The sequence below is a fragment of the Streptomyces sp. NPDC040622 genome, assembly GCF_055593965.1.
The window spans coordinates 231270-288940 of sequence record NZ_JBVIXD010000011.1; the positions used below are offsets into that span (position 1 = coordinate 231270).

Here is a 57671-nt window from a genome sequence, read left to right on the forward strand (position 1 = left end):
TCGCGGGGACGGTTTCGCGGGCACGCTGACCTCACCCGCCGATCGGCCGAGGGGGACGGACGAGGGAGGCGGCCATGATCATCGGTACCTGGAACCTGGAGAACCTCTACCGGCCCGGCGGACCGTTCGGCCCCAGGGACAAAGCGGCCTACGAGGCGAAGCTGGCCTCGCTCGCGGCGACGGTCACCGCGCTGCGGCCGGGCGTCCTCGGCGTGCAGGAGGTCGGCGACCCGGCCGCCCTGGAGGACCTGGCGGGAATGCTGGAGGGCACCTGGCACGTCACGCTCTCCGAGCACGCGGACGACCGGGGCATCCGGGTCGGCTTCCTCACCAGCGTCCCGGTGTCCGTCCAGGCCGACGAGAACGCCTTCCCCGAGCGGCTGCGGCCGGTGCAGGCCGACGACACGGGCCGGACGGCGGGGCGGGCCGGACGCGGGGTCCTCGCGGTGACGGTGACGACGCGGGCGTTCTTCTTCGACACGGTCGTCTGCCACCTCAAGTCGAAGCTGCTCACCTACCCGGGCGGCCGCTTCCAGCCCCGCGACGAGGGCGAACGAGCGCGGGTCGGCGCCTACGCCCTGTACCGCCGCACGGCCGAGGCGACCGTGGTGCGCGCCGTCGCCGACCGGCTGCTGCACGGCGACGGCCGGGAACACCGGGTCGCCGTGCTCGGCGACCTCAACGACGAGGCCGGGGCGGCGACGACACAGCTCCTCCTCGGCCCGCCCGGCTCCGAGATCGGCACGCCCGGCCACGACCGGCCCGACAGGGGCGACACGGCCCGGCTGTGGAACGTTGCCCCGCTGATCCCGCCCGCCCAGCGCTTCTCCCGCATCCACGCGGGCCGCCGCGAACTCATCGACCACGTCCTGGTCAGCCGGGGCCTCCTGGACCAGGTACGGGGTGCGGGCACGGGCGCGACGGGCGCGACGGCGTCCGCGCTGCCGTCCGTGGAAGACGGGGACCCGGCCGTGCGCAGGGACGCGGCGGGGTCGGATCACGCGCCGGTGTGGATACGGATCCAGCCCTAGGGGTGGTGTCGGTAGGGGTGTGGGGCAGGGGCCGTGCCGGCCCGGAGGCGTCACGAAGGCGTCCTAAGGCCCCCTGGCCCGAGGTCTAGGGCACCCCCTCGCCCCGCGAGATGCGCAGGCCTCCCGATGTGGCGGTGCCACCTCGGGGACGACGCTGGAAGCACGGCAGAAGAGACCACCGGCTCGTTCCCCGTCCAAGGAGACCGTCATGATGCACCACGACTTCCAGACCGCCCGCCAGGCCGAGATCCTCTCCCGCGCCGCGCGGCGGCGCCTGACGCGCCGGGCCGAGCGGGCCGAGCGGGCCGCGAAGTCGGCCCGTGCCGCCGCTGAAAGCACCACCGGCCCCCACAGCACCGCCGACCCCGACAGCACCCCCAGCCATGACAACCGCAGCAGGCGCGGCAGGCGCGGCAGGCGCGGCAGCCTCTTCCGTCGGGGGCACGGGCACACCGGCGGTTCCTCCGGGCGCCACGGCCGCGAGCACTACGGACGCACCGCGTGACGGAACAGGGGCGTCACGCGGTCGCGCCCCCGGCCTCGGCGGTCCCCACCGACGCCGAAACCGTTGTCCCGCTCCTCGTACGGCATGCGATGCTCGGCGTTGTGCAGAGCAGTCACACAAGTCCCGTCTTCATCGGCCGCGGCGCCGAACTGACCATCCTCGGCGAGGCCCTGTCCCGGGCGGACGCCGGGGAGCCCCGTGCCCTCTTCGTGGGCGGCGAGGCCGGTGTCGGCAAGACGCGGCTGCTGCAGGAGTTCCTCGCCCGGGCCGCCGAGGACGGGGCCGTCGTCGCCCTCGGGGGCTGCGTCGAGACCGGCGCCGACGCCCTGCCGTACCACCCGGTCGCGGCCGCCCTCCGCTCGCTGCGCCGCCGGCTCGGCGCGGAGTTCGACGCCGCCGTCGCCGGTCAGGAGGGCGAACTCGCCCGGCTGCTGCCCGAGCTCGGCGAGATGGACGGGGGCCGCCCGGAGGCCGACGGCCGCACCCGGCTCTTCGAACTCACCGTCCGCCTCCTCGAACGCCTCGCCGCCGACCGGCCCCTCGTCCTGGTCCTCGAAGACCTGCACTGGGCCGACCGTTCCACCCGCGAACTGCTCAGCTATCTGCTGCGCGCCCTCACCGTCAGCCGCGTGCTCATCCTCGCCACCTACCGCGCCGACGACCTGCACCGCCGTCACCCGCTGCGGTCCGCCCTCGCCGAGTACGAGCGCCTGCACACCGTCACCAGCCTCGAACTGCTCCGCTTCGACCGTGCGGAGGTCCGCGGCCAGCTCGCCGCGATCCGCGGCGAGGCGCCGCCCGAGCAGGTCCTCGACCGGGTGTTCGCCCGCTCCGAGGGCAACGCGTTCTTCGTCGAGGAGCTGTCCCGCAGCATCCTCGAAGGCTCCCCGGGCGGCCTCAGCGACTCCCTGCGCGACCTGCTGCTCGTCCGGGTCGAGGCGCTGCCGGACACGGTGCGGCGCGTGGTGCGGATCGCCGCCGAGGGCGGCTCCGAAGTGGAGTTCCGGCTCCTCGCCACCGTCACGGGCCTCCCCGAGGACGAGCTGATCGAGGTCCTGCGCACCGCTGTCGGCACGGCCGTCCTGCAGCCCTCCGACGAGGGCGAGTCCTTCCGCTTCCGGCATGCCCTGATGCGCGAGGCCGTGGCCGGCGACCTGCTGCCCAGCGAACGCTCCCGGCTCAACCGCCGCTACGCGGAGGCGCTGGAGGCCGACCCCACGCTCGTACGCTCCGAGGAGCGGCCCGGCCGCCTCGCCGGTTACTGGTTCGACGCCCGCGACCCCGCGAAGGCGCTGCCCGCCGTGATCGCCGCGGCGGCCGCCGCCCGCGGCCGGCTCGCCTTCGCCGAGCAACTCCACCTGCTGGAGCGGGCGTTGGAGCTGTGGGACGACACGCCCGAGGAGCTGCGCCGCCGCACGATGCGGCAAGGTCTCGACGACGGCCTGTGCCCGGCCGTCTCCCCGGACATGCCGGGGGACTTCGTGGACCTGCTCGCCGCGATCACCGTCGCCGCGCGCCTCACGGGAGAGCGAGAGCGGGCGCTCGCCCTCTGCAACCGGGCGCTGCGCACGCTGGAGGGCGGTCTTCCGCGCCCTCTCGGCTCCGCTCCGGACAGCGAGGCCCTCGCCCGTACTCCCGGCTGCGCTCCGGGTGAGACGGGCACCGTTCAGACTCCCGGCGCCACCCGAAGCGACGACGACCGGCTTCGCGCGGCCTGGTTCTGGATCGAGCGCTACCAGCTGATGCGCGACCTGTCCCGCTCCGACGGCTGGGACGAGATCGCCCACGCGCAGCAGTTGGTGAAGGGACTGCCGCCGTCCGTCGTGCACGCCGACGTGCTGACGCACGCGGCGCACTGGTACGCCGTGCACCAACCGGGGCCGACCGCCATCAGGACCGCGGAACAGGCGGCGGAACTCTGCCGGGTGACGGGCGCCGAGGTCACCGGCATCACCGCGCGGCACACCCTTGCCTGGCTCGTCATCGACTCGGGCGACATCGAGGGAGGGCTCCGGCAGGCCCGCGACGTGTGCGCCCAGCGGCTGGAGCCGGGCAACGCCAACGTCCTGCTGCGCGGCTACGGCAACCTGTCCACCGCACTGCACGGCCTCGGCCGCTACACGGAGGCCGTCGAGGTCGGCGCGGCGGGCAGCACGCTCGCCGAGCGGCACGGGCTGCCGGACACCGCCTCGTTCGTCGACGCCAACCTCGCCGAATCCCTCACCCACCTCGGCCGCTGGGCGGACGCCGCCGCAGCGCTCGACCGGGCCGACGGCCGGCGCGGGGTGAGCCTGCGCACCCGGGGGCAGATCGCCGGACTGCGGGCCGAACTGGCCCTGGCCAGGGGCGCGTACGGCGACGCCCTGCTGCGGCTGAAGGAGTCCGACGGCTGGACCACGGGACCCCACCCGGAGCCGCAGCACACCCTTGCCATGGCCCGGGTCGCCATCGCGCTGGCGGCGGCCGACGGACGGATCCTCGACGTCCGCGCCCTCCTCGAAACGGCGGTCGGCGACGCCATCGCCCCCGCCCACCAGCGTTACGGCTGGCCGCTGCTGTACGAGGCCGCCGCGGCGGAGGCACGGGCCCGCGGGCTCGCGGTGGCCGAGCCGGGGCGCGAGGCCGCGGTGGAGCGGATCCGCGGGGCGATGCGGGGCCAGCCCGTGTTCGCACCGCTGTGGGCGGCGCAGTCCATGATGACCGAGGCCGAGCTGCTCACCGCCGAGGGCGGGGACGCCACCGCGCGCTGGACGGAGGCCGTCGCCGTCAGCGAGGAGTTGGAGGCCCCTGCGCTGCGGGCCACCGCCCGGCTGCGGCTCGCGGAGGCCCTGGTCACCCAGGGCGGCGCCGGATCCCGCGAGGCCGCCGGTGAACTGCTGCGGGAGGCCGCGGCGGTGGCGCGCGAGCTGGGCGCGGTGCCGCTCGGAACGGAGATCACCACGCTGGCGGGCCGCGCCAGGATCCCGCTGCGCCACGGCGCCGAGGAGACCCCGCCCACACCGACGGCGTCCTTGGGGCTGACAGCCCGGGAACGGGACGTGCTGCGGCTGGTCGCCGCGGGACGCAGCAACCGGCAGATCGCGCAGGAACTGTTCATCTCGCCCAAGACGGCGAGCGTGCACGTCTCCAACATCCTGGCCAAGCTGGGCGCTTCGGGCCGCGGGGAGGCGGCGGCCATCGCGCACCGGCTGGGCGTCTTCGACGCGTGAGGCGGCGCCGGGCGGCACCGCTCGGGGCGTACGGCCAAGAGGTGTGGGGCCAAGAGGTGTGAGGCCGTGGGGTGTACGGCCAAGAGGTGTGGGGCCGTGGGGTGTGCGGTCCAGAGGTGTGGGGCCGTGGGGTCGCCCGGAGACCTGCCGCCGCAGCCTCCTCCGCCGGCGCACCACGCTTCTTCGCGCCCCGCCACCTCCTCGCCCCTCCCCGCCCCCGCCCGTCCCGTACGCCCCCTAAGCTGCTCCCTGCCCCACAGCCCCGATCCGCTCCACCATCCCCGATCCGACCCCCAGGAGTCCTCACCGTGTTCGACCCCGCAGCGGAGCTTCCGTACCCCGACGCCCATGGCCCGGACGCGGCGCCCGCACCGCACGCGTTGCTCGCGCCCGTGCTCGGGCTCCTGGGCACGTGGCGCGGTCAGGGGCGCGGCCAGTACCCGACGCTCCCCGACGACTTCACGTACGAGCAGGAAGTCACCTTCAGCCATGACGGCCGGCCCTTCCTCCGCTACGAGGCCCGTGCCTGGCTGATCGGCCCGGACGGGGTGCCGTTGCGCCCCGCGGCGCGGGAGAGCGGCTGGTGGCGGCTGCAGCCGGACGGCCGCGTGGAGGCGCTGGTCACCCAGCCCACCGGCATCGCGGAGATCGCGGTCGGCAGCGCGGGCGACGGAACGGTCGACCTGTCCACGCACGAGGTGGCCCTCGCGCCCACCGCCAAGGACGTCACCGCCACCCGCCGCCGCTACACCCTGACCGACGCCGACACGCTCACCTTCAGCCACGACATGGCCGCGGTGGACCAGCCTCTGCAGCACCACCTCTCGGCCCGCCTGCACCGCGAGAACCGCGGCTGACCACCTGGTCACGGCCGACCGCAGCCGTACGGGTGGTCGAACGCCCGTGGCACGATGGCGCGCTGTGAGCACCGAAGCAGAGACGCGTGGCACGCGAGAGGCACGAGGGACGCGAGGGGTCCGAGGGGCAGGTGGAGCGCAGGGGACGGGTAGAGCGTCGGTCCCCCGCGCGTCGGAGGCGGGCGGCTGGCCCGACCTCCCCGGCGACACGGCCCTGACCCTCCGCATCCCCGAGGCGAATCCGCTGGTGCAGGCCGGCTTCCCGGCCCACGTGACAGTGCTCTACCCGTTCCTGAACGAGTCCTGTTTCACCCCGGCCACCCATGCCGAGCTGACGGAACTCTTCGCCGCTCAGGCCCCCTTCACGCTCACGTTCGGCGTGTTCCGCCGCTTTCCGGGCGTCCTCTATCTCCCGCCGTCCCCCGACGCTCCCGTACGCGCCCTCACCGCGACGCTCACGAACCGCTGGCCGGAGGCCGTCCCCTACCGCGGCATCTTCAGCCCGCCGCCGGCACCTCATCTCACCCTCGCGAACCACGAGGGCCCGGACACGTACGAAGCGGCCTACGACGTCCTGGAGTCCCGGCTGGCCCCGCGGCTGCCCCTGGTCAGCCGGGTGAGCGCCGTCCAGCTGATCGCGACGGACGGGGCGGGCACGGGCTGGCGGGACGTCGCGGAGTACCGGCTGGGAGCCGGTGATCTCCGGGTCGTGTGACGGGCGGGCCACACGCGCGTGAAAACGGTGCGGGCCAATCAGGCCGTACCGCATGAAGAAGGGCATCAGGCGCGGGCGTGTCCGCTACGGTTTGCCGCCGTTATGGATCTACGGCTCCCGCGGACGACACGGGAGCCGACCCGTACCCCTCCCCGAAAGGGAACACCGTGGCTCTCACTCTCCCCCGCGTCTCCGGCACCCGCCTCGCCGTCGCCGTGGCCGCCACCACCGTGCTCGCCGTCGGCGCGCCCGCCGCGTACGCGTCGCTGGACGACGACGGCGCGGCGCGCGCGGCCGAGCCGGCCGCCGCCTCGACGGTCGCCCGGGGCAAGCCCTTCACGGAGACCCGGCTCTTCTTCGGCACGGAACGGCCCGACGGCGGTCCCGCGGTCACCGACAAGCAGTTCATGGCCTTCATCGACAAGGAGGTCACGCCGGGCTTCCCCGACGGGCTGACGATCCAGGACGGGCGCGGGCAGTGGCGTGACTCCAACGGCAAGATCGAGCGGGAGCGTTCGTACGAGCTGATCCTGCTGTACCCGACGACCGAGGCGCACAAGCGGGACGTCCGGATCGAGGAGATCCGCAGCGACTACGAGAAGGCGTTCGCCCAGGACTCGGTGGCGCGCCTCGACGAGCGGACGCGCGTCGACTTCTGAGGTGAGGCGGGCCGGACAAGGGGGCAACAGCCGTGACGTTACCGCCTGTTGCTGCTGCCGCCGCCGTGCACGTCACCGACGGACCGCGCCATGATCACGGTGCCGTGGTACTCACCGCCGTTGATGGTGTTGTACGTGCCACCGTCCCGGCCCGCGCCCGCCTCACCCTCCGGGTCCAACTCGGCCAGCAACGCCCGCAGTTCGGCGACGGCTCCTTCGTCGGCCGCGAGCCTGCGCCGAAGCCGCGAACGCCACTCCGTCCGCACATCACCCGCGGCCTCCTCGTCCCCCGCGTCCCGCGCGGCGACGACCTCGGCACGCGCCTCCTCCAGCTCTCCGACGAGGACGTCCTCGTCGCCGCCGCCGCGCGCGAAGAGCCGGGCGACCCCGTCCCGCGCCCGCGCCCAGCCGTCGGTGACCATCTGCTGCACGAGCGCCGTCGCCCCCGCCGCAGCCAGCGCCGCCAACTCAGGCTCCACAGCTCCTCCTTGCTCCACCCGCTCCGCGTCCAGGGACCTCACCGTAACGCTCCGCGGCGGGAACTGGGTGCGGGCTGGGTCGTTCGCGACAAAAGCCTGCTCCGACGAGGGCTCGCTCTGCCGATGACCGCGCGGGTTAAGCCTCCGTCATCCCCGTCACCGCGCCCACCGGATCCGCGTCCGCCTCACCCTCGGGCCACCAGTCGTCGGCGCCCGGCTCGCTCTCGTACGGGTACCAGCGGCCGTCGTGGCCGTAGCGGAGCTGGAGCGTGCCCTCCGCGTTCGTGAGGTGGTTGCGGTGGATCGTCATGCGGGGGAGGTCCGCCGCCACCAGGGCGCCGCGCGCGCGATCGAAGGGGCCCGCCGGAGGGTCCCAGGGGGATTCCAGGACCGTCAGCCCCTCCTCGCCGCCCTGACGCCAGGAGGCCGCCGCGCGGGACAGGTCCGCGGGGGTGCTCCCCACCGACCTGGCCAGTTCGGCGAATTGGCGGCTGAACGTGCGGCGGCCCGTGAGGCCGGGGTGCGAGGCCGCGAGACGGACCGCGTCGTGCCAAGGCGACGTGGCGGTGAAGGGATCCGCGCCCGCCGTGAGGAACGCGTGCGCCCGCGCCGCCGCGTCCGTGACCAGGAACTCCAGGGCCGTCGGGTCGGGAGCGCCGGAGAGGGAGGGGAGCACCGGGGGTTCTCCCGGGCGGGGCGGGGGCGCGAGCGGGGCGGGGAGCGGGGAGCGGTACTCCGTGGCCAGGGCCTCCCGGGCCAGGAGGCCGGGGAGGGTGGGGGCGGGGTTCGTGGGGTGGGTGTTGTGGGTGGGATTGGTGGGGTGGGTGCTGTGGGTGGGGCTGCCGGGTCCTTCCGCGGGGCTGGGCGATGCCGCGGGTCTGCCGGGCTCCTCCACGTGGCTGAGCGATTCCGCGGAACTGGGCGCATCCGCAGGGCCGAGCGCTTCCCCGGGGCCGGGCTCTTCCGTGCAGCCCGCCGCTTCCGGCGACGGTGTCGGTGACAGCTCCGGCTCCTGGGGCGGGGCCGGCGACGCCGACTCCGGGCCGACACCCGACGCCTGCCGCCGGTGCCGGTGCCGGTCCGCGCGGAGTTCGTCCGCCGCCTCCTCCGCCGCCCGTCGGGTGTTCCTGCGGGACAGCTCGTCCAGGAGGTCCTGCTCCTCGCCGCCGCGCAGCAGCAGGAGGACGAAGGGGTCGGCGTCCAGGAGGCGGGCCGTCTGGTAGGCCAGGGCTGCCGCGTGCTTGCAGGGGTGGCCTCGGTCGGGGCAGGTGCAGGACGGGGCCAGTTCGCGGCCTGCGGGCAGGAGCGGGACGTCCGCGCGGGTCGCCGCGTCGGCCAGCGCGTGCGGCATCTCCTTGTCGAGGAGCGCCGCGATGTGCGCGGGATCCGTCGCCACCGCGTCCAGGAAGCGGTCCCAGTGTTCGGGAAGCATCGTGCGGAGGCGGATCTCCGCGCGGTAGGGGCGGGGGCGGCTGCCGTGCACGTATGCGACGATGCGGCCCGGCGCGACGGTGATCGTGTCGACGGCGCCCTCGCGCGCGTACGTACGGCCGCGGGACAGGCGGGCCTGGTCCAGGGCGCTCTCCTCCAGCGCGTCGATCCAGGCGTTCCCCCACCAGGACGCGGCGAAGGGCGCCTTGGGGTCGGGGTGCGCCGGCAGGGCGGGGAAGACGCGGCCGCTGCCCATGCGGCTCGTCTCGCTCATCCCGCTGGCCCAGCCGAGGCCGCCCCCGCGGCCGGAGCCCGCCGCCCGGCCCGAGCCGCCCTGTCCGGCCCCTCGGCCGGCGTCGCCCCGCCCGGCTCCGCCCCGACCCGGTCCGCCCCGCCCGTTCACGTCGTCCTCCTCAGCGACACCAGGTCGGCCAGGTCCGCGTCCGACAGTTCCGTGAGCGCCGCCTCGCCGCCGTCGCCGAGCACCGCGTCCGCCAACGCCTGCTTCGCGGCGAGGAGTTCGGCGATGCGGTCCTCGACCGTTCCTTCGGTGACCAGGCGGTGGACCTGGACCGGCTGGGTCTGGCCGATGCGGTACGCGCGGTCGGTGGCCTGCTCCTCGACCGCCGGGTTCCACCAGCGGTCGTAGTGGATCACGTGGCCCGCCCTGGTCAGGTTCAGTCCCGTACCCGCCGCCTTCAGCGAGAGGAGGAAGACGGGGACCTCGCCCGACTGGAAGCGGTCCACCATCTGTTCGCGTCGCGCGACCGGGGTGCCGCCGTGCAGGAGCTGGGTGGCGATGCCACGCGCGGCCAGATGCGTCTCCAGGAGGCGAGCCATCTCCACGTACTGCGTGAAGACCAGGACCGCGCCGGCGCTCTCCGACTCGGCGAGGATCGTGTCGAGGAGTTCGTCGAGCAGTTCCAGCTTGCCCGAGCGGGGGCGGCCCGTGCGGGTGGTGAGTGTGCCGTCCTTCAGGTATTGCGCCGGGTGGTTGCAGATCTGCTTCAGGGCGGTCAGGAGCTTCATCACCAGGCCGCGGCGGGCCATGCCGTCCGACGCCTCGATGCGGGCCAGCGTCTCGCGCACCACCGCCTCGTACAGCGAGGTCTGTTCGCGGGTGAGGGTGACCGGGTGGTCGGTCTCCGTCTTCGGCGGGAGCTCGGGGGCGATCCCGGGGTCCGACTTCTTGCGGCGCAGGAGGAAGGGGCGCACCAGCCGGGCAAGGCGGTCCAGCGCGTCGTCGTTCTCGGCCGTCTCGCCGCCCTCCACCAGGCGGGCGTGGCGGGCACGGAACGCCTTCAGGGGGCCGAGCAGGCCGGGGGTCGTCCAGTCGAGCAGGGCCCACAGCTCGGAGAGGTTGTTCTCCACGGGGGTGCCGGTGAGCGCGACCCTGGCCGGTGCGGGGATCGTGCGCAGCGCCTTCGCCGTCGCCGCGTGCGGGTTCTTGACGTGCTGCGCCTCGTCCGCGACCACCAACCCCCAGCGCTGCGCGGCCAGTTCGGGCGCGCTCGTGCGCATCGTGCCGTACGTGGTGAGGACGAAGCCGCCCTGGACGTCCAGGCCCCTGAGGGTGCGGCCCGTGCCGTGGAAGCGGCGCACCGGCACGCCGGGCGCGAACCGCTCGATCTCCCGCTGCCAGTTGCCGAGCAGCGAGGCGGGGCAGACGACGAGGGTGGGCGCCGGGTGCGCCCGGTGGAGGTGGAGGGCGATCAGCGTGATCGTCTTGCCGAGCCCCATGTCGTCGGCGAGGCAGCCGCCGAGGCCGAGCGATGTCATGCGGTCGAGCCAGGCCAGGCCCCTGAGCTGGTAGTCGCGCAGGGTGGCGTGCAGGCCGGGCGGCTGGACCGGAACGTCGAGGTCACCGGTCACGCGCTCGCGCAGCCGGGCCAGCGCGCCGACGGGCACGGCGGGCACCCGCTCGCCGTCGACCTCGGCCGTGCCGGTGAGCGCGACCGAGAGGGCGTCCACCGGGTCGAGCAGCCCGAGGTCCCGCTTGCGTGCCTTGCGGACGAGCTCGGGGTCGACCAGGACCCACTGGTCGCGGAGGCGGACGACGGGCCGGTGGGCCTCCGCGAGCACGTCGAGCTCCGCGTCGGTCAGCGGCTCCTCGTGGCCGCCGAGCGCCACCTGCCAGCGGAATTCGAGGAGTTGCTCGGTCTTGAAGAAGTCGAAGTTGTCGGCGGCGGTGCCGGGGGCCGGGCGGACGACGGCGGTGGCGGTAAGGCCCCGGGTCAGCTCCTTGGGCCAGAGCACGGCCACTCCCGCGGCGCCGAGCCGGCCGGCCGCCGCGCCGAGCAGGTCGTACAACTCCTCCTCGCTCAGCGGGAGTACGTCCGGGCGCGGCCGCTCGAGGAGTCTGCCGAGCGGCGGCCAGACACGGGCCGCGCGGCGCAGCGCGAGCAGGGTGTCGACGCGGGCGCGTGGCCCGAAGTGGTCGGTGCCTGCCCACAGGCCAGGCACGTCCGTCACGAGTGCCGGGTCGGCGAGGCTGTGCACCTGCACGACGGCGGCGGCCGGGCTGGCCACGGAGGCGCGCGAGACCTCCGCACCGGAGGCGCCGCCCCGCGCGCCTTCGGCACCACCGGCGGACCGGGCGGACCCGGCACCCACCGCATCCCCGGAGCTCTCCGCACGCCCGGAACTCCCCTCCCCCTCCCCCACGTCGAACACCTCGTGCGCCCGCAGGTCGAGGCGGAGCGAGACGCGCACCCCCGCGTCCATCCCGGCGGCGACCTCGGCCGCCCACTCGCGCGCGCCGGGCAGCCGCTGCGGCTCGCGGGCGGCGAAGGGAGCGCCGACCGCGTACGCGGCCGCCGGGGTCCGCGGCAGTACGTCGACCACCGCGTCGACGAAGGCTCTGACCAGGGCGAACGGCTGGGGCACCTGCAGTGGCCCCGGCCCCGGCAGCGGCACCGCGTGCGCCTCGGCGGGCAGTGCAGAGGCGATGGCCCGCAGCTGGGCGACGTCGGTCTCGTCCAGCGGTCCCGCCCGCCACGCGTCCTCGTCCCCCGCCGTCAGTCCGGGCAGCAGCCTGCCCCGCGCCGCCAGGTGCAGCGCGTGCCGGGCGGCCGCGCGCCAGCAGGCCGCGGCGGGGTGCGGGCGCTCGGCGCGCAGCAGCAGCGGCACGGCGTCGGCGACCGGCAGGTGGACCGCGGGCACGGTGCGGCCGCGGGCACCCTTGCCGTGCTTGCGGGCGACGAGGAGGTCACCGCGCACACCCGGCTCGTCACCCCGGCCGTCCACCCGGTCACCGGCCCGCTCCGGCAGCTCACCGCCGTCCGGCCGCCAGAAGGCGATCCGGCCCTCCCGGGGAACCTCCGCGGGCAGGAAGACGGCGGCGCACGAGCGCACGAGGAGCGCACCGTCGGCCGCGGCCTGCGCCGCCGCTCCCGTCGCCGTCTCCGCCGTCATGCCGCCCGCCTCACTCGCCCCTGCTCACACCGCCTGTCCCGGGACCGCTCCCTGGACCGCCAACCCTAGGCGAGACCACTGACATCCCCGGGGCGGCCACGACGAGCACGGCCACCGCAGCGCCCACCGCGCCCCGGCGCTCATGGCGCTCACGGCCGCCACGCCCCGGGCAACCCCTTCCGGCCAAGGTCTGCGTGAACACTGGAAGGAAAGTTTCCTAACAATAATTCATCCCGAGTTCTTGACGCGCACATGCCGCATCGCCAGGATTCCCCCGAGACGGCACGGCACCCCCACGCCAACCGAGGAGACAGGCATGTCGCCCACCCCCCGCGTCATGGACTCCGGCACGAACTCCGGCACGAACTCCCGTAAGAAGAAGGCCCGTTGGGGCATCCCGGTGGCCGCGGGCGCCTCGCTCGCGCTCGTCGGCGGTGTGCTGCTCTGGTCACCGGCCGAGGAGGCCGACGCCTCCCCCACCGCCGCGTCCCGGGCGGGCTTCACGGCGGTCGCCGCGGGTGACATCGCCGAGCAGTGCACCGCGAGCAGCAGCAGCTGCAAGCACCCCAAGACCGCCGCCCTGGTCAAGCAGATCAACCCGTCCTTCGTCATGACCATGGGCGACAACCAGTACGACGACGCGCGCCTGAAGGACTTCCAGAACTACTACGACAAGTCCTGGGGCGCCTTCAAGAGCAAGACGCGGCCCGTCCCCGGCAACCACGAGACCTACGACCCCGCGGGCGCGCTCAAGGGCTACAAGTCCTACTTCGGCTCCGTCGCCTACCCCGACGGCAAGAGCTACTACAGCTTCGACCAGGGCAACTGGCACTTCGTCGCGCTCGACTCCAACAGCTTCGACGACGACGCGCAGACGGACTGGCTCAAGGACGATCTCGCCGCCAACTCCAAGAAGTGCGTGGCCGCGTACTGGCACCACCCGCTCTACTCCTCCGGCGAGCACGGCAACGACCCGGTGAGCCGCCCCGTCTGGAAGCTGCTCTACGACAACAAGGCCGAGCTCGTCCTGAACGGCCACGACCACCACTACGAGCGGTTCGCGCCACAGAACCCCGACGGCAAGGCCGACGCCAACGGCATCGTCGAACTGCTCGGCGGCATGGGCGGCGCCAACCCGTACGACATCGAGGAGGTCCAGCCCAACAGCCAGAAGCGGATCACGGACACCTTCGGCGTCGTCAAGCTGAACTTCACCGACACCGGGTTCTCCTGGAACCTGCTCGCCACCGACGGCTCGACGAAGGACACCAGCCCGTCCTACTCCTGCCGCTGAGCCCGGCCGGAGCGCTGCGATGTACCTCGCTTCCACCGGCGCGGTCACCAAGGGCGACGCGGCCGCCACGACCCCGGAGCGGTCCGGGGCCCGGCGCGGCCGCGTCGCGGGCCCCGTCCTCGCGCTGGGCGCGGTCAGCCTGGTCACGGACATCTCCTCCGAGATGGTCACCGCCGTCCTGCCGCTCTACTTCGTCCTCCAACTCGGCCTTTCCCCCCTCCAGTTCGGATTCCTCGACGGGCTCTACAACGGCGTCACCGCGCTGGTGCGGCTGGCCGGCGGGTACGCCGCCGACCGAGGCGAGCGGCACAAGCTGGTGGCGGGCGGCGGCTACGCGCTGTCCGCCCTGTCCCGGCTCGGGCTGCTGCTCGCGGGCGGCGCCACCGCCGGGATCGGCGCGGCGCTCGCCGCCGACCGCGTCGGCAAGGGCGTGCGCACCGCACCGCGTGACGCACTCATCTCACTGAGCAGCCCGCCCGACGCGCTGGGCCGCGCCTTCGGTGTGCACCGGGCGATGGACACGACGGGCGCGCTGCTCGGTCCGCTCGCCGCGTTCGCGCTGCTGTGGGCGACCGCGGACGCCTACGACGCCGTGTTCGTGGTCAGCTTCTGCTTCGGGCTGCTCGGCGTGCTGATGCTGGTCGCGTTCGTCCCGGGCCACCTGGACTCGTCCGCCGCGCCCCGGGCGGCGCGGCCCCCCGCCGCCCGGGGCGGCGCGCTCGGCCTGCTCCGCGTCCCCGCCTTCCGGCGCGTCCTCGTCGCGGCCGCGCTGCTCGGCGCGGCCACCATCGGCGACGCGTTCCTCTACCTCCTCCTGCAGCGGCGGCTGGACTTCGCGGTCTCGTGGTTCCCGCTGCTGCCGCTGGGCTCCGCCGCCGTCTACCTGCTGCTCGCAATCCCGGCAGGCCGGCTCGCCGACCGCACGGGGCGGCGCGTGCCGTTCCTCGCGGGGCACGTGGCACTCCTCGGCGGCTACCTCCTGCTGCTCTCGCCCACCGACGGCTGGCCGCTGCTCATCGGCGTACTGCTGCTGCTCGGGGTCTTCTACGCGGCCACCGACGGCGTCCTGATGGCCCTGGTCGCCCCGGTGGTCGCCGAGGACCGGCGGGCGAGCGGCATGGCCGTGCTCCAGACCGGGCAGGCCCTGGCCCGGCTGCTTGCCGCCGCCGGGTTCGGCGCGGCCTGGACGCTGTGGGGCGTGGGGCCCGCGCTGACCTGCGCGGCGCTCGCGCTGACCGCGGCGCTGGGCGGGGCGGCCGTCCTGCTTCCGGCCGCCGAGCCCGCGAAGCCCGCCGGTACCGCCGGTACCGCCGCAGCCTCCTTGCCCTCCGAACCGTCCGAGCCCTCCGAGCCCTCCGAGCCCTCCGAGCCCTCCGAAAGGCGCTCATGACCTCGTCCACCGCCGGCACCGGCCGGCGCGCCGACCCGGGCGCGACCGAGCCGCACGGCCCCCTCCCGTCCCCTCGCTCCTCACCCCGCTCCTCACCCCGCTCCTCCCTCCGCTCCCGTGTCGTGGCCGTCACCGTGGCCGCCGCCGTCCTCGCGGGCGTCGCCGTGGCGTACACCCTGCACGCGGCCGGGCGCGCCTCATCGGCCGACGCCGCCTCGGAGTTCGCCCTCGACCGGGGGCACCTCTACTTCCGCAGCACGGAGGCGGGCGCGGGCCGGGTCGCCCGCGTGCCGTCACCGGGCAAGCCCCCCGGCGGGACCTCCGCCGAGGACACGCGCACCACCGGCGGACCCTCCTGCGAGCGCTTCTACGCCGCCGCGGGCACCGGCCTGTGCCTGCAGCGCAGGGCCGGGATCCCGCCCAAGTCGTACGCCGTGGTCCTGGACGGCCGCCTCCGCGAGAAGCGCCGGATCGCGCTCACCGGCATCCCCAACCGGGCGCGCGTCTCGGCGTCGGGCCGGATGCTGTCCTGGACGATGTTCGCCACCGGCGACTCCTACGCGGGCTCGTCCTTCTCCACCCGCACCTCGATCCTGGACACCCGCACCGGCTACCTGATCAAGAACATGGAGGAGATCCCCCTCACCCTCGACGGCCGCCGCTACCACGCGCCCGACGTCAACTACTGGGGCGTGACCTTCGCGAAGGACGACAACCGCTTCTACGCGACCGTCTCGACCAAGGGCCGGACCCACCTCGTGCGCGGCGACATGAAGAAGTGGGCGGCGACCACCCTGCGTTCGAACGTCGAGTGTCCCTCGCTCTCCCCCGACAACACCCGGCTCGCCTTCAAGAAGCGGGTACGGAAGGGGACTCGGGACCCCTGGCGGCTGTACGTCCTCGACCTGCGGACGATGCGCGAACACCCGCTGGCCGAGTCGCGCGGTGTCGACGACCAGGCCGCCTGGCTGGACGACGACACCCTCGCGTACGCGCTGCCGGGTCGGGACGGCCGCAAGCAGGACGTCTGGTCGACGCCCGCCGACGGCTCGGGCAGGCCCGTCCTGCGGGTACGGGGCGGGAGTTCACCGGCGGCGGTGCGCTGAGGCGCCGGGCGGGGCGCTACCCGCGGGCCCGCTTCGCGAGGCCCAGGGCGTACTCCGGCCACCACTGACCGGCCCGCGGCCCGCCCCTGCACGTCCCGTCGGACTCGCCGGGCCGCTTGACCCACAGGTAGGCGTCGAGCGAGGGGACGCCGGTGCGGGCGGTGGGCGGGGTGCCGAGGGCGCGGCCCGGCGGGTTGCACCAGGCCTCGGCTCCCCGGTAGGGGCCGTTGCCGTTGCGGCTGCTGTCGATGACGAAGTGCTTGGCGCCGCCGAGTTCCTTGACGAGCCGGTGACCGTAGTCCGAACTGACCTTGTTCGTCAGGTAGTTGGAGACGTTCAGCGCGAAGCCGTCGGCGCGGGCGATGCCGGCGCGGCGCAGTGGGCCGACCAGGCGGCGCGCGTCGGGGATCCAGCCCGCGTTCCCCGCGTCGAGGTACACCTTGGTGTTCGGGTGGCGCTTGAGGCGCTGGACCGCGTAGGCCAGCAGTCCGTACCGCTCGGCCGCGTTCGCGTGCGCGCAGCCCGCCACCAGTTGCGCGACGGCGTCCGGTTCCACGATCACGTACGCGCCCCGGGTGCCGAGGCCCGAGGCGAAGCCGTCGATCCACTGGCGGTAGTGGGCGGCGTCGCGGGCGCCGCCCGAGGAGTAGGCGCCGCAGTCGCGGTGCGGGATGAAGTAGGCGACGAGGACGGCGGTGCGCCGCGCTCTCGCCGCCGCCTCGACACGGGCCCGTACGACGGCGCCGGGCCCGTTGGCGTACAGCCAGGTGGCCTGGGGGCGCCCCGCGATGCGCCCGAGGAGACGGGCGTCGGCGGCGCGGCCCTCGCGCCGCCAGCGTGCGACCTGTCCGGCGGCGGCGGTGTGCGGATCGACCCAGAAGGCGGGGGCCGAGGCGCCCGCGGGGGCCGGGGCCGCGTACGCGGCGCGCGCGTCGGTCTCCTGCGCGCAGCCGGTCGCCGCCGCGCCCAGGAGGAGCGCGGCGGCGACGACGGTCCGGGCCACCGCCCGGGAGGCGGCCCCGGCACGGCGGGAACCGGGACGCGGACGGCGGGAGGACGACGGGGACACCGGGCGGCTCCAGAGGCTCGGCGCCGGTCGGGCCCGGCGCGTTCCCCGGAGTGTGCGGGCGCCCCGCCCCACCGGCGGCGCACACCTCCGCCGGGGCGGGGGCGGTTCACCCATAAATCACTCCGACGGCGGTCCCGAGCACCCCGGCCCCCAAGTGCGGCCCTTGGGCAGGGGTTTGGCGTAACCGCCGACGCGGCTCGTCGTCAGGCCCAGTCCGACGAGCGACTCGGCGAGCCGGACGGCCGCCCCGACGCCGTCCACGACCGGCATGCCGAGCCTCTCTCCGACGGTCCGCTGCAGCCCGGTCATCCCCGCGCACCCGAGGACGAGGACCTCGGCCCCCGCGTCCCTGGTGCGCTCGGCGGCGCGCAGGAAGGCGCGCAGGGTCCGCTCCTCGTCGCCGAGGTCCAGGACGCCGAGCCCGGTGCCGACGACGGCGGCGCAGTGCTGGGCGACGCCCGCCGCGTGCAGGCTGTCCTCGATCTGGCCGCGGGCGCGGTCGAGGGTGGTGACGACGCCGTACCGCCGGCCGAGCAGGCAGGCCAGGTGGGCGGCGGCCTCGGTGATGTCGACGACGGGTACGTCCAGGAGTTCCCTGGCGCCCTCGCGGCCGTGCTCGCCGAATCCGGCCATGACCACGGCGTCGTACGGCTCCCCGGACTCCTGGTGCGTGCGCAGGGTGTCCAGGACGGCGGCGGCCGAGAGGTAGCTGTCGAGCCAGCCCTCCGCGGACTCGACGCCCCAGGCGGGGGTGAGGCCGGTGACCGTGGTGCCGGGGGAGGCCGCGGCCCCGGCGCCCCGCACGATCTCGGCGGTCATCGACCGTGTCGTGTTGCAGTTGGTGACGACGATGTGCATCAGGCCTCCGTCCCGCCGGCCGCGTCGGCGGCGCCGACGGCCCGTTCGGAGCGGCACAGTGCCGCGTACAGGAGGGCGGCCGTCGCGGTCCCGATGAACCACGAGTAGGGCGCGACGGTGTCGAAGAACGGTACGAGCGCGCAGACGGCCGCCATGCCCGCCGTCGGCAGGAAGGCCCACAGCGCCCTGGGGTTCACGCCCTTGGTGTAGTAGTACGCGGATCCCGGCTCGGCCGTGAACAGCGCCGCCGCGTCGATGCGCCCGCGCTTCACCCAGTAGTAGTCGACCGCGATGATCCCGAACAGCGGTCCGAGGAAGGCGCCGAGGCCGCCGAGGAAGTAGTTGACGACGGTGGGGTTGGAGTAGAGGTTCCACGGCGTGACGAGCAGCGCGGCGACCGTGGAGATGATCCCGCCGGTCTTGAAGGTGATCTTCTGCGGCCAGACGTTGGCCAGGTCGTAGGCGGGCGAGACGAAGTTGGCGACGATGTTCACGCCCATCGTGGCGACGGCGAAGGTGAGCGCGCCGAAGACCAGCACCCAGGTGTTGCCGATCTCGGCGACGAGTTCGGCGGGGTCGGTGATGGCCTTGCCGAAGACCTCCAGGCTGCCCGCCGTGACGATCACGGAGAGGATCACGAAGGCCGTCGAGTTGATGGGCAGGCCCCAGAAGTTGCCGCGCTTGACGGTGCGGTAGTCGGGGGCGAAGCGCGAGAAGTCGCAGAAGTTGAGCATCAGGGTGCCGTAGGTGGCGAGGATCAGGCCGATCGCGCCGAACCACTGCCGCACCTGCTCGCCGGTGGAGACGGGGTGCGGGGTCGAGGTGAGCGAGATCGTCCAGCCCGCCTTGGCGAGGATCCAGAGCGCGAGGGCGATCATCACGACCCAGATGGCGGGCCCGCAGAAGTCCTGGAACTTGCGTACGGCCTCCATGCCCTGCGTCATGATCAGCCCCTGGACCAGCCAGAGCGCGACGAACGAGCACCAGCCGAGGGCGTGCAGCCCGAGGAAGGAGTGCTCGGTCCACGACTCCAGGCCCGGGAAGGCCGCGATCAGCATGACGTTGACGGCGATGGAGGCCAGATAGGTCTGGATGCCGTACCACATGATGGCGATCACGGCCCGGATGAGGGCGGGGATGTTGGCGCCCCAGACGCCGAAGCTGATGCGGCTGACGACGGGGAACGGCACGCCGTGGCGCTGGCCGACGCGCCCCATCAGGTTCATGCCCGCGTAGATCAGCACGAAGCCGACGAGGAGCGAGGTGAAGATCTGCCAGACGTTGAGGCCGAGCACCAACAGCCCTGCGGCGAAGGTGTAGTTGCCGAGGTTGTGGACGTCGGACATCCACAGGGCGAACAGGTCGAAGACCTTCCACTTGCGTTCGGCGGTGGGGGCGAGGTCTTCGTTGGTGAGGCGGGGGTCGGGCACGAAGGCGGGGGCTGCTGCGCGTTGGTCGAGGGACACGGGGCCTCCTGGCGGGGGACGGAGGTGCGGCGACTCCCTTTGGTATACCAAGATTTGGTATACCAAAGGTGTGGTCATGTTCCCGCCACCAACGGCGCCCGGCAATGTCCGGGCGGTGACGAATCGGTAAATCGATGCGGGGTTCGGCGATGATAGACACCATGACGACCGTGGAGCAGCCGCTGGGTGCCGTACGCGAACGCGTGCTCGCCGAGCTGCGGCAGGAGATCATCGCCGGGCGCCTCGGCCCGGGCGACCGGCTGGTGGAGCGCGAACTCGCCGACCGCTTCGGGGTGTCCAGGGTCCCGGTGCGCGAGGCGGTCCGCGCCCTGGTCGCCGAGGGCTTCGTCACCTTCGAGACCCCGCGCAGGACCGTGGTGCGCCGGCTGACCCGCACCGATGTGACCGAACTCTTCGAGCTGCGCGAGGCGTTGGAGGTCTACGCCGCCGGGCGCGCCGCGGAGCGGGCCACCCGGGAGGGTCTCGCCGAGCTGAAGTCCCTGCTCGGCCGGGCCGCGAAGGCGACGCGCACGGAGGACGCCGAGGCCATCACGGACATCAACACCCGCTTCCACGACCGCATCCTCGCGATGGCGGGCAACTCCCTGCTCACCTCGGTGATGGAACCGGTCGACGGCCGCCTGCGCTGGATGACCCGGCGCAACGAGGAGTGGACGCACCTGCTGGCCGAGCACCGCGAGCTGTACGAGGCGGTGGCGTCCGGCGACGCGGAGCGGGCGCGGGCGCACGCCTTGGCGCACGTGCGCACGAACCACGCGTCGACGCTGCGCCACCTCTTCGGCGACGGCCTCTCGGCCGACGACGGCCGGCACGGCCCGCCCGGTGCCCCGCCCGACGCCTGAGGAGACGTCAGGCGGGCCGGTAGCGGTCCGTCGCCGCCGCCAGTTCCTCCGCGATCCCGCGCGCCCCCGCGTTGTGCCCCGCGTCCTGGACGAGGACGAGCTCGCTGTCGGGCCACGCCCGGTGGAGCCGCCACGGGATGCCGAGGAGGTTGCCGAAGTCCAGGCTCCCCTGCACCAGCACCCCCGGAATCCCCCGGAGGGAATCCGCGTCCCGCAGGACCACCTCGTCGCCGCCCAGCCAGTGGTCGTGGGCGAAGTAGTGCGTGACGGTCCGCGCGAAACCGGCCCGGAACGCCGCGTCCTCGTAGCGCGGCACGGACCTCGGCGGCGCCGGTACGCACGCCGTCTCCCAGTCCGTCCAGGCCCGCGCGGCGCGCGCACGGACCTCGGCGTCCGGCGACTCCAGGAGCCGGTTGTAGGCCGCGGCGAGATCCCCGTCCCGCTCCCCCTCGGGCACCCCGGCGCGGAACGCCTCCCACGCCTCGGGGAAGATCCGCCCGAGCCCCCGGGTCAGCAGGTCCACCTCGGCGCGGCTGCCCGTGGCGAGCCCCGTCAGGACCAGCTCCGAGACCCGGTCGGGATGCGTCTGGGCGTAGCGCAGGCCGAGGACCGACCCGAACGAGACGCCCCACACCAGCCACCGCCCGATGCCCAGGTGGCGCCGGAGCAGTTCCAGGTCGGCGAGCAGGTGCCTCGCGGTGTTGACGCCCATGTCGGTCGCCGGGTCGCTCGCGGGCGGCGTGGAACGGCCCGCGCCGCGCTGGTCGAGCAGGACGATCCGGTACGCGTCGGGGTCGAAGCAGCGGCGGAAGAAGGGCGTGCAGCCGGACCCCGGCCCGCCGTGCAGCACCACCGCCGGCTTACCGAGCGGATTGCCGCAGGTCTCCCAGTACACGCGGTTGCCGTCGCCGACGTCGAGCATGCCGTGGTCGTAGGGTTCGATGTCCGGATAGAGGCCCATCGGGCGACCCTAACCCCGGCCCGGACGGCGGGTCCCGCGGGTTTTCCCGACGGCCCGCCCGCCGCGCTCCGGCTACTGCGCGCCGGCGTTCCGCATCCGCCCGTACGCGTACACGCAGCCCGCGAGCGCCAGGTCGGAGAGGAGCATGAAGCCGATGGAGTACGAGTCCTTCGCGCTGTAGATCGCCCCCATGACCAGCGGCGGGACGAAGCCGCCGAGGCCGCCGACCGCGCCCACGATGCCCGTGACGGAGCCGACCTGCCGCTGCGGCGTGACCTGGGAGACCAGGGCGAAGACGCTGCCGCTCGCGGTGCCGAGGCCGGCCGCCATGAGCAGGAAGCAGACCGTGCCCATCGGGTTCAGCTTCGGGTCGAAGGCCTGCATGACGGCGAAGAGGGCGACCACCGCGAGGGCGGCCGAGGTGACCGTGGCCGGGTGGATCCGGTCGGAGAGCCAGCCGCCGATGGGCCGGAAGACGACCGTGACCAGGGCGAATCCGGCTGCCTTGGTGCCGGCGTCGGTCGGCGACAGGTCGTACCAGGTCTTCAGGTACGTGGGCAGGTACACGCCGAAGGCGACGATCCCGCCGAAGCCGATCGCGTACAGCGCGGACAGCTCCCAGGTGACCCGCAGCCGCCCGGCGTCGCCGAGCCGGGTGGTGAGGGAGCTGGTGGGCACCGGACGGTCGGGGCGGTCGGTGATGAGGAGCGCGGCGAGCACCGCGTAGGCGGCGAGCGCGACGGCGACCACGACGAACGGCAGGTTCTCGCCGTGCTTGGCGATGCGCGGGGTGAAGTAGCCGGAGAGCGCCACACCGCCCATGCCCATGCCGAAGACGCCGAGCGCGAAGCCCCTGCGGGCGGGCGGGAACCAGGAGTTCACCAGCGGGATGCCGATGGCGAACGTCGTCCCGCCGAGCCCCAGCAGGAATCCGACGGCGAGCATGGCACCGAAGCTGTGCCTCGCCGGGATGATCAGCAGCACCGGGATGATCGTGAGCGCCGAGATCAGCGGGAACATCCGCCGCGCGCCGTAGCGGTCGGTGAGCGCGCCGACCGGGACGCGGCCCAGCGAGCCCACGATCACGGGCACGGCGACCAGCAGCGACTGTTCGAACGAGCTCAGTCCGAGCCGGTCCTTGAAGTCGCTGCCGAGCGGGGCGACCAGGTCCCAGGCCCAGAACGTGAGGGTGAAGCCGAGGGTCGCCATGGCCAGGTTGCGGTAGGCGGCCCCGGAGGGCTTGGCTGCTGCCTGAGTCTCGTCCACCCCCTCACGCTAGGAATCGGCGGGCGGCACGGCCCGCGCTGATGGGCCATCCGGGCGCAGCCCCGCCGCCGTGGCGGCCTCCCGCAGCACGTCCCGCAGCATCGCGGGCGTCAGCCGTCCGGTGAACGTGTTGCGCTGGCTGACGTGGAAGCAGCCGAAGAGGTCAAGCGGCCGCCCGTGCGGACCGCCCGCCAGCGTCACGCGCGCCCCGTGCCCGAACGCGGGCCGGGGCCTTGGCACCGTCCAGCCCGCCGCCGCGAACACCGGCAGCGCGGCCTGCCAGCCGAAGGCGCCGAGGACGACCACGGCACCGAGCCGCGGGGCGAGCAGCCGCAGCTCGTCCACGAGCCAGGGGCGGCAGGTGTCACGTTCCGCGGGGGTCGGCTTGTTGGCGGGCGGCGCGCAGTGCACGGGCGAGGTGATGCGGGTGCCGTACAGGGTCAGGCCGTCGTCGGCGCTCTCGGCGGTGGGGCGCGAGGCGAGGCCGACGTCGTACAGCGCCCGGTAGAGGACCTCGCCGGAGCGGTCGCCCGTGAACATCCGGCCGGTGCGGTTGGCGCCGTGCGCGGCGGGCGCGAGGCCGACGATCAGGAGCGCCGCGTCGTGCGGTCCGAAGCCGGGGACCGGCCTGCCCCAGTACTCCTGGTCGGCGAAGGCCGCGCGCTTGGTGCGCGCGACCTCTTCGCGCCAGTCGACGAGACGGGGGCAGGCACGGCATTCGGTGATCCGTCGGTCCAGTGCGCTCAGGCCGTCCATGCCTCCACCGTAGGCTCAGGCCGCTCGGCGCGGCACGGCGCCCAGGACGGCACGGCGTTCAGGCCGCACCGCGCTCAGGTCACCGCGGCGCCCAGGGCCACGAAGGCGCAGATCAGCGCGAACAGGATGGCCAGCAGCGGCCACACGAACCGCAGGTACTTGTCGTAGCCGACCTTCGCGAGCGCCACGCCGCCGATGGTCACGGCCGTCGTCGGCACCCACAGGTTCATCCAGCCGCTGGCCGCCTGCCAGGCCGTGACGACGACCGCGCGCGAGACGCCGGCGAAGTCGGCGAGCGGCGCGAGGATCGGCATGGCGAGCGTGGCGTGGCCCGAGGTGGAGGGGATCAGGAAGGCGAGCGGCAGGTTCACGATGAAGACGATCACCGCGAAGAGCCCGGAGGAGGTCCCCTTCACGATCCCCTCGATGGAGTGGAGCACGGTGTCCGTGATCTTCGAGTTGTTCATGATCGTCGTGACGCCGCGGGCCAGCAGGATGACCAGCGCGGGCGAGACGAAGTCGGCCGCGCCCTGGATGATCGTCGAGCTGAGCTTCTGCTCCCCCATCCGCGCGACGAGCCCGATCAGGACCGCCGCGCACAGGAAGAGCGCGGCCAGCTGCGGGAAGGACCAGCCCAGTTCGAAGCCGTACGGCTTGGCGTCCGCCTTGCCCGTGAGCGCGCTCGACCAGGGCACCACCGAGAAGATCATGAAGGCGAAGACCAGGGCCGTGGCGACGAGCACCGCCTTGTGCAGCCCGGTCAGCTCGGGCACCTCCTCGGCGCCCCCGGCGGACCGCTCGTGGTCCCGGTCGCCCGGCAGGAAGCCGGACAGGGAGCGCTCGGGGTCGCGCCGGACCCGCTTGGCGTAGCGGATGACGTACGCGACCGTGACGCCGGTCAGGACGATCCACATGGCGAAGCGGAGCACGATGCCGTCGCCGAGCGAGATGTCGGCGGCGGACGAGGCGACGCCCGTCGCGAAGGGGTTCACGGTCGAGCAGAGCACGCCGACGCCCGCGCCGAGGATGATCGCGCCGACGGCGGTCATGCGGTCGTAGCCGAGGGCGAGCATCAGCGGCACGATCAGGCCGTAGAAGCCGAGCGTCTCCTCGGCGAAGCCCTCGACCGTGCCGAGCACGGAGAAGACGACCATGACACCGGCGATGAGCAGTGCGCCGCGCTCGCGCAGCCGGTGCGCGAGCCGCCCGATGCCCCGGTCCAGCGCGCCGGTGGCGAAGACGACGGTGATGAAGGCGCCGATGGCGAGGACGAAGAGGAAGACGCCCGCACTGCCGTACAGCGAGCCGGCGTTGTCGGGCGCGACCAGCGAGGTCTTCTCGTCCTGGATGCCGTAGAGCCCGTTGACGGGCGAGAGGAAGAGGTCGTTGAGGCGGTCGACGAAGGACTGCCCGGAGTCGACGCGGTGGTAGGTGCCCTCGACGGGGGCGCCTGAGCCGTTGCGGTCGTACTGCCCCGACGGCACGAGGAAGGCGAGCAGCCAGACGGCGACGGTGACGATCGCCAGGACGGTCAGGGCACTGGGAAAGGTGAACTTCCGCTTCCCCGGCTTCCCTGACCCTCCGGACGGGCTCTCGGCCGGGTCGCCGCCCACGGGCGTCTCCGTCGTACTCACGCGGCACCACCCCGGGACCCCTCGGCGGCCGACCGGTCGAAGTCGGTGGCGTACTCCCGTACGAAGGCGCACAGGGCGACGACGGTGTTGCGCAGCTCCGAGAAGAGGACGCGCTCGTTCGGCGCGTGCAGGTTGCACATGCTGTCCTGCGCCCCGAAGAGCAGCACCTCGGCACCGGGCGCCGCCTTCGCCAACCCGTTGACCAGCGGAATCGACCCGCCGGTCGCCACGTACGAGGCGTCCTGCCCCCAGCCTTCGCGCAGCGCGGCGAGCGCGGCACGGTAGGCGGGCCCGCCGGTCGCGGCCTCGTAACCGGGCCCGGTGTCACCGGGCGTGACCGTGAGCGGAACCCCGAAGGGCCGCAGCGACCGCAGGTGCTCGACGAGCCGGCCCTGTGCCTCCCTCGCGTCCTGCCGCGGATGGAAGCGGAGGTTCAGCTTGGCTCTCGCGTACGGCACCACGGCGGACGCGGCGTGCTCCACGCTCGGCGCGTCCAGGCCGATGACGGTGATCGCGGGACCGCTCCACAGCCGCTCCCCGAGGCTGCCGCTGCCGACGAGCGGCACCTCGTCCCGCACACCCGCCAGCGAGCGGAACTCCTCCTCCGTGTACGAGGTCCCCTCCCACTCCTCGCGCCGCAGCCCCTCGACGGCGACATCCCCGTGGACGTCGTGCAGCGTGCCGAGTGCCTTCAGCAGGACGAGCAGCGCGTCGGGCGCGGCCCCGCCGAACTCGCCGCTGTGGCGCGGCTCGTCCAGCGTGCGGACCTCGACGGTCACCTCGGACGCGCCGCGCAGGCCGGTGGTGAGGGTGGGGGTGCCGGGACGGAGGTTGCCCAGGTCGGCGATGACCATGGCGTCACAGGCGAACCGCGCCGGGTCGGTGGGCGGGTAGTCGTCGAAGGCGCTGCCGTACTCCTCCTGCCCCTCGATGACGATCTTGACGCCGACCGGCGGCCGCCCCTCGTACGCCCGCAGCATCCCCAGGTGCGCGATGACATTGGACTTGTCGTCCGCGATGCCCCGGGCGCGCAGGCCGCCCTCGACCGGCGTCGGCTCGAAGGGCGGGGACTTCCAGAGCGACTCGTCGCCGGGCGGCTGCACGTCGTAGTGGCCGTAGAGCAGGACGGTCGGCGCGTCCGGGGACGGGGGCGGGATCTCGCCGTAGATCACGGGGGCGGTGTCCGGCAGGTCGAGCCGCTCGACGTGCGGGACCCCCGCGTCGCGCAACAGCCCGGCCAACAGGTCGTGGGCCTCGTGCACCGGCTCCGCGGGGAACCCGGGAAAGGAGATCGAGGGGATCGCGGCGAGCCGTTCCAGGTCGGCGCGGAGCCCGCCCATCAGACCGTCGACGGTGGCTTCGAAAGACGTCATGGGCAGCACTCCTGGGAGTCGCGTGTCATGTCCTCACATCCGGACCGTTTTGTTGTGATGAGTCCGAATTATCGGCGTCCGAGGTCAGCGGTTTCCGGACGGCTCGCCGGGAGGCGGGCAGGCCGCACGGAACCCGGACTAAGGTCGACACATGGCTTCGGAGACTTCAGGGGGCGGCGGAACGGGCCGCGTGCGGGGCAGCGGTCCGGCGGGTGGGAACGTGGTGAGCGAGGGCGTTGCGGGCGAGGGCGCGGCGGTCGAGGAGACGGCGGCCCCGGGCTCGACGGGTGCTGACTCGACGGGTGCTGACTCGACGGGCGCCGGTCCGACGGTCAAGGGCACGACGGGCGGGAGTCCGGCGGGCGGGGACTCCGCGGCCGGGGGCACGGTGCGTGTCGACAGCTGGATCTGGTCCGTGCGGCTGACCAAGACCCGCTCGGCCGGTGCCGCGGCCTGCAAGGGCGGTCACGTCCGGGTCAACGGCGAACGCGTCAAGCCTTCGTACGGCGTGCACGTGGGCGACGAGGTGCGGGTGCGGCAGGCCGGCGGCCGGGAGCGGATCGTGATCGTGAAGCGGCTCATCCGCAAGCGCGTCGGCGCACCGGTCGCCGTGGAGTGCTACGTCGACAACTCGCCGCCGCCCCCGCCGCGCGAAGCGGTCGCCCCCGCGGGCATCCGCGACCGGGGCACCGGCCGCCCCACCAAGCGCGACCGCCGGGAGATGGAACGGCTCCGGGGAGGGGAGGGTTAGTCCCTCACCGGTCCGGCCGGCGCGGCGCCGGGGTCCCCCGTGCACGGAAACGCCTCTGCAACACGCCCTGGATCAAGGCGTGTTGCAGAAGCTTCTCAGCGGTGCGGTGCGGCGGCATGCGATGTGGTGCGGTACGACATCGACGGCCGCGCCTCACCGCCGCAGGCGGCCGATCAGCTTCGTCGTCTCGTCGCGCCCGGCCCACGCGATCCACGCGAGCGGCAGGATCAGGACCAGCGGCGTGGCAGCGTTCTCACCTCCGAGCGCGGTGACGCTGACGATGAACGCGCCGGCCATCAGCCCGATGAACGCCGTGGCGGCGACGGACGAGAGCAGCGGGATCAACAACGCGACCCCGCCCAGCAGTTCCAACGCCCCGATGGTGTACATCCCGGGCGCTCCCCACCCGAGCCTGTCGAAGGACTCGACGGCGGTCGGGTGGGCGATCAGTTTGGGTGCGCCACTCGCCGCGGCGAAGAACACGCCGAGCAGCACCTGCAGGACGCGCAGGGTGACGCGGACGCCCCGGCCCCCGGCGGTGCGGGTGGTGACCCCGGTGGGAACGGTCGCGGCGGGAGTGATCGAGGTGGAAGCGATCGAGGTGGGAGCGGAGGCGGCGGGGCTGGTGGTGGTCATCGTGGTCTCCTCGGTGAACGGGGCCCGTCGGGCTGTTGTGCTGTCCCCATGGAGACCGGCCGTCCACGCAGAACTCATCGCTCCGCGCGACGACTTCAGACCTCAGCTTCAGACGTCAGCTTCAGACGTCAGCTTCAGACGCCAGACTTCACCCGAACGCTGTCACCCTCACCGTGCCCATCTCTGCCCTGCCCTGCCCCGCTCTGCCCCGACCTCAGCCCACCGGAACGGCCCGTACCCAGATCCCGTCGTCCGTCAGGTACTTGTCGACCTTGAGTCCGGCCTCCGCGAGGGCCTCCTCGAACTGGTCCCGGGTGAGCGGCCGGGCGCGGAACGTCTGGGTCCATACGGCGTCGGGGAAGACGTACTCCGCGTGGACCTCGTTCACTCCGTCGCCGACCGGCGTCGCCGAGACGATCCGGACCGTGTAGCCCCCCGGGTCGACCCGCTCCCTCGGCAGGTTCGTGTGGTAGTCCTCGCCCTCCCGCTGGATCAGTACGCAGCCCTGGTCCGTGACGTGCTTGCGGCAGGCGCGCAGCATGCCGCGCCGCACCGCGTCGTCGCCGTTGTGCACGAGGAACGACGCGAGCATCACCACGGAGAACTTCTCGTCCAGGTCGAGCTGCTCGATCGGGCTCCGCACCGTGCGCACCCCGCCGGGGAGCTCGGCGACCTTCTCCAGCATCTCGGCGGACTCGTCCACGGCCGTCACGCGGAAGCCCCGCTCCAGGAGGGGGCGCGTCACCCGGCCCGCGCCGCTGCCCAGTTCCAGGATGTGCGCCCCGGCGGGCACGGCGCTCTCGATGACGTCGGGCTCCTCCCCCACGGACAGGCGCGCGTACAGCTCGACCGCGCAGCCGTCCGGCGTGATCGCCCCGGGTCCCGTTCCCTCGTATCCCTCACGCATCTCCACGCTCATGCCCCGCCAACGAAGCACCTCCCGGTGCCGTTCCCGGCTCCGGCGCCGCGCCCGCCGCCCGCAGCGGGAACCAGCCATGTCCGCCATACCAGTGGCCGCCCGCCCGCAGATGGTCGCCCACGGCCCTCTCCACCCCTGTCCGCCTGGGAAGTTCGGCCACGGGGAGGTCTCCGTCGCCGAAGACGAACGCGACGGGTCCGTGGTCGTCCGGCTCGTCCGCGTATCCGTCGGCCGGGCGGAATCGCTCCTGGAAGCGGACGATGTTCGAGTCCGCGGGCAGATAGCGCTTCAGCTGCGGGTCGAGGAGCCAGGAGTGGCAGACGGCTGTCTCATATCGTTCCTCGGGGAAGTGCCGCGCGAAGAACTCCCGCGCCAGAGCCGTCGAACGGTCGCATGCCTTTGGTGTCAGCGCTCCGCGGAAGTCGCTGATGTGGATGTTCAGACAGGGGTCGCCCGGGCCCGCCGCGTGCCCGGCGGCGGCCGTCGCGCCACCCATCCGCGCCCCCAGCACGGCACGCTGGAACTGCAGCCGCCCCAACTGGTAGAGCTCGCCCCGGAAGTGCAGGGCGATCCACCCCGGTGCGAGGAGGCCGCGGGTGCCGCGCGCCCTGCGGTGCACCGCCAGGTGGCGTCCGAGGTCGGCGAGGGTGCGGCGCGAGACGTCCTCGGGGATGCCCCGGTCGCGGTGGTGGGCCCGGACGTGCTCCAGCGCCGCCACGAACACGTACACGTAGAAGCAGCGCCCGAGCTCCCCCCACGCCTCCGGCAGCACCGGGAGGTGACCGCCGCGGACCGTCCCCATGTCGCGCACGAGGGCGTCCACACAGCGGTCGAGCAGCCACCGCGCCTCCGGGTCCGCCCAGAGCCGGCCGCGCAGCGCCACGAGGGCGTTGATGTCCTCGTGCGGTACGGCGAGGTCGAGCAGCACCTCCGGCAGTCCGTCGGCGTCCGGGAGCACCGCCGCGGCCCGCGGCTCCCCGGCCGCCGCCAGCTCGCCGAGCCACGCGGCGAGCCTGTCGTCCGCCCTGAGCGCTGCCAGCACGTCCACACCTCTTTATCCTGAAGGCAGGAGATGACCTCTGATGATGCGCACAGGCAGTGAGCCGCTGACCGCACGCAGTCCCCTCCGGATGCGCTTCTGGTTCAGCGTATGGGGCCTGGTCTGGGCTGTCTTCGGCACCGTCGCCTTCGCGTTCGCCGGGCGGGCCGGGTGGGCGCTGGCGTGCGGGGTGCTGGCGCTGGTGGTCGCCGCCGACCTGGCGTGGGTGGTGCACCGCATGCGGCAGGGCCCGCACTACCAGCCGGGCCGGGACATCCCGCCGTACGAGCCGCCGGACGCCCCCTAGCGGACCGCGCCCCGGCCGACTCCCGCCGTTTGACCGGCTCTCACCGCCAGACGGGCTCTCGCCGTCCGGCCGGCTGTCGCCGCTCGGCTAGCTCTCGGCGTCCGGCCGCGGCGCGTCGAAGCGGGCCGCCGCCAGGTACTCAGGCTGCGGGTCCAGGGCCGCGGCGAGGCGGAAGTGGCGCCGCGCCCGCTCGGGCCGTGCGGCGCGCTCGTAGGTGCGGGCGAGCGCGAAGTGCGCGAAGGCGTTGTCCGGCTCCCGCTCCAGGACGGTGCTGAACTCCAGCTCGGCGGCGCGCAGTTGCGCGGCTGCGAAGAAGGCGCGGGCCCTCAGCAGCCGGGCGGCCGTGTTCTCGGGGTGGGCGTCGATGACGGTATCGAGCAGCTTCACCGCTCCGCGCGGATCCCGCGCGGCAAGGAGCTGCTCCGCCGCACGGAAATCGATGACATGGGTCTCCGGACTGTTCTCGGGCACGCCGGACTCCTTCCCTCGCTCCCCGCGTTCAACGCCCGCTGTACCCCCGCCTATTCCGGCCCACCCGTTCCGGCCCGCCTGTCCCGGTCCGCCCATTCCGCGCACCGCGCCGCCACGCGCGCGTGATGGGCTCAGCGCGCGGCGAGGGCCAGGACGGTCCCGAGCACCACGAGGGCCGCGCCCGCGCCGACGAACGTCCGGTCGAGGCCGGTGCGCTCGCCGCCGAGCAGCACGGTCTCGCGCGGATCCCCGGTGTCGTACGCGATGCCGACCACGTCCCCCGGGGCGAGCGGCCTGCGCCGGGTGGGCGGGACGGGCGACACGACCTCGACGACCCGGCCGTCGCCCGTCTCGAACTGCAGCGTGGGCCGCTCGGCCCCCGGCGGGGCCGCCTTGACCAGGGCCTGCGCGATCGCTCCCGCAGCGGTGATCCGCCGGGTCTGCCGCAGGCCGTACGCACCGGCCAGGGCCGCGACCAGGCCCCCCAGAGCCGTGAACGCCGCCAGTACGACCACTGCCTCCGCCCTTCCCGGGACGCCCGTCCCGGCCTCTCCCCAAAGACGCGCCCTGCGCCTGGGGCCACCTTCCCGCGGCACTCCCGGCCGCGCTCCCGGCCGCGCTCCCGGCCGACTGGATGCCCTTCGCCGGCTAGCCGCGCGCCCGGCGTTCGAGGTCGGCCCAGACCGCGGCGACCCGTTCCGCGAGCCCCTCCAGCGGGCCGTCGTTGTCGATCACGATGTCCGCGATCTCCAGGCGCTTCTCGCGGGTCGCCTGCGCGGCCATCCGCGCGCGGGCATCCTCCTCGCTCATGCCGCGCAGGCGCACCAGGCGGTCGAGTTGGGTCCCGGGGCTCGCGTCGACGACGACCACGAGGTCGTAGAGCGGTGCGAGGCCGTTCTCGGCGAGCAGCGGCACGTCGTGGACGACCACCGCGTCGCCGGACGCGGCCTGTTCGAGTTCGGCGGAGCGCGCGCCCACGAGCGGATGCACGATCGAGTTGAGGACGGCCAGCTTCTCGGGGTCGGCGAAGACGACCGCCCCCAGCTTCGGCCGGTCCAGGGAGCCGTCCGGGGCGATGACCTCCCGCCCGAAGGCCTCGATCACGGCCTCCAGACCGGGAGTTCCGGGCGCCACCACCTCACGCGCGATCTTGTCCGCGTCGATCAGGACGGCACCGGACGCGGCGAACCGCCGCGAGACTTCACTCTTGCCGGCGCCGATTCCGCCGGTCAGGCCCACCTTCAGCATGACCGGCAGCTTAGGCCCTGGCGTTACGCGTCGCCTTCCCGCTCGGCAAGGAAGCGTTCGAATTCAAGGCCGATCTCGTCGGCGGACGGGATGTCCATGGGCTCGGCGAGCATGTTGCCGCGCTCCTGGGAGCCCGCCGCCGCGTCGTACTGGTGCTCAAGTCCTTGGACGAGGGCCACGAGCTCCTCGTCGCCCTCCTGGATCTGCCGGTCGATCTCGGTCTGGGTGCGGTGTGCCTCGGTGCGCAGTCCGTGCGCGATGGCGGGCAGCACCAGGCCGGTCGCGGCGGTGATGGCCTCCAGGACGGTCAGGGCCGCGTCCGGGTACGCGGAGCGCGCGATGTAGTGCGGCACGTGCGCCGCGACGCCGAGGACGTCGTGGCCTGCCTCCAGGAGGCGGTACTCCACCAGGGAGGCCGCGCTGCCCGGCACCTGCGCCTCGTCGAAGGGGCTGCGGTGGCCCGGGATCAGGTCGGTGCGGTTGCCGTGCGGGGTGAGGCCCACGGGGCGGGTGTGCGGGACGCCCATGGGGATGCCGTGGAAGTTCACGGACAGGCGCACGCCGAGCCGCTCCACGATCTGCTGGACGGCCTGCGCGAAGCGCTCCCACTCGATGTCGGGCTCGGGCCCGGAGAGCAGCAGGAAGGGCGCACCGGTGGCGTCCTGGACGAGGCGGACGTCGAGCGTCGGCACCTCGTAGTCGCTCCATCGGTCGCGCCGGAAGGTGAGCAGCGGGCGGCGGGCGCGGTAGTCGACGAGCCGGTCGTGGTCGAACCTCGCCACCACCTGCCCGGGAAGGCCGTCCGTGAGCCGCTCGACGATCTGGTCGCCGGTTTCGCCCGCGTCGATGTATCCGTCGAAGTGGTAGAGCATGACCAGTCCGGCCGATTCCTGGGCGAGCGCCATGTCGACGACGGCGAGGCCCTTCGGCTCCCATGCGTACAAACCCTGCGGATCAAGCACTGTGACCGCTCCTCCTCGTGTTCGTAGGGAAGAACACGCGCGGAAGCACGTGCATTCCCGGCCACGCGCACCGCGCCGCCACCGGAAACAGCCGTGTTCGTACTCGTGAACGCCCTTACAGGGGCGCCGAGTTGTCGGCACCGGTCCCGTACAGCACCCCGCCAACAGCACGAACCGGCCCAACCCGGTCCAGACCTTGACGCGAACATGCCCCACCCCTACGTTCATGTGCACACCCGTAGTTCATGTACGAGAACTTCGCTACGTGAATACGGGCCGCACCCCTCCCCTCACCTCCACCCTGTGAACCGACGGGAAGGCCACCCCCATGCGCACCCGACGTACCCTGCTGACCGCCCTGATCGCCGCGACGGCCGCCTCCGGAGGCCTGGCCGTGGCCGCCACCGCGATTGCCGCCCCGGCGCCGGCGCGGACCATCGAGGTCTCCACGGCCGCCGAACTGAAGTCGGCGCTGACAGCCGTCTCCCCCGGCGACACGATCCACCTCGCCGACGGAACGTACTCCGGGAACTTCAAGACCTCCGTGGCGGCGAGCGCGAACTCCCGCATCACGCTGACCGGTTCGTCGAAGGCGGTGCTCACGGCGGGCGGCGGCTACGGCCTGCACCTGAACGGCGCCGCGTACTGGACGGTGCGGGGCGTCACCGTCACCGGCGGCCAGAAGGGCATCATGATCGACTCCGCGAGGGGCGTCGTCGTGGACACCGTCACGGTCCACGGCCTCGACATGGAGGGCGTCCACTTCCGGCAGTCGAGCAGCGACGGCACGATCAAGAACTCGCGGATCTACGACACCGGGAACGACGACCGCGGCATGGGCGAGGGGGTCTACGTGGGCAGCGCCAACACGCTCTCCGACAAGAGCGACAACGTGACGATCACCGGCAACACCATCGGCCCGGACGTCGGCGGCGAGGCGATCGACCTCAAGGAGGGCACCACGGGCGGCGAGGTCTCGGGCAACACCTTCGACGGCAAGGGCCTGACCGGCAACAACTACGACGACTCGTGGATCGACGTGAAGGGCAACAACTACGTCATCGAGAACAACACCGGCAAGAACACCACGAACAACGGCTACGAGACCCACTCCCAGCAGTCCGGCTGGGGCTGCGGCACGGTCTTCCGCGGCAACAGGTCGACCCTGACGGGCGCGACGGGCGACAGCCAACTGGCGATCAACGTGACGAACCACAGCGGAAGCTGCAGGACGACGGTCTACGCGAGCAACACGGCAACGGGCGGCAAGGGCCTGACCAACATAACGATCACCCCGTAATGGGAGGGGCCCGGCTGGGGCCCTCTCAGGGGCGCGGGGAACCGCGCGACCAGCCCCCACGGCCCCGCACCCGAAACAGAAGCGGGGCGCGCCGGAAACAAGAAGCGGGCCCGCACCTCCGAAGAGGTGCGGGCCCGCAACCTTGTTCAGCTACAACCGCCTAGAGGCGAGCCTCAGCTCTGGCCGCCGGCGAGCTTCTCGCGCAGCGCGGCAAGCGCCTCGTCCGACGCCAGGGCGCCGGAGTTGTCGTCCGACTCCGAGGAGTACGAACCGCCGCCGCCACCGCCGCCGGAGCCGGCGGCCGGAGCCGCGCCACCGGGAGCCGCGGCACCCTCGGCCTCGGCCTGGGCGTCGGCCTCGCGGGACTTGATGACCTGAGCCTGGTGCTGCTCGAAGCGCGTCTGCGCCTCGGCGTACTGGCCCTCCCAAGCCTCACGCTGGGTCTCGAAGCCCTCGAGCCAGTCGTTCGTCTCGGGGTCGAAGCCCTCGGGGTAGATGTAGTTGCCCTGGTCGTCGTAGGACGCGGCCATGCCGTACAGGGTCGGGTCGAACTCGACGGCCGACGGGTCGGCGCCGAAGGACTCGTTGGCCTGCTTCAGCGACAGCGAGATCCGGCGACGCTCGAGGTCGATGTCGATGACCTTGACGAAGATCTCGTCGTTGACCTGGACGACCTGCTCCGGGATCTCCACGTGGCGCTCGGCCAGCTCGGAGATGTGGACCAGGCCCTCGATGCCCTCGTCGACGCGCACGAACGCACCGAACGGAACGAGCTTGGTGACCTTGCCGGGGACGACCTGCCCGATCTGGTGCGTGCGGGCGAACTGCTGCCACGGGTCTTCCTGCGTCGCCTTGAGCGACAGGGACACGCGCTCGCGGTCCATGTCCACGTCGAGAACCTCGACGGTGACTTCCTGGCCGACCTCGACAACCTCGGAGGGGTGGTCGATGTGCTTCCAGGAGAGCTCGGACACGTGCACGAGACCGTCGACGCCGCCGAGGTCCACGAACGCACCGAAGTTGACGATCGAGGAAACGACGCCGGAGCGGACCTGACCCTTCTGCAGGGTCGTGAGGAAGGTCTGGCGGACCTCGCTCTGGGTCTGCTCGAGCCAGGCACGGCGGGACAGGACCACGTTGTTGCGGTTCTTGTCCAGCTCGATGATCTTGGCCTCGAGCTCCTTGCCCACGTAGGGCTGGAGGTCGCGGACGCGGCGCATCTCGACGAGGGAAGCCGGCAGGAAGCCACGGAGGCCGATGTCGAGGATGAGACCACCCTTGACGACCTCGATGACGGTACCGGTGACGATGCCGTCTTCTTCCTTGATCTTCTCGATCGTGCCCCAGGCACGCTCGTACTGAGCGCGCTTCTTGGACAGGATCAGACGGCCTTCCTTGTCCTCCTTCTGGAGAACCAGGGCCTCGATCTCGTCACCGACGGCGACGACCTCGTTCGGGTCGACGTCGTGCTTGATGGAGAGCTCGCGGCTCGGGATGACGCCTTCGGTCTTGTAACCGATGTCGAGCAGGACCTCGTCCCGGTCGACCTTCACGATGACGCCGTCGACGATGTCGCCGTCGTTGAAGTACTTGATCGTCTCGTCGATCGCGGCGAGGAAGGCTTCCTCGTTACCGATGTCGTTGACCGCTACCTGCGGGGTGGTGGCGGTGGTCTCGGTGCTGCTCGTCATGTGGGTAAGGGCTCCGGTACGGACATTGAAGTCGTAGGTACTGCAACGCCGGAGCCGATTTCGCACTCTGCAGAAGCCGGACAGCCTAGGAAGCGCGACTCCCGAAAAACCGGAACGCGCCTCGACAACCGAGGGGACATACAACAGACGCGAGCGCAGCCTGCTATGTCTGAGGAGCGCAGGCTCGCAGCGCAACTTGTAGCATACGGGGGCTGCCGGGCAGGGTCAATGCGCGAAGGCGCACACCCGGGGCGGATCGCCGCATACCCGGCACAAAACCTGTCGCATGAGGCCACACGGGCCGCATCGCGCCCCCTCACGACGGGATTCGACGGAAGAGTACGACGATGGAGCCGATCATCCAAGAGTCCGAGCTGCCCGAGCCCGAGGCCACCAGGCGTGATGCCGACGTCACCGAGAGCAGCCGCGCCAACCGCGGCTGGTGGGACCGGAACGCCGACGAGTACCAGATCGAGCACGGCACGTTCCTCGGGGACGACCGCTTCGTGTGGGGCCCCGAGGGGCTCGACGAGGTCGAGGCGGAACTGCTGGGTCCGCCGGAGGATCTCAAGGACAAGGACATCCTGGAGATCGGGGCCGGTGCCGCGCAGTGCTCGCGCTGGCTGCTCGCCCAGGGCGCGCGCCCCGTCGCCCTCGACCTCTCGCACCGCCAGCTCCAGCACGCGCTGCGGATCGGCGGGAACGTTCCCCTGGTGCAGGCCGACGCGGGCGTGCTGCCCTTCAAGGACGGCTCCTTCGACCTCGTCTGCTCCGCCTACGGCGTGATGCCTTTCGTGGCCGACCCCGTGCTCGTTCTCAAAGAGGTGCGGCGCGTACTGCGGCCCGGCGGCCGCTTCGTCTTCTCCGCGACGCACCCGGTCCGCTGGGCCTTCCCCGACGAGCCGGGTCCGGAGGGCCTGTCCGTATCGGCCTCCTACTTCGACCGCACTCCTTATGTGGAGCAGGACGACGAGGGCAACGCCGTCTACGTGGAGCACCACAGGACGATCGGCGACCGGGTGCGGGACATCGTGGCCGGGGGCCTGCGGCTCGTCGACATCGTGGAGCCGGAATGGCCCGCCTGGAACACCCAGGAGTGGGGCGGCTGGTCCCCGCTGCGCGGAAACCTGATCCCGGGGACGGCCATCTACGTGTGCGTACGAGACTGAGTACGTGACCGGTCTCCGTAACGACGCCCTGGACCTCCCCGTACGCGACGCGCTGCCCGCCCTCCGCACCGCTCTGGAGGGGCCGGGCAGCGCGGTGCTGTGTGCCCCGCCCGGGACGGGCAAGACGACGCTGGTGCCGCTGGCGCTCGCGGGCTTCCTCGACGGGGCGGCCGGGGCCGCGCGCCGGGTGGTCGTCGCCGAGCCGCGGCGGATCGCCGCACGGGCCGCCGCGCGGCGGATGGCGTGGCTGCTCGGCGAGAAGGTGGGCGAGAGCGTCGGATACACGGTGCGCGGCGAGCGTGCGGTGGGGCCACGCACGCGCGTGGAGGTCGTCACGACGGGCGTCCTGCTGCAGCGGCTGCAGCGCGACCAGGAGCTGACCGGCGTCGACGTCGTCATCCTCGACGAGTGCCACGAGCGGCACCTGGACGCGGACACCGTCGCCGCCTTCCTCATGGACGTGCGGGCCGCGCTCCGTCCCGAGCTGCGGCTGGTCGCGGCGTCCGCGACGACCGACGCCGAGGGCTGGGCCCGGATCCTCGGGGACGCGCCCGTGGTCCGGGCGCACGGCATCGCGCACCCCGTGGACGTGGTGTGGGCGCCGCCCCCGCGCGCGGTGCGGCCGCCGCACGGGATGCGGGTGGATCCGGCGCTGCTGACCCATGTGGCGTCGGTGGTGCGGCGGGCGCTGGCCGAGCGGGGCGGGGACGTGCTGTGTTTCCTGCCCGGGGTCGGCGAGATCGCGCGGGTGGCCGGGCAGCTGACGGGCCTCGGTGACGTGGAGGTGCTGCAGGTCCACGGGCGGGCCCCCGCGGCGGTGCAGGACGCGGTGCTGACCGCGTCGCCGCGGCGGCGGGTGGTGCTCGCCACGGCGGTGGCGGAGTCGTCCCTGACGGTGCCGGGGGTGCGGGTCGTCGTGGACGCGGGCCTCGCGCGTGAGCCCCGGGTCGACCACGCGCGCGGGCTCAGCGCGCTGACGACCGTGCGGGCCTCGCAGGCGGCGGGACGCCAGCGGGCGGGGCGTGCCGGGCGTGAGGCGCCGGGTGCCGTGTACCGGTGCTGGGCCGAGGCGGAGGACGGGCGGCTGCCGCGTTTCCCCGCTCCCGAGATCAAGGTGGCCGACCTCGCCGCGTTCGCGCTGCAGGCGGCCTGCTGGGGCGATCCCGACGCCTCGGGGCTCGCGCTCCTGGATCCCCCGCCGCGGGGCGCGATGGCGGCGGCGCGGGACGTCCTGGTGGCGGTCGGGGCGGTGGCGGCGGACACCGGGCGGGCCACGGAGCGGGGGACGCGGATGTCCCGGGTGGGGCTGCATCCCCGCCTGGCACGGGCCCTGTTGGACGCGGCCCCGCGCGTGGGGGCCCGTCGGGCGGCCGAGGCGGTGGCCCTGCTGAGCGAGGAGCCGCCCCGTGACTACGGCGACGACCTCGCGGGCGCCTGGCGCACGGCGCGGCGGGGCGGGGACGCGTACGCGGCGCGCTGGCGCACCGAGGCCGGGCGCCTCGCCTCGTCGGCGCCCGGATCGGAGGCCGGGGCGGGCGCCGGGCCGGGCGACGAGTACGTCGCCGGGCTCGTGGCCGCGCTGGCGTTCCCCGAGCGGGTGGCGCGGGACGTGGGCGGCGGGACGTACCTCATGGCCGGCGGGACCCGCGCGGAGGTCCGCCAGGGATCCGCGCTCTCCGGGGCGCGGTGGCTGGCCGTGGCGGTGGCGGACCGGCCGGTGGGCGCGGGGCACGCGCGCGTGCAGCTGGCCGGGCACGTCGACGAGGACGTGGCACGGGAGGCGGCGGCACCGCTGCACCGCGAGGGCGACGAGGTGGCCTGGGCGGGCGGTGAGCTCGTGGCGCGGCACGTGGAACGGCTCGGGGCCGTGGAACTGGCCGTACGCCCCCTGAAGAGCCCCGCTCCGGCTCTGGTGCGGGAGGCGCTCCTGACGGGCCTGCGCGAGGAGGGCACCGGGCTCCTGAACTGGTCGCGGGGCGCGCGGGAGCTGCGGGAGCGCCTGGCGTTCCTGCACCGGCACCTCGGGGCGCCCTGGCCCGACGTGTCGGAGGAGGCGCTCCACGCGCGCGTGGACGAGTGGCTGGAGCCCGAGCTGTCGCGGGCCGGGCGCCGGGCCGACCTGGCGAGGATCGACGCGGGGCAGGCGCTCGGGCGGCTCCTGCCGTGGGCGACGGGTGAGGCCGCCCGCCTCGACGAACTCGCCCCGGAGCGCCTGGAGGTGCCGAGCGGGTCCAGGATCCGGCTCGACTACTCCGATCCCGGGCAGCCGGTGCTCGCCGTGAAGGTGCAGGAGATGTTCGGGCTCGCGCGGACCCCGCGCGTCGCGGACGGCACCGTACCCGTCGTCGTCCACCTGCTGTCCCCCGCGGGCCGCCCCGCCGCGGTCACCGCCGATCTCGCCTCCTTCTGGCAGACCGGCTACCGCGCGGTCCGCGCCGACCTGCGCGGCCGCTATCCCAAGCATCCGTGGCCCGAGGATCCGGCGACGGCCGAGCCGACCCGGTTCACCAAGGCCCGGCAGGCCGGGCGGAGCCCCGGGGCGTAGGGCCCCGGGCGGACCTAGGCGTTGACCGGCTCGGGTTCCGGGTCGTTCTCCGCCGTCGGTGCCGGGTCGCCCGGCCTGCGGCTGCGGGCCTCCAGCCAGAGGGAGAGGGCGAGCAGGAGCACGCCGAGGGTCAGGAAGCCCCAGGGGAGGTACGAGGTGAGCAGGAGGACCAGGACGCGCTGGGACTTGACCAGGTCGACGGTGTCCTGGATGTAGTCCTCGCGCATCTTCACGTGCCCGGCGAAGACCGTGACCTTGTCGCGGCCGCCGAGGAGGGTGCCGCCGCGCAGCTCGTTGTTCTGGATCTCCTCGCCGTAGACGGGCGCCCCGGTGGTCGGATCGACCCAGAACTTACGGACGGTGGTGTACCAGCGGGTGGTGCCGGTCTTGGCGAGGGATTCCGGGGTGATGCCCTTGACGGGCATCGTCTTGGGGAAGGGGACCTTGGTCCAGGGGATGGTCTGCTCGAAGTAGTAGACCTTCACGCCCCGGAAGTTCTGGGTGCCCTTGTAGTGGATGGGGCGGGTGATGCGGGCCTGCGCGTCGAAGTACTCGTAGTCCCGCTTCTCGGTCAGGAAGGGCCACTTGAACTCGATGCCCTGGCGCTTGACCGGGTCGCCGTCGACGGCCTCGCCCGTGGCGTGCACCGGCTCCTGGCTGTGCGCGTCGAAGATGTAGCGCTCGGGGATCTTGGAGACCATCTTGCCCTTGTCGTCCTGGACGTACGACAGGGCGTCCCAGACCACGACGTCGCGGTCCGCGCTCTTCTCGATCTTCTCGGAGGCCTCCACGTTGCCCTTGAGGGTCTGCACGATGGTGACCTTGTCGATCTTCTTGGCCTTCATGGAGCCGTAGTCGATGAGGGTCGGGTCGTCCGCCTCGAGGACCGCTTCCTGGTATTGGCTCGGCGGGATCTTCGCGAGCCGGGGGAAGGCGTACCAGCGCATGAGCGGGGACATGGCCGTGAAGAACACGGCGAAGGCGAGCAGTACGAGGCTGGCCTTGCGGCGCATCGCGCGACCCTCCCTACGTCTGTGGGTGCTTGGGCGTCTGTGGGTGCCTGGGTGTCTACGGGTGCTCGGGGACCGTGGTGAGGAGCGGCTCGGGCGACGTCTCGCCCGGTGGGGCGCCGATCGCCGTGATCGTGAGGACCAGGGCGAAGGCGACGGCGAGGCCGGTGGCGGCGGCGATGAGGGCACGCATGCGGGGCCTCCCGATTCGGCGTACGGCCGGAACTGATAGGTCGTCAGGCCGGGCACCGTAGCAACGGAAGGGCGAGATGAGAACACGTTGCACAAACACGGACCGCCCCTCCGCCGTGGGTGGCGGAGGGGCGGTCACGAGGAGCGGTGCGGCGGCCGGGCGGCCGCCCGGATCAGGCGCTCGGCGAAGCGCTCGCGGACGCACTCGGGGAGGCGCTCGAAGAGGCCGAGGGCGAAGGCGTCGCGTCGGGCTCCGGCGCGGTCACCTTCAGCTCCACGGTCACCGTGCCCCCGCCGACCGTGACGACGCGCAGGAGGTACGTGCCCGCCGCGTCGTCCGCGTACATCTTCGGGAGCTTCAGCACGCCGTTCGCGCCGGTCTTGAGGCCCTTGAGGGTACGGACCGGCTTGCCGTCCGCGCCCTTGAAGTAGGGGCCCTTGTCGTTGGCGGTCGCGTCCGTCGCCGACTTGATCATCGTGGCGGTGGCCGCGACACCGGCGGCGGCCCTGCCCCGGTAGGTCGCCTTGACCTCGACCTGGTCGGCGAACTCCTTGCCCGGCTCGCACACCAGCGCCTTGTCGCCGGTCCTTGCGAGTGCGTCGGCCTGGCGGGCGGTGACCTCCGCGGTGAAGTCGGCGCCGGGCAGCGTGCGGCCCACGACCGTGGCCCGCACGGTGAACCCGCCCGTCTTCTCGCCCGCTTCGAGCACCGGCGCGGTGACCTTGCCGTTGGCACCCGTGTGGAGCGTGGCGCTCTTGAAGCCGCCGTCGAAACGGGCGTCCGTGTCACCGACGATCGTGAACTTCACCTGGGCCTTGGCCACCGCGGCACCCGACGTGGACTCCGCGCGCACCGTGGCGCGCCCGGCGAAGGCCTCGCCCGCCGTCGCCGTGAGCTTGCCGGTCCCGGCCTTCTCCAGGCGCGCGACACGGTCGGCGGGCGACGGGGTCGGGTCGGGGGTGTGGGAACCGCCGCCGTTCGGCGGCTTGGATCCGGTGCCGCCGCCGTTGCCGGGCGTCGAGGAGCCGGGGTTCTTGGGCTTCTCGTACGTGGGGGGCTTCGGCGAGAACGAGCCGGGCGACGTCGGGCTCGGGCTGACGGACGGGTAGCGGGTGTCGCTGCGGTCGTCCGGCAGGACGCCCTTGCCGTCGGGGATCTCGTGGGTGCCCTTGCGGTAGTACTCCAGCCACGACAGGACCGTGTTCAGGTACTCCGTCGAGCGGTTGTAGCTCAGGATCGCCTTGTGCAGGTCGGCCTCGACGGACAGGTCCCGGTCGTTGGCGCACAGGTAACGGCCCGCGGCGAGCGCCGCGTCGTAGATGTTGTTCGGGTCCTTCTGGCCGTCGTTGTTGCCGTCCTGACCCCAGGTGGCCCAGGTCGACGGGATGAACTGCATGGGGCCGACCGCGCGGTCGTGCGTCGAGTCGCCGTCGTACGCGCCCTTGTCGGTGTCCGTGATCTTCGCGAAGCCGTCGCCGTTCAGGACGGGGCCCAGGATCGGCTTGAGCGTCGTGCCGTTCGCATCGACGCGGCCGCCGCGGGCCTGGCCCGACTCGACCTTGCCGATGGCCGCGAGCAACTGCCAGGGCAGGTTGCAGCCGGGCTTGTCGGTGCTGAGCGCGGACTCGGCCTTCTTGTACGCGTCCAGGACGGTGGCCGGCAGGCCCGCCTCGGCTTCCTTGTCGCCGCCGTTCGGCGGGGCGCCGGTCGGCGGGACGGGGCTCTGCAGGGGCGGCAGGTCGGTGAAGTACGGGGAGTCACCGGTCGCGGAGTCGCCCGGTGGCGGTGTCGTGTCCGACGCACCCGCCGCGGTTTCGTCGCGCGGGAGCGTCGCCCCCGGAGCCTGCGACGCGGCCAGCGCGGCCACCGCCGCCGCGGCCACCGCGGCCGTCACCGTTCCTCTGCGCAGCCGCCTGCCGAATACCGGCGCCATGCCGAGCCACCCCTCCCCTTGACGACTGTTGCGCGTCGCCCCCACCCCCGTGCACGCTCATTCTCCACGTACACGCTCGTCTTCGTACTCACGTACTCCCAGTGGGTCGACCCAGGCGACACTACGACAACTTCCCGCGCCCAGACACCCGTTCGCGCCCGTTATTTACCGGTTGGCCAACTCACCGCGACAAGGCTGTTACGGAGCGGTCTCCCGGCCCGTCACGGAGCGAACCCCTCCCCCGCCGCGGTGTCTTCCCAGCCCCCGTCGTCCCCGCCCTCCCTCGGCGCCTCCGACTGCCCCAGAACCGTCCCCTCCGCCGGCGCCGAGCCGTCCGGGACCTCACTGATCTCGCTCTCCGGGGTGAGGCCCTGACCGACGGCCCTGCCCTTGTTCAGGCCGCGGTGCACGGCCTGCGCGATGCGCTCGACGGTCCGCACGCCGTACGCCATCGACGGGTTGCCGTGCGTCAGGACGACGATGCGGTACGTGCGGCCGTCGCCGGTGAACGCGCCGACGCTGTGCACGCGCCAGCCGAGCGTCGCCCTCGGCAGCCAGCCGTTCTTCAGGTGCGCCCGCACCCCGCGCGGCATCCCCGCGGGCACGCCCCACCGCTGGTCGCGCCGCACCTCGGCCATCTGCCGCAGCCCGTACTCCCGCGAGCTCGGCCGCAGCACGTCACGCGCCCCGGTGAGCACGCCGAGCAGCCTCAGCTGATCGGCGGCCGTGGTCCGTGTCAGGCCCCAACGCCCGTACGGACCGAGGCTGGTGGCGGTCGTCCCGACCCGGCGCAGGAAACGCGCGAGATACGGGTGACCGAGGTCGCTCCACAGCCGCCCGGCCGCGCCGTTGTCCGACGCGGTGATCATGGGCCGGATCCGCCGGCGCTCCCACGCGGTGAGGCCGCGGCCCCACTCCTGCGCGCGGCGCAGCGCGGCCTCCATCATCAGGACCTTGACGACGCTGGCCGCGTCGTAGCGCCGCTGGCTCGCCAGCTGGCACACGAGTCCGGTCCGGGTGTCGTGCACGGCCACGGACACGCTCCCGGTCCGTGACGACAGAGCCGCCCGGATGTCCTTGGACATCCGGGCGGCAAGACCACGATCACGACCGGCCGTACAGAGGGCAGCGCCCTGCCGCTGCCCGGCGTCGGCGGCGGTGGCCGATATGGGGGCCAACAGGGCGGTGGTGAGCGCCGCGGCAACGGCCGCACGGCACTTTCGCAGGTGAGGGGCCATACCTGCATCCTGTCCCCGCCACGGGAAGGGGGGCGCGGTGCCGGGGGCCACGCGAGTGAGACCCACGGCTCGCTGCGCGGGGCGGATCGCTGCGCGGGGCTTGGACGGATCCTCGCTGCGCGGGGCGGAACGCTGCGCGGGGCTTGGACGGATCCTCACCGCGCGGGGCGGAACGCTGCGCGGGGCCTGGACGGATCCTCACTGCGCGGGGCGGAACGCTGCGCGGGGCTTGGGCCGATCCTCACCGCGCGGGGCGCAACGCTGCGCGGGGCCTGGACGGATCCTCACTGCGCGGGGCGGATCGCTGCGCGGGGCTTGGACGGATCCTCGCTGCGCGGGGCGCAACGCTGCGCGGGGCCTGGACAGATCCTCACTGCGAGGGGGAAGGCGGAGCGCTGCGCGAAGCCAGGGCCGATCCTCGCTGCAAGGCGGAGGGCGCAACGCTGCGCGAGGCCGGGGGCCTTTCGCCGGCGTGGGCCTGGGCAGGAACTCGCTGCGCGGGGCTTGAGGCGGTGTCCGCCGGGCGAGGGCTGATGTGGAGTGGAGCGTCTGCCGCTGCGCGGAGCGGGACGATGACGCGGGCTTGGGCCTGTATCCGGTGCACAGGGCCCTGGCCGGGTGTTCTCCTGCGCGGGGCGTGCGACGGGGTGTCGGGTGGGTCGGCACCGCCGGAGTCGTCGTGGGGGGTCGTGGTGGGGGTCGAGCGTCGTCGCGGCGGAACTCAGCGCCCCACCGTGGCGCGGAGCCCTGCCGTTGCCGCGACGCCGGGCCGGGCCCCAAAGGGGCGCGGGGAACTGCGCGCCCAGCCATGACGCACCCGCAGCGGACACACCACGCTCCCCGGCACCCCCGGAAACCACCCCCTGCCGGAGCAGCCGGGTGCCGGACCCGGCACCACCGTCACCCCGCCCCCGCCCCCACCGGTCGGGCAGGGCGGGCAGGTCGGGCAGGGCGGGCAGGGCGAGCCGAGCAAAACCGCCCCACCCCACCCGTCCCCGCCCGGGCAGGGCAGCACGGTCCCCCCGCCCGGGAGGGCTAGTGCGCTGCGGATTCCCAGTCCCGCCCCACACCCACCGACACATCCAACGGCGCCCGCAGCGTCACCGCGCCCGCCATTTCCTTGCGGACCAGTTCCTCGACCTTCTCGCGCTCGCCCGGAGCGATCTCCAGGACGATTTCGTCGTGGACCTGGAGCAGCATCCGGGAGTCGAGCTTCGCCGCGGTGAGCGCGCCGTGCACGTTCAGCATGGCGATCTTGACGATGTCCGCCGCGGTGCCCTGGATCGGGGCGTTGAGCGCCATCCGCTCGGCCATCTCGCGGCGCTGTCGGTTGTCGCTGTTGAGGTCGGGGAGGTAGCGGCGACGGCCGAGCATCGTCTCCGTGTACCCCGTGGCGCGGGCCTCGTCGACGGCGCGGCGCAGGTAGTCCCGTACACCGCCGAAGCGCTCGAAGTACGTGTCCATCAGCGCGCGGGCCTCGCCCGCGTCGATGTTCAGCTGCTGGGAGAGGCCGAACGCGGACAGGCCGTACGCCAGGCCGTACGACATCGCCTTGATCTTGCGGCGCATCTCCGCGTCGACGGCGGAACCCTCGACGTTGAACACCTGAGAGGCGACCGTCGTGTGCAGGTCCTCGCCGGACATGAACGCCTCGAGGAGGCCCTCGTCCTCGGAGAGGTGCGCCATGACGCGCAGTTCGATCTGGCTGTAGTCCGCGGTCATCAGGGACTCGAAGCCCTCGCCGACCACGAAGCCGCGCCGGATCGCCCTGCCCTCGTCCGTGCGGACCGGGATGTTCTGGAGGTTGGGGTCCGTGGAGGAGAGCCGGCCCGTCGCCGCCACCGTCTGGTTGAAGGTGGTGTGGATGCGGCCGTCGGCGGCGACCGTCTTGATGAGACCCTCGACGGTGACGCGGAGCTTCGCCTGCTCGCGGTGGCGGAGCATGATGACCGGCAGCTCGTTCTCGGTCTGGGCGGCGAGCCAGGCCAACGCGTCCGCGTCCGTCGTGTAGCCGGTCTTCGTCTTCTTCGTCTTGGGGAGGTTCAGCTCGCCGAAGAGGACTTCCTGGAGCTGCTTGGGCGAGCCCAGGTTGAACTCGTGCCCCGCCGCCGCGTGCGCCTCCTTCACGGCCTGCTGCACCGCGCCGGCGAACTGCTGCTCCATCGACTCCAGATGGGAGCGGTCCGCGGCGATGCCGTGCCGCTCCAGGCGGGCCAGGAGCGCGGAGGTCGGCAGCTCGATGTCGGCGAGCAGGTCACCCGCGCCGACCTCCGTCAGCCGCTCACCGAAGGCCGTGCCCAGGTCGAGGATGGTGCGCGCCTGCGACATGAGGGAGTCGGCCTCGGCCCGGTCGTCCTCCTCCGTGCCGAAGGCGAGCTGCCCCTCGGCGGCGGAGGCGGGCGCCAGCTCACGGCCCAGGTACTCCAGGGAGAGCGCGTCCAGCGCGAAGGAGCGGCGGCCTGGCTTGACCAGGTACGCGGCGAGGGCCGTGTCCATGGTGACGCCGTCCACGGTCCAGCCGTGCTCGGGGAAGACCCGCATCGCGCCCTTGGCATTGTGCAGGACCTTGGGCTTGTCGGGGTCGGAGATCCAGGCCGCGAACGCGTTCTCGTCGGCCTCGTCCAGGGTGGCCGGGTCGAACCAGGCGGCCGCCCCGCCGGCCGCGGCGAGCGCGACCTCGGTGACCGTGCCCGCGCCCAGCTGCCAGGTGTCGACCGTGGCCAGGCCGAGGGCGGCCTCGCCGTGCTCCGCGAGCCAGGGGGCCAGCTCGCCCGCGCCGAGCACCGTCCCGTCCAGCTCGACGCCCGGCTCGGCCGGGGTCTGCTCGGCCTCCTCGGCGCCCGGGTCGACGGCCAGGAGGCGCTCGCGCAGCGAGGGGTTGCGGATCTCCAGGGTGTCCAGGACCATCGCGAGCGCCGAGCGGTCGTACGCCGCGCGCTCCAAGTCGGTGACCGCCTTGGGCAGTTCGACGTCGCGCACCATCTCGGTCAGGCGACGGTTGAGCTTGACGGAGTCCAGGTGGTCCCGGAAGTTCTGCCCGGCCTTGCCCTTGACCTCATCGGCGCGCTCGACGAGGTCGGCGAACGAACCGAACTGGTTGATCCACTTGGCGGCGGTCTTCTCGCCGACGCCGGGGATGCCGGGGAGGTTGTCCGACGGGTCGCCGCGCAGCGCCGCGAAGTCCGGGTACTGGCTGGGCGTGAGGCCGTACTTCTCCTCGACCTTCGCCGGGGTGAAGCGCGTCAGCTCCGAGACGCCCTTGGTCGGGTACAGCACCGTCACGTGGTCGGTGATCAGCTGGAAGGAGTCGCGGTCGCCCGTGACGATCAGGACCTCGAAGCCCGCCGCCTCCGCCTGCGTGGCCAGGGTGGCGATGACGTCGTCCGCCTCGAAGCCGTCGACCGCGAAACGCACCGCGTGCATCGCGTCGAGCATCTCGCCGATCAGCTCTACCTGCCCCTTGAACTCGTCCGGGGTCTTGGAGCGGTTCGCCTTGTACTCGGGGAACTCCTCGGAGCGCCACGTCTTGCGCGAGACGTCGAACGCCACCGCGAAGTGTGTGGGCGCCTCGTCGCGCAGCGTGTTCGCCAGCATCGACGCGAAGCCGTAGATCGCGTTCGTCGGCTGGCCCGTCGCGGTCGTGAAATTCTCCGCGGGCAGCGCGAAGAACGCCCGGTAGGCCAGGGAGTGCCCGTCCATGAGGAGCAGACGCGGGCGCTGCTCACCGCCCGCCTCGGGGGCCTTCGTCGCCGCGGTCTCGGACTTCTTCTTCGATGCTGTTTCTGCCACGTCCCCGATCCTGCCACGCCCCACTGACAGTCCGGTCCCGCCCGACCCCTGAGCCGGGCATTGTCACCGGTGCGTGGGAGGATCGAAGGCGTACCCCACGCAGGTGACCGCATATCCCACGCAGGTGACCGCGCAGCTCGCGCAGGTGCTCGAAGAGGAGTCGACCATGGCAAGCAAGTCACCCAAGGGCGATCCGGTCCAGGACGCGCCGCAGGTCGCCGACGTCAAGCACGCGGCCGCGGGCCTGCCCGCCATCGGTCACACCCTGCGGATGGCGCAGCAGCAGATGGGTGTGCGCCGCACGGCGCTGACCCTGCTGCGCGTCAATCAGAAGGACGGCTTCGACTGCCCCGGCTGCGCCTGGCCCGAGGGCGAGAAGCGGCACACGGCGGAGTTCTGCGAGAACGGCGCGAAGGCGGTCGCCGAGGAAGCCACGCTGCGCCGCGTCACGCCGGACTTCTTCGCCGAGCACCCCGTCGCGGACCTCGCCACCCGCAGTGGGTACTGGCTGGGTCAGCAGGGCCGCCTCACCCACCCCATGTACCTGCCCGAGGGCGCCGAGCGCTACGAGCCCGTCTCCTGGGAGCGGGCCTTCGACATCGTCGCCGAGGAGATCGGCGCGCTGGACTCCCCCGACGAGTCCGTCTTCTACACCTCGGGCCGCACCAGCAACGAAGCGGCGTTCCTGTACCAGCTGTTCGCCCGCGAGCTGGGCACGAACAACCTCCCCGACTGCTCGAACATGTGCCACGAGTCGTCCGGCTCCGCGCTGACCGAGACGATCGGCGTCGGCAAGGGCAGCGTCCTCCTGGAGGACCTCTACAAGTCGGACCTGATCATCGTCGCCGGGCAGAACCCGGGCACGAACCACCCGCGCATGCTCTCCGCCCTGGAGAAGGCCAAGAACAACGGCGCGCGGATCATCACGGTCAATCCGCTGCCCGAAGCGGGCATGGAGCGCTTCAAGAACCCGCAGACCCCGCAGGGCATGCTCAAGGGCACCGCCCTCACCGATCTCTTCCTGCAGATCCGGCTCGGCGGCGACCAGGCCCTCTTCCGCCTCCTCAACAAACTGATCCTGGAGACGGCAGGGGCGGTGGACGAGGAGTTCGTCCGCGAGCACACCCACGGGTACGAGGAGTTCGTCGAGGCCGCGCGGGCCGCCGACTGGGACGAGACCCTGGCGGCCACGGGCCTGGAGCGCGAGCGCATCGAGGAGGCGCTGCGCCTGGTCCTCGCCTCGCGGCGCACCGTCGTGTGCTGGGCGATGGGCCTGACCCAGCACAAGCACGCCGTGCCGACCATCCGCGAGGTCGTCAACTTCCTCCTGCTGCGCGGCAACATCGGCCGTCCCGGCGCGGGCGTCTGCCCGGTGCGCGGCCACTCGAACGTGCAGGGCGACCGCACGATGGGCATCTTCGAGCGCCCGGCGCCCGCCTTCCTGGACGCCCTGGAGAAGGAGTTCGGCTTCGCGCCGCCCCGCCACCACGGCCTGGACGTCGTCCGCGCCATCAAGGCCCTGCGCGACGGCGAGGCGAAGGTCTTCTTCGCGATGGGCGGCAACTTCGTCTCGGCCTCCCCCGACACCGACGTCACCGAGGCGGCGATGCGCCGGGCCCGGCTGACCGTGCACGTCTCCACCAAGCTGAACCGCTCGCACGTCGTCACGGGCGCGCGCGCCCTGATCCTGCCGACGCTGGGCCGCACCGAGCGCGACCTCCAGACGGGACCGGACGGGAGGAGCACCGCCCAGTTCGTGACCGTCGAGGACTCGATGGGCATGGTGCACGCCTCGCGCGGGCGCCTGGAGCCGGCGGGCGGGCAGCTGCTGTCCGAGCCCGCCATCGTGTGCCGGCTCGCCCGTCGCGTCCTGGGCAGCGCGTCCCGCACGCCGTGGGAGGAGTTCGAGAGGGACTACGCCGCCGTGCGCGACCGCATCGCGCGCGTGATCCCCGGCTTCGAGGACTTCAACGCGAAGGTGGCGCACCCGGGCGGCTTCGCCCTGCCGCACGCTCCGCGCGACGAGCGCCGCTTCCCCACGGCCACCGGCAAGGCCAACTTCACGGCGGCCCCCGTCGAGTACCCGGCCCTGCCGAAGGGACGGCTGCTGCTGCAGACCCTGCGCTCCCACGACCAGTACAACACCACGATCTACGGCCTGGACGACCGCTACCGCGGCATCAAGAACGGCCGCCGCGTGGTCTTGGTCAACCCCCGGGACGCGGCGGACCTCGGACTCGCCGAGGGGACGTACGCCGACCTCGTCAGCGAGTGGCAGGACGGCGTGGAGCGGCGCGCGCCCGGCTTCCGGATCGTGCACTACCCGACGGCCCGCGGCTGCGCCGCCGCGTACTACCCCGAGACCAATGTGCTGGTGCCGCTGGACGCCACCGCGGACACCAGCAACACCCCTGCCAGCAAGTCCGTCGTCGTACGCCTGGAACAATCGGCGATCGACTGAGCGTTCGCTCAGCGACAGGTGACGACGTCGAACGAACGGAGCCGGGCCCATGGGTGAGCAGCGCAGCGTGAAGTTCCCGCAGGAGGTCATCGACGAGTACGCCTCGCTCGGCGTCGATCTGCCCTCCTTGTTCTCGGCGGGGCACCTCGGCACCCGCATGGGCGTGCAGATCCTGGAGGCCTCGGCGGAGCGCGTCGTCGGCACGATGCCCGTCGAGGGCAACACCCAGCCGTACGGCCTGCTGCACGGCGGCGCCTCCGCGGTGCTCGCCGAGACCCTCGGCTCGGTCGGCGCGATGCTGCACGGCGGCGTCGACAAGCTGGCGGTCGGCGTCGACCTGAACTGCACGCACCACCGCGGCGCCCGCTCCGGCCTGGTCACCGGTGTGGCGACGCCCGTGCACCGGGGCCGCTCGACGGCGACGTACGAGATCGTGATCAGCGACGAGCAGGGCAAGCGGGTGTGCAGCGCGCGCCTGACGTGCCTGCTGCGGGACGCCACGGCCGAGACGGGCTCGGCCGGCGCCGCGGGCGCCGCGGGCTGACCCCGCGGAGATCACCGCGGAGATCGCCGGGAGGGGCGGGCGCCCGCGCATTGTCGGAGCGTGCGGCTCCGGTCTAGCGTCTGCGCATGAGGCACCGGATATCGCTCTGTGCGCTCGCCCTCGCCGCCACCCTCGCCGCCGGATGCGGAAGTTCCGGCTCCGACGACTCCGGCACGGCCCCCCACTCCTCCCCCACCTCCCCCAGCCCTTCCCCCGGCACCACGTCCCCCGAGGACCTGTGCACCGCGGTCATCACCACGTGGGCACGGCAGCTCTACGACGCGGGCGGCACGTCGTACGGCGACTACCAGTCGATGGGCCTGTCCAACGGCCAGTACGCGATCCTGCGCGACGTGCTGGACGCCGCACGCGCCGAGCGCCGGAGCGGATCGACCGCCGCCGGACGTAAGTTGATCGACCGTCAGAGTCGTGAGCGGTGCGCGGCACGCCACCGCGACGGCGGACCGAGCGGCGGGCCGTGGACATGAACGCCATCGGCCCGGTCGAGCCCGGCGAGGACACCTACGACCCCGAGCCCACCCCCGCGCGCCCGCTCCGCCTCGACCCCCGCAGGCTCCGCCACCCCCGCACCGCGCTCGCCGCCGCCACGGCCGTGATCCTCGCCGCGGCCGGCCTCACCCTCTGGCTGACCCGTCCGGCACCGCCGCCACCGCCCCCGGTGCCGCCGGTGCCCTGGCCCGCGCAGAGCGTCTCGGTGACGTACACGGGCGGGATGTCGCATCCCCGGGCCGGCGACCGGACCTTCACCTTCACCATCGCGTTCGGCCAGGAGTCGGGGCCGCCGGTGACCGTGCGTCGGGTCGCCCAGCCGTCGGCGGCCCTTTCGGTCAGCACATCCCCTCTCACCCCTTTCGCGGTGAAATCGGGATCACCCAGGAAGTCGATCATCACGATGCACATTCGCGAATGCGGAGAAGTACCCCGGAACGCCGGACTCCCTTTCCTGGAAGTAACGCTGCGTAATACGCGCGCAATCCAGAAGCAGAGTTACATCCTGGGTCCGGAATACGCGAATGATCTTTCCGGGGCGTTGACCGCCGCATGCCCGCGAACTCCGGTGTCATGAGTCAAACAGCTTTACACTCATGCCAGTTGCCCTGGAGATTCTCAGCATGCGGATACGCCTAGATCCACCGAACAAGGCCATATTCAGCCTCAACCGCCCCCCGCGTTCCAGCCCGGAATACTCCGTGGCATAACAAGAGCGTCACAGCCTTGGTCCGACCACTCCACCAGGCACAAAGGCGCCCTTAGAGTCACGGCCAGTCACCGCGCCCACCGGATTCCTGTCAGTTCGGTTCCGCGCTCGACTCGGCATCCCAACAAGGGACAGCCGTGCCAGGGGAAAGGACTGATCGTGCGTCAACGTTCGCTCATAGCCATCACCGCTGCACTCACCGCGGGGGCTCTCACCCTCACCGCCTGTGGCTCGCGCGACGACAAGGACGACGGAGACGAGGCCGGTGGTGGTGGCACCACGGTGGTCATCGGCGTCGACGCGCCACTGACCGGCGAGCTCTCCGCGCTGGGCCTCGGCATCCGCAACTCCGTCGACCTCGCCGCCAAACAGGCCAACGCCAAGGAGTACGTCGACGGCGTCACGTTCAAGATCCAGGCCCTCGACGACCAGGGACAGCCCTCGTCCGGCCAGACCAACGCCACCAAACTCGTCGCCGACAAGGAAGTCCTCGGCGCCGTCGGCCCCCTGAACTCCTCCGTCGCCGAATCCATGCAGAAGGTCTTCGACGACGCCAAACTCGTCCAGGTCTCCCCCGCCAACACCAACCCGGCCCTCACCCAGGGCCCGGACTGGAACGGCGGCAAGAAGGCGCGCCCCTACAAGTCCTACTTCCGCACGGCCACCACCGACGCGATCCAGGGCCCCTTCGCCGCGCAGTACCTGTACAACAAGGCCAAGAAGAAGAAGGTCTTCGTCGTCGACGACAAGAAGACCTACGGCGCCGGACTCGCCGCCACCTTCAAGGACGAGTTCACCAAGCTCGGCGGCAAGGTCGTCGGCACCGAACACATCAACCCCGACACCAAGGACTTCGGCGCCGTCGCCACGAAGATCCGCAACTCCGACGCCGACCTCGTCTACTACGGCGGCGAATACCCGCAGGCCGGCCCCCTCAGCAAGCAGATGAAGCAGGCCGGGTCCAAGGCCCCCCTCGTCGGCGGCGACGGCATCTACAGCGCCGACTTCATCAAGCTCTCCGGCAAGCAGGGCGTCGGCGACTACGCCACCTCCGTCGGCCAGCCCGTCGAGGAACTGCCCTCCGCCAAGGAGTTCATCGCCAACTACAAGAAGGCCGGCTTCAAGGAGGCCTACGAGGCCTACGGCGGCTACTCCTACGACAGCGCCTGGTCGATCATCGAGGCCGTCAAGAAGGTCGTCGACGACAACGACGGCAAGCTGCCCGACGACGCCCGCGCCAAGGTCATCGAAGCCATGAAGGGCGTGTCCTTCGACGGCGTCACCGGCAAGGTCTCCTTCGACGAGTACGGCGACGCCACCAACAAGCAGCTCACGGTGTACCAGGTCAAGTCCACCGACCCCAAGAGCGGCTGGAAGCCCGTCGAGTCCGGCACCTACACCGGGTCCAACTGACACCCGACCCGCAGCCCACGACAGCCGCGCGGGGCGCCGCAGGAAAGCGCCCCGCGCGGCGTCGCATCCGTCGCCATTCGTCACCAGGAGCGTGCGGCCGCCGCGCAGGCCGATGAGCCGCCGCGACACGGTCGTACGACATCGAAAGACTCGGAGGACCTGCGGTGCACGAACTGCCGCAACAGCTGGTCAACGGCCTGCTACTGGGATCCATGTACGGCCTGATCGCCATCGGCTACACAATGGTCTACGGCATCGTCCAGCTCATCAACTTCGCCCACGGCGAGATCTTCATGACCGGCGGATTCGGTGCCCTCACGGTCTGGCTCTGGCTCCCCGCCGGCACCAGCATGTGGGCCGCGGTACCCCTCATGCTGATAGGCGCCATCTTCGTCTCCACCACCATCGCCGTCGGCGCCGAACGCTTCGCCTACCGGCCCCTGCGCGGAGCACCACGCCTCGCCCCGCTCATCACCGCCATCGGCCTCTCCCTCGCCCTCCAGCAAGCGGTCTGGGCCTGGTACCCCGAAGCGAAGTCCGCCCGCAGCTTCCCCGAACTGCCCGGCGGCTCCATCCACATCGGCTCCGTCACCATGCAGCCCGGCGACATCTTCCTGCTCATCGCCGCACCCCTCTGCATGGTCGCCCTCGGCTACTTCGTCATGAAGACCCGCATCGGCCGCGGCATGCAAGCCACCGCACAAGACCCCGACACCGCCAAACTCATGGGGATCAACACCGACCGCGTCATCGTCGTCGCCTTCGCCATCGGCGCCGCCTTCGCCGGCATCGCCGCCGTCGCCCGCGGACTCAAGTACGGCCAGATCGACTTCCGCATGGGATTCATCCTCGGCCTCAAAGCCTTCACCGCGGCCGTCCTCGGCGGCATCGGCAACATCTACGGCGCCATGATCGGCGGAGTCGTCCTCGGCCTCGCCGAATCCATGGCCACCGCCTACATCAACGACGTGCCCGGCATGGACAAGCTCGGCGGCCAGTCCTGGGCCGACGTCTGGGCGTTCGTACTCCTCATCGTCGTCCTCCTCGTCAGGCCCCAAGGCCTCCTTGGCGAGCGCGTCGCGGACAGGGCGTGACAACCATGACCACACACACCACAGCGGCCGACAGCCTCCACAAGGACCAGCCCACCACCGGGCTCATCCCCCTCCCCGTCGGCACCGCCCGCGCCCTCGCCACCGGCGGCGGCATCCTCACCGTCATCTCCGCCTTCCTCGCCTGGACCTGGACCTCCGCGTTCCCCGGCGACCTCACCGTCTACGGCTACCCCGGCGGCCTCCAATGGCTCGTCCTCATAGCCGGCGCCCTCACCACCCTGTACGGACTCGCCTCCTACGGAGTGAAGGGCCTGCGCGGCATCGCCCCCGCCGGAGCCGACGCCGCCCTCAAATTCGCCGCGCTCGCCGCCTTCGCCACCGCCTGGTACACCGTCTTCGCGATCAGCAAGAAACTCGGCGGACTCGCCAACCTCGAACCCGGCGGCTGGATCGCGGCCATCGCCACCCTCATCGCCCTCGTCGGCGCCCTCGCCCTGCCCTTCCACCGACCGCACACCTACCCGGTCGACGAGGAAGACAGCTCCTGGGAACAGTTCAAACACCGCGCCCGCAACGCCAACACCGTCATCAAGGGCGCCTTCGCCGCCGAAACCCCGGCCCCGCCCCGCAAACTCAACTCGTACGTCGAGATCCTCATCATCATCGCGGCACTCGCCACCGGCCTGCTCGTCTTCACCTACGGCATCGGCACCGAGTACGACGAACTCTTCATCGGGTTCCTCATCACCGTCGGCCTCGGCTTCGCCGCACTCGCCAAAGCCGGCCTCGTCGCCCAGGTCTCCACGTACACCGCACGACACCGCAACATCACCCTCATCGGCGCGTTCCTCGCCGCCGCCGCCTTCCCCTTCACCCAGAGCGACGACCAGTACGCCACCATCGGCGTCTACATCCTCATCTTCGCCACCGTCGCCCTCGGCCTGAACATCGTCGTCGGACTCGCGGGACTCCTCGACCTCGGATACGTCGCCTTCCTCGGCGTCGGCGCCTACGCCGCGTCCATGGTCTCCGGATCCCCCTCCTCCCCCTTCGACGTCCACCTGCCCTTCTGGGGAGCCATCCTCGTCGGCGCCGGCGCCTCACTCGTCTTCGGCGTCCTCATCGGCGCCCCCACCCTCCGCCTGCGCGGCGACTACCTCGCCATCGTCACCCTCGGATTCGGCGAGATCTTCCGCCTCGCCGCCAACAACTCCGACGGCTCCTCCGGACCCGACATCACCAACGGATCCAACGGCATCTCCTCGATCCCCAACCTCAAGATCTTCGGCTTCGACTTCGGCGTGGAACACAGCATCCTCGGCCAGACCATCGGCCGCTTCGCCAACTACTTCTTCCTGATGCTGCTCATCACCCTCGTCGTCGTCCTCGTCTTCCGACGCAGCGGCGACAGCCGGATCGGCCGCGCCTGGGTCGCCATCCGCGAGGACGAGACCGCGGCCCTCGCCATGGGCATCAACGGCTTCCGCGTCAAACTCATCGCCTTCGCCCTCGGCGCCTCCCTCGCCGGACTCGCCGGCACCGTCCAGGCCCACGTGACCTACACCGTCACCCCCGAGCAGTACCAGTTCGCCAACTCCGTACCGCCCAACTCCGCCTTCCTGCTCGCCGCGGTCGTCCTCGGCGGCATGGGCACCATCAGCGGACCCCTCGTCGGCGCCTCACTGCTCTACCTCATCCCCAACAAGCTCCAATTCCTCGGCGACTACCAGCTGTTCGCCTTCGGACTCGCCCTCGCGCTCCTCATGCGCTTCCGCCCCGAAGGCCTCATCCCCAACCGCCGACGCCAACTCGAATTCCACGAAGCCGAGCTCAGCCCCGGCGAGACGCCGCCCCCCGCAGCCCTCAGCAAGACAGGGGTCTGACCCATGACCACCGACATGACCAAAGAGGACGCCACCCCCGCCACCCCGGCAGGCCAGACCGTCCTCGACGCCCGCGGCGTCACCATGCGCTTCGGCGGCCTCACCGCCGTCCGCAGCGTCGACCTCACCGTCAACAGCGGCGAGATCGTCGGCCTCATCGGCCCCAACGGCGCAGGCAAGACCACCTTCTTCAACTGCCTCACCGGCCTGTACATCCCCACCGAGGGCGAAGTCCGCTACAAGGGCAAGATCCTGCCCTCCAAATCCTTCAAGGTCACCGCCGCAGGAATCGCCCGCACCTTCCAGAACATCCGCCTCTTCGCCAACATGACAGTCCTCGAGAACGTCCTCGTCGGCCGCCACACGCGAACCAAGGAAGGCCTCTGGTCGGCACTCCTGCGAGGCCCCGGATTCCACAAGGCCGAAGCCGCCTCCAAGGCCCGCGCCATGGAACTCCTCGAATTCGTCGGCCTCGCCGACAAGGCCGAACACCTCTCGCGCAACCTCCCCTACGGAGAACAGCGCAAGCTGGAGATCGCCCGCGCACTCGCCAGCGAACCCGGCCTCCTGCTCCTCGACGAACCGACCGCCGGCATGAACCCCCAGGAAACCCGCGCCACCGAAGAACTCGTCTTCGCCATCCGGGACATGGGCATCGCCATCCTCGTCATCGAGCACGACATGCGCTTCATCTTCAACCTCTGCGACCGCGTCGCCGTCCTCGTCCAGGGCGAAAAACTCGTCGAAGGCTCCAGCGAGACAGTGCAACAGGACGACCGCGTCATCGCCGCCTACCTCGGCGAGCCCTTCGAGGAGAACAACTCATGACCGCACTCCTTGAGGTCGAGGACCTCCGCGTCGCCTACGGCAAGATCGAAGCCGTCAAAGGCATCTCCTTCAAGGTCGACGCCGGCGAAGTCGTCACCCTGATCGGCACCAACGGCGCGGGCAAGACCACCACGCTCCGCACCCTCTCCGGCCTGCTCAAGCCGGTCGGCGGCACCATCAAGTTCAACGGGAAACCCCTGCGGAAATACCGCGCCGACCAGATCGTCGCCCAAGGCCTCGCCCACTCCCCCGAAGGCCGCCACATCTTTCCGCGCATGACCATCGAGAACAACCTCCGCCTCGGCGCCTACCTCCGCTCCGACAAGGCAGGCATCGAAAAGGACATCAAGCGCGTCTACGAGCTGTTCCCCATCCTCGGAGAACGCAAGAAACAGGCCGCGGGCACCCTCTCCGGCGGCGAACAGCAGATGCTCGCCATGGGCCGCGCCCTCATGTCCCAGCCCAAACTGCTGATGCTCGACGAACCCTCCATGGGCCTCTCGCCGATCATGATGCAGAAGATCATGGCGACGATCGCCGAGCTCAAGGCCAACGGCACGACGATCCTCCTCGTCGAGCAGAACGCCCAGGCCGCGCTCTCCCTCGCCGACCACGGCCACGTCATGGAGGTCGGCAAGATCGTCCTCTCCGGCACGGGCAGCGACCTGCTGCACGACGAGTCCGTCCGCAAGGCGTACCTCGGCGAGGACTGAGCACCCCGCCCCACGCGT

The 57671-nt window shown here is 72.4% G+C and carries 48 protein-coding genes; 24 read left to right on the forward strand and 24 right to left on the reverse strand.

Going from position 1 to position 57671, the window contains the following annotated elements:
* The first annotated feature begins 74 nt into the window (after positions 1-74).
* The 6 genes from ACZ592_RS31275 to ACZ592_RS31300 all read left to right on the forward strand — a co-directional run bounded on the left by ACZ592_RS31275 (position 75) and on the right by ACZ592_RS31300 (position 6976).
* Complete coding sequence (locus tag ACZ592_RS31275) at positions 75-1031, forward strand: endonuclease/exonuclease/phosphatase family protein (protein WP_471585035.1); 957 nt, start codon at positions 75-77, stop codon at positions 1029-1031.
* A gap of 208 nt (positions 1032-1239) precedes the next feature.
* Positions 1240-1536: a hypothetical protein gene (locus ACZ592_RS31280; RefSeq protein ID WP_471585036.1), complete on the forward strand. Its 297-nt coding sequence runs from the start codon at positions 1240-1242 to the stop codon at positions 1534-1536.
* Positions 1537-1625: 89 nt separating this feature from the next.
* Positions 1626-4745, forward strand: a complete 3120-nt coding sequence (locus ACZ592_RS31285; RefSeq protein ID WP_471585110.1) for a helix-turn-helix transcriptional regulator — start codon at positions 1626-1628, stop codon at positions 4743-4745.
* 308 nt (positions 4746-5053) lie between these two features.
* On the forward strand, positions 5054-5602 hold the full coding sequence (locus ACZ592_RS31290) for a heme-binding beta-barrel domain-containing protein (RefSeq protein ID WP_471585037.1): 549 nt from the start codon (positions 5054-5056) through the stop codon (positions 5600-5602).
* Between the two features lie 271 nt (positions 5603-5873).
* Complete coding sequence (locus ACZ592_RS31295; protein WP_471585038.1) at positions 5874-6317, forward strand: 2'-5' RNA ligase family protein; 444 nt, start codon at positions 5874-5876, stop codon at positions 6315-6317.
* A gap of 167 nt (positions 6318-6484) precedes the next feature.
* Entirely contained in the window at positions 6485-6976 is a 492-nt protein-coding gene (locus ACZ592_RS31300) for a DUF3574 domain-containing protein (protein WP_471585039.1), read from the forward strand.
* 38 nt (positions 6977-7014) lie between these two features.
* Here ACZ592_RS31300 and ACZ592_RS31305 read toward each other — a convergent pair whose 3' ends face one another.
* The 3 genes from ACZ592_RS31305 to ACZ592_RS31315 form a co-directional block, all read right to left on the reverse strand.
* Entirely contained in the window at positions 7015-7455 is a 441-nt protein-coding gene (locus tag ACZ592_RS31305; protein ID WP_471585040.1) for a hypothetical protein, read from the reverse strand.
* A 136-nt stretch (positions 7456-7591) separates the two neighbouring features.
* Complete coding sequence (locus ACZ592_RS31310) at positions 7592-9160, reverse strand: SWIM zinc finger family protein (RefSeq protein ID WP_471585041.1); 1569 nt, start codon at positions 9158-9160, stop codon at positions 7592-7594.
* A 125-nt stretch (positions 9161-9285) separates the two neighbouring features.
* Positions 9286-12300, reverse strand: a complete 3015-nt coding sequence (locus ACZ592_RS31315) for a DEAD/DEAH box helicase (RefSeq protein WP_471585042.1) — start codon at positions 12298-12300, stop codon at positions 9286-9288.
* Positions 12301-12616: 316 nt separating this feature from the next.
* Here ACZ592_RS31315 and ACZ592_RS31320 point away from each other — a divergent pair, with 316 nt between their 5' ends.
* The 3 genes from ACZ592_RS31320 to ACZ592_RS31330 are packed head-to-tail and all read left to right on the forward strand — an operon-like array spanning position 12617 to position 16090.
* Entirely contained in the window at positions 12617-13594 is a 978-nt protein-coding gene (locus ACZ592_RS31320; RefSeq protein ID WP_471585043.1) for a metallophosphoesterase family protein, read from the forward strand.
* A gap of 19 nt (positions 13595-13613) precedes the next feature.
* Positions 13614-14984, forward strand: coding sequence for an MFS transporter (locus ACZ592_RS31325; protein ID WP_471585044.1), 1371 nt, complete (start codon positions 13614-13616; stop codon positions 14982-14984).
* Positions 14981-16090, forward strand: coding sequence for a TolB-like translocation protein (locus ACZ592_RS31330; RefSeq protein ID WP_471585045.1), 1110 nt, complete (start codon positions 14981-14983; stop codon positions 16088-16090). The genes ACZ592_RS31325 and ACZ592_RS31330 overlap by 4 nt, the downstream gene beginning before the upstream one ends.
* 16 nt (positions 16091-16106) lie before the next feature.
* Here the strand turns inward: ACZ592_RS31330 and ACZ592_RS31335 are convergent, their stop codons facing one another.
* The 3 genes from ACZ592_RS31335 to ACZ592_RS31345 all read right to left on the reverse strand — a co-directional run bounded on the left by ACZ592_RS31335 (position 16107) and on the right by ACZ592_RS31345 (position 19483).
* Positions 16107-17093, reverse strand: a complete 987-nt coding sequence (locus ACZ592_RS31335; protein WP_471585046.1) for a glycoside hydrolase family 6 protein — start codon at positions 17091-17093, stop codon at positions 16107-16109.
* Between the two features lie 183 nt (positions 17094-17276).
* Positions 17277-18017 carry an aspartate/glutamate racemase family protein gene (locus tag ACZ592_RS31340; protein WP_471585047.1) on the reverse strand — a complete coding sequence of 247 codons (741 nt, stop codon included), beginning with the start codon at positions 18015-18017 and terminating at the stop codon, positions 17277-17279.
* Positions 18017-19483, reverse strand: coding sequence for an NCS1 family nucleobase:cation symporter-1 (locus ACZ592_RS31345; RefSeq protein WP_471585048.1), 1467 nt, complete (start codon positions 19481-19483; stop codon positions 18017-18019). Before ACZ592_RS31345 ends, ACZ592_RS31340 begins: the two co-directional genes overlap by 1 nt.
* Before the next feature lie 161 nt (positions 19484-19644).
* On the opposite strand from ACZ592_RS31345, the gene ACZ592_RS31350 reads away from it, so the two are divergent.
* On the forward strand, positions 19645-20346 hold the full coding sequence (locus ACZ592_RS31350) for a GntR family transcriptional regulator (RefSeq protein WP_471585049.1): 702 nt from the start codon (positions 19645-19647) through the stop codon (positions 20344-20346).
* Between the two features lie 7 nt (positions 20347-20353).
* On the opposite strand, the gene pip is transcribed toward ACZ592_RS31350, so the two are convergent.
* The 5 genes from pip to ACZ592_RS31375 all read right to left on the reverse strand — a co-directional run bounded on the left by pip (position 20354) and on the right by ACZ592_RS31375 (position 26336).
* A complete protein-coding gene (pip, locus tag ACZ592_RS31355) occupies positions 20354-21307 on the reverse strand; it encodes a prolyl aminopeptidase (protein ID WP_471585050.1) in 954 nt (317 codons plus the stop codon).
* Between the two features lie 72 nt (positions 21308-21379).
* Positions 21380-22516: an MFS transporter gene (locus ACZ592_RS31360; RefSeq protein ID WP_471585111.1), complete on the reverse strand. Its 1137-nt coding sequence runs from the start codon at positions 22514-22516 to the stop codon at positions 21380-21382.
* A 66-nt stretch (positions 22517-22582) separates the two neighbouring features.
* Complete coding sequence (locus ACZ592_RS31365) at positions 22583-23329, reverse strand: uracil-DNA glycosylase (protein ID WP_471585051.1); 747 nt, start codon at positions 23327-23329, stop codon at positions 22583-22585.
* A 74-nt stretch (positions 23330-23403) separates the two neighbouring features.
* Complete coding sequence (locus ACZ592_RS31370) at positions 23404-24942, reverse strand: YfcC family protein (RefSeq protein WP_471585112.1); 1539 nt, start codon at positions 24940-24942, stop codon at positions 23404-23406.
* A gap of 17 nt (positions 24943-24959) precedes the next feature.
* Complete coding sequence (locus ACZ592_RS31375) at positions 24960-26336, reverse strand: M20/M25/M40 family metallo-hydrolase (protein ID WP_471585052.1); 1377 nt, start codon at positions 26334-26336, stop codon at positions 24960-24962.
* Between the two features lie 151 nt (positions 26337-26487).
* Here ACZ592_RS31375 and ACZ592_RS31380 point away from each other — a divergent pair, with 151 nt between their 5' ends.
* On the forward strand, positions 26488-27087 hold the full coding sequence (locus ACZ592_RS31380; protein WP_471585053.1) for an RNA-binding S4 domain-containing protein: 600 nt from the start codon (positions 26488-26490) through the stop codon (positions 27085-27087).
* Positions 27088-27240: 153 nt separating this feature from the next.
* Here ACZ592_RS31380 and ACZ592_RS31385 read toward each other — a convergent pair whose 3' ends face one another.
* The 3 genes from ACZ592_RS31385 to ACZ592_RS31395 form a co-directional block, all read right to left on the reverse strand.
* Positions 27241-27723: a DoxX family protein gene (locus ACZ592_RS31385; RefSeq protein ID WP_471585054.1), complete on the reverse strand. Its 483-nt coding sequence runs from the start codon at positions 27721-27723 to the stop codon at positions 27241-27243.
* A gap of 214 nt (positions 27724-27937) precedes the next feature.
* Entirely contained in the window at positions 27938-28630 is a 693-nt protein-coding gene (locus tag ACZ592_RS31390; RefSeq protein ID WP_471585113.1) for a class I SAM-dependent methyltransferase, read from the reverse strand.
* Positions 28623-29600, reverse strand: coding sequence for an acyltransferase domain-containing protein (locus ACZ592_RS31395; RefSeq protein WP_471585114.1), 978 nt, complete (start codon positions 29598-29600; stop codon positions 28623-28625). The genes ACZ592_RS31390 and ACZ592_RS31395 overlap by 8 nt, the downstream gene beginning before the upstream one ends.
* 127 nt (positions 29601-29727) lie before the next feature.
* Here ACZ592_RS31395 and ACZ592_RS31400 point away from each other — a divergent pair, with 127 nt between their 5' ends.
* Entirely contained in the window at positions 29728-29988 is a 261-nt protein-coding gene (locus ACZ592_RS31400) for a DUF6343 family protein (RefSeq protein ID WP_471585115.1), read from the forward strand.
* An 87-nt stretch (positions 29989-30075) separates the two neighbouring features.
* Here ACZ592_RS31400 and ACZ592_RS31405 read toward each other — a convergent pair whose 3' ends face one another.
* The 4 genes from ACZ592_RS31405 to ACZ592_RS31420 all read right to left on the reverse strand — a co-directional run bounded on the left by ACZ592_RS31405 (position 30076) and on the right by ACZ592_RS31420 (position 32669).
* Positions 30076-30459 carry a tetratricopeptide repeat protein gene (locus ACZ592_RS31405; RefSeq protein WP_471585055.1) on the reverse strand — a complete coding sequence of 128 codons (384 nt, stop codon included), beginning with the start codon at positions 30457-30459 and terminating at the stop codon, positions 30076-30078.
* Between the two features lie 131 nt (positions 30460-30590).
* Positions 30591-30974 (reverse strand): hypothetical protein, encoded by a 384-nt coding sequence (locus ACZ592_RS31410; protein ID WP_471585056.1) that lies wholly within the window; start codon positions 30972-30974, stop codon positions 30591-30593.
* A gap of 133 nt (positions 30975-31107) precedes the next feature.
* On the reverse strand, positions 31108-31707 hold the full coding sequence (gene coaE, locus ACZ592_RS31415) for a dephospho-CoA kinase (RefSeq protein WP_471585057.1): 600 nt from the start codon (positions 31705-31707) through the stop codon (positions 31108-31110).
* Positions 31708-31730: 23 nt separating this feature from the next.
* Positions 31731-32669 carry a PAC2 family protein gene (locus tag ACZ592_RS31420; RefSeq protein WP_471585058.1) on the reverse strand — a complete coding sequence of 313 codons (939 nt, stop codon included), beginning with the start codon at positions 32667-32669 and terminating at the stop codon, positions 31731-31733.
* Between the two features lie 328 nt (positions 32670-32997).
* Between ACZ592_RS31420 and ACZ592_RS31425 the strand changes: the two genes are divergently transcribed.
* Entirely contained in the window at positions 32998-33969 is a 972-nt protein-coding gene (locus ACZ592_RS31425; RefSeq protein WP_471585059.1) for a right-handed parallel beta-helix repeat-containing protein, read from the forward strand.
* Positions 33970-34142: 173 nt separating this feature from the next.
* On the opposite strand, the gene rpsA is transcribed toward ACZ592_RS31425, so the two are convergent.
* Entirely contained in the window at positions 34143-35660 is a 1518-nt protein-coding gene (gene rpsA / locus ACZ592_RS31430) for a 30S ribosomal protein S1 (RefSeq protein WP_471585060.1), read from the reverse strand.
* 347 nt (positions 35661-36007) lie between these two features.
* Between rpsA and ACZ592_RS31435 the strand changes: the two genes are divergently transcribed.
* Positions 36008-36829 carry a class I SAM-dependent methyltransferase gene (locus tag ACZ592_RS31435; protein ID WP_471585061.1) on the forward strand — a complete coding sequence of 274 codons (822 nt, stop codon included), beginning with the start codon at positions 36008-36010 and terminating at the stop codon, positions 36827-36829.
* Positions 36830-36833: 4 nt separating this feature from the next.
* Positions 36834-39374, forward strand: coding sequence for an ATP-dependent helicase HrpB (hrpB, locus tag ACZ592_RS31440; protein WP_471585062.1), 2541 nt, complete (start codon positions 36834-36836; stop codon positions 39372-39374).
* 14 nt (positions 39375-39388) lie between these two features.
* Here the strand turns inward: hrpB and pgfA are convergent, their stop codons facing one another.
* The 5 genes from pgfA to polA all read right to left on the reverse strand — a co-directional run bounded on the left by pgfA (position 39389) and on the right by polA (position 47447).
* Positions 39389-40387, reverse strand: a complete 999-nt coding sequence (pgfA, locus tag ACZ592_RS31445) for a cell envelope lipid trafficking protein PgfA (RefSeq protein ID WP_471585063.1) — start codon at positions 40385-40387, stop codon at positions 39389-39391.
* Positions 40388-40442: 55 nt separating this feature from the next.
* The gene (locus ACZ592_RS31450; RefSeq protein WP_365503548.1) at positions 40443-40577 is read right to left on the reverse strand and encodes an SPW_0924 family protein; all 135 of its coding nucleotides are present in this window, start codon (positions 40575-40577) and stop codon (positions 40443-40445) included.
* A gap of 172 nt (positions 40578-40749) precedes the next feature.
* A complete protein-coding gene (locus ACZ592_RS31455) occupies positions 40750-42510 on the reverse strand; it encodes a lytic transglycosylase domain-containing protein (RefSeq protein WP_471585064.1) in 1761 nt (586 codons plus the stop codon).
* A 221-nt stretch (positions 42511-42731) separates the two neighbouring features.
* Positions 42732-43748: a serine hydrolase gene (locus ACZ592_RS31460; protein ID WP_471585065.1), complete on the reverse strand. Its 1017-nt coding sequence runs from the start codon at positions 43746-43748 to the stop codon at positions 42732-42734.
* 1035 nt (positions 43749-44783) lie between these two features.
* Positions 44784-47447, reverse strand: a complete 2664-nt coding sequence (polA, locus tag ACZ592_RS31465) for a DNA polymerase I (RefSeq protein ID WP_471585116.1) — start codon at positions 47445-47447, stop codon at positions 44784-44786.
* 256 nt (positions 47448-47703) lie between these two features.
* Between polA and ACZ592_RS31470 the strand changes: the two genes are divergently transcribed.
* From ACZ592_RS31470 to ACZ592_RS31510, 9 genes are all read left to right on the forward strand, one after another.
* Positions 47704-49998 carry an FdhF/YdeP family oxidoreductase gene (locus ACZ592_RS31470; protein WP_471585117.1) on the forward strand — a complete coding sequence of 765 codons (2295 nt, stop codon included), beginning with the start codon at positions 47704-47706 and terminating at the stop codon, positions 49996-49998.
* Positions 49999-50047: 49 nt separating this feature from the next.
* Complete coding sequence (locus tag ACZ592_RS31475; RefSeq protein ID WP_471585066.1) at positions 50048-50542, forward strand: PaaI family thioesterase; 495 nt, start codon at positions 50048-50050, stop codon at positions 50540-50542.
* A gap of 86 nt (positions 50543-50628) precedes the next feature.
* Positions 50629-51030, forward strand: a complete 402-nt coding sequence (locus tag ACZ592_RS31480; RefSeq protein WP_471585067.1) for a hypothetical protein — start codon at positions 50629-50631, stop codon at positions 51028-51030.
* Between the two features lie 125 nt (positions 51031-51155).
* Positions 51156-51629, forward strand: coding sequence for a Tat pathway signal sequence domain protein (locus ACZ592_RS31485; protein WP_471585068.1), 474 nt, complete (start codon positions 51156-51158; stop codon positions 51627-51629).
* Positions 51630-51920: 291 nt separating this feature from the next.
* Positions 51921-53174, forward strand: a complete 1254-nt coding sequence (locus ACZ592_RS31490) for a branched-chain amino acid ABC transporter substrate-binding protein (RefSeq protein WP_471585069.1) — start codon at positions 51921-51923, stop codon at positions 53172-53174.
* 164 nt (positions 53175-53338) lie between these two features.
* A complete protein-coding gene (locus ACZ592_RS31495; RefSeq protein ID WP_471585070.1) occupies positions 53339-54268 on the forward strand; it encodes a branched-chain amino acid ABC transporter permease in 930 nt (309 codons plus the stop codon).
* Between the two features lie 5 nt (positions 54269-54273).
* Positions 54274-56112: a branched-chain amino acid ABC transporter permease gene (locus tag ACZ592_RS31500; protein ID WP_471585071.1), complete on the forward strand. Its 1839-nt coding sequence runs from the start codon at positions 54274-54276 to the stop codon at positions 56110-56112.
* 3 nt (positions 56113-56115) lie between these two features.
* Positions 56116-56940, forward strand: coding sequence for an ABC transporter ATP-binding protein (locus tag ACZ592_RS31505; protein ID WP_471585072.1), 825 nt, complete (start codon positions 56116-56118; stop codon positions 56938-56940).
* Entirely contained in the window at positions 56937-57653 is a 717-nt protein-coding gene (locus ACZ592_RS31510; protein ID WP_471585073.1) for an ABC transporter ATP-binding protein, read from the forward strand. The genes ACZ592_RS31505 and ACZ592_RS31510 overlap by 4 nt, the downstream gene beginning before the upstream one ends.
* Positions 57654-57671 lie beyond the last annotated feature (18 nt).

What these genes read in the sequence shown, in the direction of transcription:
- ACZ592_RS31330 (WP_471585045.1), top strand. Translation starts at nt 14,981, where the DNA reads ATGACCTCGTCCACCGCCGGCACCGGCCGGCGCGCCGACCCGGGCGCG.
- polA (WP_471585116.1), bottom strand. Translation starts at nt 47,447, where the DNA reads ATGGACGGGCACTCCCTGGCCTACCGGGCGTTCTTCGCGCTGCCCGCG.
- ACZ592_RS31455 (WP_471585064.1), bottom strand. Translation starts at nt 42,510, where the DNA reads ATGGCGCCGGTATTCGGCAGGCGGCTGCGCAGAGGAACGGTGACGGCC.
- ACZ592_RS31470 (WP_471585117.1), top strand. Translation starts at nt 47,704, where the DNA reads ATGGCAAGCAAGTCACCCAAGGGCGATCCGGTCCAGGACGCGCCGCAG.
- ACZ592_RS31435 (WP_471585061.1), top strand. Translation starts at nt 36,008, where the DNA reads ATGGAGCCGATCATCCAAGAGTCCGAGCTGCCCGAGCCCGAGGCCACC.
- ACZ592_RS31460 (WP_471585065.1), bottom strand. Translation starts at nt 43,748, where the DNA reads ATGGCCCCTCACCTGCGAAAGTGCCGTGCGGCCGTTGCCGCGGCGCTC.
- ACZ592_RS31280 (WP_471585036.1), top strand. Translation starts at nt 1,240, where the DNA reads ATGATGCACCACGACTTCCAGACCGCCCGCCAGGCCGAGATCCTCTCC.
- ACZ592_RS31505 (WP_471585072.1), top strand. Translation starts at nt 56,116, where the DNA reads ATGACCACCGACATGACCAAAGAGGACGCCACCCCCGCCACCCCGGCA.
- ACZ592_RS31500 (WP_471585071.1), top strand. Translation starts at nt 54,274, where the DNA reads ATGACCACACACACCACAGCGGCCGACAGCCTCCACAAGGACCAGCCC.
- ACZ592_RS31310 (WP_471585041.1), bottom strand. Translation starts at nt 9,160, where the DNA reads ATGAGCGAGACGAGCCGCATGGGCAGCGGCCGCGTCTTCCCCGCCCTG.
- ACZ592_RS31325 (WP_471585044.1), top strand. Translation starts at nt 13,614, where the DNA reads ATGTACCTCGCTTCCACCGGCGCGGTCACCAAGGGCGACGCGGCCGCC.
- ACZ592_RS31385 (WP_471585054.1), bottom strand. Translation starts at nt 27,723, where the DNA reads ATGACCACCACCAGCCCCGCCGCCTCCGCTCCCACCTCGATCGCTTCC.
- ACZ592_RS31380 (WP_471585053.1), top strand. Translation starts at nt 26,488, where the DNA reads ATGGCTTCGGAGACTTCAGGGGGCGGCGGAACGGGCCGCGTGCGGGGC.
- ACZ592_RS31390 (WP_471585113.1), bottom strand. Translation starts at nt 28,630, where the DNA reads ATGCGTGAGGGATACGAGGGAACGGGACCCGGGGCGATCACGCCGGAC.
- ACZ592_RS31510 (WP_471585073.1), top strand. Translation starts at nt 56,937, where the DNA reads ATGACCGCACTCCTTGAGGTCGAGGACCTCCGCGTCGCCTACGGCAAG.
- ACZ592_RS31285 (WP_471585110.1), top strand. Translation starts at nt 1,626, where the DNA reads ATGCTCGGCGTTGTGCAGAGCAGTCACACAAGTCCCGTCTTCATCGGC.
- ACZ592_RS31475 (WP_471585066.1), top strand. Translation starts at nt 50,048, where the DNA reads ATGGGTGAGCAGCGCAGCGTGAAGTTCCCGCAGGAGGTCATCGACGAG.
- ACZ592_RS31315 (WP_471585042.1), bottom strand. Translation starts at nt 12,300, where the DNA reads ATGACGGCGGAGACGGCGACGGGAGCGGCGGCGCAGGCCGCGGCCGAC.
- ACZ592_RS31450 (WP_365503548.1), bottom strand. Translation starts at nt 40,577, where the DNA reads ATGCGTGCCCTCATCGCCGCCGCCACCGGCCTCGCCGTCGCCTTCGCC.
- pip (WP_471585050.1), bottom strand. Translation starts at nt 21,307, where the DNA reads ATGGGCCTCTATCCGGACATCGAACCCTACGACCACGGCATGCTCGAC.
- ACZ592_RS31480 (WP_471585067.1), top strand. Translation starts at nt 50,629, where the DNA reads ATGAGGCACCGGATATCGCTCTGTGCGCTCGCCCTCGCCGCCACCCTC.
- ACZ592_RS31340 (WP_471585047.1), bottom strand. Translation starts at nt 18,017, where the DNA reads ATGCACATCGTCGTCACCAACTGCAACACGACACGGTCGATGACCGCC.
- ACZ592_RS31375 (WP_471585052.1), bottom strand. Translation starts at nt 26,336, where the DNA reads ATGACGTCTTTCGAAGCCACCGTCGACGGTCTGATGGGCGGGCTCCGC.
- ACZ592_RS31275 (WP_471585035.1), top strand. Translation starts at nt 75, where the DNA reads ATGATCATCGGTACCTGGAACCTGGAGAACCTCTACCGGCCCGGCGGA.
- ACZ592_RS31320 (WP_471585043.1), top strand. Translation starts at nt 12,617, where the DNA reads ATGTCGCCCACCCCCCGCGTCATGGACTCCGGCACGAACTCCGGCACG.
- ACZ592_RS31425 (WP_471585059.1), top strand. Translation starts at nt 32,998, where the DNA reads ATGCGCACCCGACGTACCCTGCTGACCGCCCTGATCGCCGCGACGGCC.
- ACZ592_RS31365 (WP_471585051.1), bottom strand. Translation starts at nt 23,329, where the DNA reads ATGGACGGCCTGAGCGCACTGGACCGACGGATCACCGAATGCCGTGCC.
- ACZ592_RS31360 (WP_471585111.1), bottom strand. Translation starts at nt 22,516, where the DNA reads ATGGCGACCCTCGGCTTCACCCTCACGTTCTGGGCCTGGGACCTGGTC.
- pgfA (WP_471585063.1), bottom strand. Translation starts at nt 40,387, where the DNA reads ATGCGCCGCAAGGCCAGCCTCGTACTGCTCGCCTTCGCCGTGTTCTTC.
- ACZ592_RS31350 (WP_471585049.1), top strand. Translation starts at nt 19,645, where the DNA reads ATGACGACCGTGGAGCAGCCGCTGGGTGCCGTACGCGAACGCGTGCTC.
- rpsA (WP_471585060.1), bottom strand. Translation starts at nt 35,660, where the DNA reads ATGACGAGCAGCACCGAGACCACCGCCACCACCCCGCAGGTAGCGGTC.
- ACZ592_RS31400 (WP_471585115.1), top strand. Translation starts at nt 29,728, where the DNA reads ATGCGCACAGGCAGTGAGCCGCTGACCGCACGCAGTCCCCTCCGGATG.
- coaE (WP_471585057.1), bottom strand. Translation starts at nt 31,707, where the DNA reads ATGCTGAAGGTGGGCCTGACCGGCGGAATCGGCGCCGGCAAGAGTGAA.